At 49.6% G+C, this 54,341-nt stretch carries 42 protein-coding genes, 1 tRNA gene and 2 pseudogenes; 25 read left to right on the top strand and 20 right to left on the bottom strand.

The window, feature by feature from the left end; all coding sequences use genetic code 11:
- Positions 1-452 (top strand): annotated as a pseudogene (locus KTQ90_RS03915) (hypothetical protein); the annotation flags it as partial.
- A 236-nt stretch (positions 453-688) separates the two neighbouring features.
- The gene (locus KTQ90_RS03910; RefSeq protein ID WP_217317292.1) at positions 689-967 is read left to right on the top strand and encodes a hypothetical protein; all 279 of its coding nucleotides are present in this window, start codon (positions 689-691) and stop codon (positions 965-967) included.
- Positions 968-1,312: 345 nt separating this feature from the next.
- Here KTQ90_RS03910 and KTQ90_RS03905 read toward each other — a convergent pair whose 3' ends face one another.
- Positions 1,313-1,492, bottom strand: coding sequence for a hypothetical protein (locus KTQ90_RS03905; protein WP_217317291.1), 180 nt, complete (start codon positions 1,490-1,492; stop codon positions 1,313-1,315).
- Between the two features lie 236 nt (positions 1,493-1,728).
- On the opposite strand from KTQ90_RS03905, the gene KTQ90_RS03900 reads away from it, so the two are divergent.
- The 3 genes from KTQ90_RS03900 to KTQ90_RS03890 all read left to right on the top strand — a co-directional run bounded on the left by KTQ90_RS03900 (position 1,729) and on the right by KTQ90_RS03890 (position 5,951).
- Positions 1,729-2,616, top strand: a complete 888-nt coding sequence (locus tag KTQ90_RS03900; protein ID WP_217317290.1) for a hypothetical protein — start codon at positions 1,729-1,731, stop codon at positions 2,614-2,616.
- A 912-nt stretch (positions 2,617-3,528) separates the two neighbouring features.
- Positions 3,529-5,028, top strand: a complete 1,500-nt coding sequence (locus tag KTQ90_RS03895; RefSeq protein ID WP_217317289.1) for a reverse transcriptase family protein — start codon at positions 3,529-3,531, stop codon at positions 5,026-5,028.
- Between the two features lie 5 nt (positions 5,029-5,033).
- Complete coding sequence (locus tag KTQ90_RS03890; protein WP_217317288.1) at positions 5,034-5,951, top strand: hypothetical protein; 918 nt, start codon at positions 5,034-5,036, stop codon at positions 5,949-5,951.
- Between the two features lie 80 nt (positions 5,952-6,031).
- Here KTQ90_RS03890 and KTQ90_RS03885 read toward each other — a convergent pair whose 3' ends face one another.
- From KTQ90_RS03885 to KTQ90_RS03855, 8 genes are all read right to left on the bottom strand, one after another.
- Positions 6,032-6,715: a hypothetical protein gene (locus tag KTQ90_RS03885; protein WP_217317287.1), complete on the bottom strand. Its 684-nt coding sequence runs from the start codon at positions 6,713-6,715 to the stop codon at positions 6,032-6,034.
- A 15-nt stretch (positions 6,716-6,730) separates the two neighbouring features.
- Positions 6,731-8,020, bottom strand: a complete 1,290-nt coding sequence (locus KTQ90_RS03880; RefSeq protein ID WP_217317286.1) for an ATP-binding protein — start codon at positions 8,018-8,020, stop codon at positions 6,731-6,733.
- Between the two features lie 289 nt (positions 8,021-8,309).
- Positions 8,310-8,435 (bottom strand): hypothetical protein, encoded by a 126-nt coding sequence (locus KTQ90_RS13850; RefSeq protein ID WP_302180501.1) that lies wholly within the window; start codon positions 8,433-8,435, stop codon positions 8,310-8,312.
- 31 nt (positions 8,436-8,466) lie between these two features.
- Entirely contained in the window at positions 8,467-8,682 is a 216-nt protein-coding gene (locus tag KTQ90_RS03875; RefSeq protein WP_217317285.1) for a hypothetical protein, read from the bottom strand.
- A gap of 274 nt (positions 8,683-8,956) precedes the next feature.
- The gene (locus tag KTQ90_RS03870) at positions 8,957-11,107 is read right to left on the bottom strand and encodes a hypothetical protein (RefSeq protein ID WP_217317284.1); all 2,151 of its coding nucleotides are present in this window, start codon (positions 11,105-11,107) and stop codon (positions 8,957-8,959) included.
- Between the two features lie 58 nt (positions 11,108-11,165).
- Positions 11,166-11,375 carry a response regulator transcription factor gene (locus tag KTQ90_RS03865; RefSeq protein WP_022157206.1) on the bottom strand — a complete coding sequence of 70 codons (210 nt, stop codon included), beginning with the start codon at positions 11,373-11,375 and terminating at the stop codon, positions 11,166-11,168.
- A 197-nt stretch (positions 11,376-11,572) separates the two neighbouring features.
- Positions 11,573-12,190 (bottom strand): response regulator, encoded by a 618-nt coding sequence (locus KTQ90_RS03860; protein WP_217317283.1) that lies wholly within the window; start codon positions 12,188-12,190, stop codon positions 11,573-11,575.
- 24 nt (positions 12,191-12,214) lie between these two features.
- Complete coding sequence (locus KTQ90_RS03855; protein WP_217317282.1) at positions 12,215-14,041, bottom strand: tetratricopeptide repeat-containing sensor histidine kinase; 1,827 nt, start codon at positions 14,039-14,041, stop codon at positions 12,215-12,217.
- A 363-nt stretch (positions 14,042-14,404) separates the two neighbouring features.
- On the opposite strand from KTQ90_RS03855, the gene KTQ90_RS03850 reads away from it, so the two are divergent.
- A complete protein-coding gene (locus KTQ90_RS03850) occupies positions 14,405-15,235 on the top strand; it encodes a peptidylprolyl isomerase (RefSeq protein WP_217317281.1) in 831 nt (276 codons plus the stop codon).
- A gap of 51 nt (positions 15,236-15,286) precedes the next feature.
- Positions 15,287-16,126, top strand: a complete 840-nt coding sequence (locus tag KTQ90_RS03845; protein WP_217317280.1) for a radical SAM/SPASM domain-containing protein — start codon at positions 15,287-15,289, stop codon at positions 16,124-16,126.
- Between the two features lie 307 nt (positions 16,127-16,433).
- On the opposite strand, the gene KTQ90_RS03840 is transcribed toward KTQ90_RS03845, so the two are convergent.
- Positions 16,434-19,268 (bottom strand): outer membrane beta-barrel protein, encoded by a 2,835-nt coding sequence (locus tag KTQ90_RS03840; protein WP_217317279.1) that lies wholly within the window; start codon positions 19,266-19,268, stop codon positions 16,434-16,436.
- Positions 19,269-19,613: 345 nt separating this feature from the next.
- On the bottom strand, positions 19,614-21,170 hold the full coding sequence (locus KTQ90_RS03835) for a glycoside hydrolase family 125 protein (protein WP_217317278.1): 1,557 nt from the start codon (positions 21,168-21,170) through the stop codon (positions 19,614-19,616).
- A 121-nt stretch (positions 21,171-21,291) separates the two neighbouring features.
- Between KTQ90_RS03835 and metF the strand changes: the two genes are divergently transcribed.
- The 5 genes from metF (at position 21,292) to porT (ending at position 26,260) form a co-directional block, all read left to right on the top strand.
- Positions 21,292-22,248 (top strand): methylenetetrahydrofolate reductase [NAD(P)H], encoded by a 957-nt coding sequence (gene metF, locus KTQ90_RS03830; protein ID WP_217317277.1) that lies wholly within the window; start codon positions 21,292-21,294, stop codon positions 22,246-22,248.
- Between the two features lie 22 nt (positions 22,249-22,270).
- Entirely contained in the window at positions 22,271-23,377 is a 1,107-nt protein-coding gene (locus KTQ90_RS03825) for a DNA polymerase III subunit (RefSeq protein ID WP_217317276.1), read from the top strand.
- 24 nt (positions 23,378-23,401) lie between these two features.
- On the top strand, positions 23,402-24,889 hold the full coding sequence (locus KTQ90_RS03820) for a PSP1 domain-containing protein (protein ID WP_254359453.1): 1,488 nt from the start codon (positions 23,402-23,404) through the stop codon (positions 24,887-24,889).
- A gap of 8 nt (positions 24,890-24,897) precedes the next feature.
- Positions 24,898-25,374: a gliding motility lipoprotein GldH gene (locus KTQ90_RS03815; protein WP_254359451.1), complete on the top strand. Its 477-nt coding sequence runs from the start codon at positions 24,898-24,900 to the stop codon at positions 25,372-25,374.
- Positions 25,375-25,519: 145 nt separating this feature from the next.
- On the top strand, positions 25,520-26,260 hold the full coding sequence (porT, locus tag KTQ90_RS03810; protein ID WP_217317274.1) for a type IX secretion/gliding motility protein PorT/SprT: 741 nt from the start codon (positions 25,520-25,522) through the stop codon (positions 26,258-26,260).
- Between the two features lie 238 nt (positions 26,261-26,498).
- Here the strand turns inward: porT and rodA are convergent, their stop codons facing one another.
- The 7 genes from rodA to KTQ90_RS03775 form a co-directional block, all read right to left on the bottom strand.
- Complete coding sequence (gene rodA / locus KTQ90_RS03805; protein WP_022158065.1) at positions 26,499-27,962, bottom strand: rod shape-determining protein RodA; 1,464 nt, start codon at positions 27,960-27,962, stop codon at positions 26,499-26,501.
- Positions 27,959-29,851: a penicillin-binding protein 2 gene (mrdA, locus tag KTQ90_RS03800; protein WP_217317273.1), complete on the bottom strand. Its 1,893-nt coding sequence runs from the start codon at positions 29,849-29,851 to the stop codon at positions 27,959-27,961. The genes rodA and mrdA overlap by 4 nt, the downstream gene beginning before the upstream one ends.
- Positions 29,852-29,887: 36 nt before the next feature.
- Entirely contained in the window at positions 29,888-30,391 is a 504-nt protein-coding gene (gene mreD, locus KTQ90_RS03795; RefSeq protein WP_217317272.1) for a rod shape-determining protein MreD, read from the bottom strand.
- An 18-nt stretch (positions 30,392-30,409) separates the two neighbouring features.
- A complete protein-coding gene (mreC, locus tag KTQ90_RS03790) occupies positions 30,410-31,270 on the bottom strand; it encodes a rod shape-determining protein MreC (protein WP_217317271.1) in 861 nt (286 codons plus the stop codon).
- 163 nt (positions 31,271-31,433) lie between these two features.
- A complete protein-coding gene (locus KTQ90_RS03785; protein WP_022158061.1) occupies positions 31,434-32,456 on the bottom strand; it encodes a rod shape-determining protein in 1,023 nt (340 codons plus the stop codon).
- Between the two features lie 30 nt (positions 32,457-32,486).
- Positions 32,487-33,080, bottom strand: a complete 594-nt coding sequence (locus tag KTQ90_RS03780) for an IMP cyclohydrolase (protein WP_217317270.1) — start codon at positions 33,078-33,080, stop codon at positions 32,487-32,489.
- Positions 33,081-33,336: 256 nt separating this feature from the next.
- Positions 33,337-33,410 (bottom strand) — tRNA-Met (locus tag KTQ90_RS03775).
- Between the two features lie 156 nt (positions 33,411-33,566).
- Between KTQ90_RS03775 and KTQ90_RS03770 the strand changes: the two genes are divergently transcribed.
- From KTQ90_RS03770 to KTQ90_RS03720, 11 genes are all read left to right on the top strand, one after another.
- The gene (locus tag KTQ90_RS03770; RefSeq protein WP_217317269.1) at positions 33,567-33,962 is read left to right on the top strand and encodes an START-like domain-containing protein; all 396 of its coding nucleotides are present in this window, start codon (positions 33,567-33,569) and stop codon (positions 33,960-33,962) included.
- A gap of 177 nt (positions 33,963-34,139) precedes the next feature.
- The gene (locus KTQ90_RS03765; protein ID WP_217317268.1) at positions 34,140-36,047 is read left to right on the top strand and encodes an LptF/LptG family permease; all 1,908 of its coding nucleotides are present in this window, start codon (positions 34,140-34,142) and stop codon (positions 36,045-36,047) included.
- A 138-nt stretch (positions 36,048-36,185) separates the two neighbouring features.
- The gene (locus KTQ90_RS03760; RefSeq protein ID WP_022158057.1) at positions 36,186-37,397 is read left to right on the top strand and encodes a bifunctional 3,4-dihydroxy-2-butanone-4-phosphate synthase/GTP cyclohydrolase II; all 1,212 of its coding nucleotides are present in this window, start codon (positions 36,186-36,188) and stop codon (positions 37,395-37,397) included.
- A gap of 164 nt (positions 37,398-37,561) precedes the next feature.
- Positions 37,562-39,883 carry a TonB-dependent receptor gene (locus KTQ90_RS03755; protein WP_217317267.1) on the top strand — a complete coding sequence of 774 codons (2,322 nt, stop codon included), beginning with the start codon at positions 37,562-37,564 and terminating at the stop codon, positions 39,881-39,883.
- Between the two features lie 246 nt (positions 39,884-40,129).
- Positions 40,130-41,323 (top strand): pyridoxal phosphate-dependent aminotransferase, encoded by a 1,194-nt coding sequence (locus tag KTQ90_RS03750; RefSeq protein WP_022157246.1) that lies wholly within the window; start codon positions 40,130-40,132, stop codon positions 41,321-41,323.
- A 184-nt stretch (positions 41,324-41,507) separates the two neighbouring features.
- Positions 41,508-42,344: a MotA/TolQ/ExbB proton channel family protein gene (locus KTQ90_RS03745; RefSeq protein WP_022157245.1), complete on the top strand. Its 837-nt coding sequence runs from the start codon at positions 41,508-41,510 to the stop codon at positions 42,342-42,344.
- A 30-nt stretch (positions 42,345-42,374) separates the two neighbouring features.
- Complete coding sequence (locus KTQ90_RS03740) at positions 42,375-42,989, top strand: ExbD/TolR family protein (RefSeq protein WP_217317266.1); 615 nt, start codon at positions 42,375-42,377, stop codon at positions 42,987-42,989.
- 3 nt (positions 42,990-42,992) lie between these two features.
- Positions 42,993-43,640, top strand: coding sequence for an ExbD/TolR family protein (locus KTQ90_RS03735; RefSeq protein WP_022157243.1), 648 nt, complete (start codon positions 42,993-42,995; stop codon positions 43,638-43,640).
- 30 nt (positions 43,641-43,670) lie between these two features.
- Complete coding sequence (locus KTQ90_RS03730) at positions 43,671-44,501, top strand: energy transducer TonB (RefSeq protein ID WP_217317265.1); 831 nt, start codon at positions 43,671-43,673, stop codon at positions 44,499-44,501.
- A 356-nt stretch (positions 44,502-44,857) separates the two neighbouring features.
- Positions 44,858-45,829 carry a PstS family phosphate ABC transporter substrate-binding protein gene (locus KTQ90_RS03725; RefSeq protein ID WP_217317264.1) on the top strand — a complete coding sequence of 324 codons (972 nt, stop codon included), beginning with the start codon at positions 44,858-44,860 and terminating at the stop codon, positions 45,827-45,829.
- Between the two features lie 118 nt (positions 45,830-45,947).
- Positions 45,948-47,369, top strand: a complete 1,422-nt coding sequence (locus tag KTQ90_RS03720; protein WP_217317263.1) for a tetratricopeptide repeat protein — start codon at positions 45,948-45,950, stop codon at positions 47,367-47,369.
- A 303-nt stretch (positions 47,370-47,672) separates the two neighbouring features.
- On the opposite strand, the gene KTQ90_RS03715 is transcribed toward KTQ90_RS03720, so the two are convergent.
- On the bottom strand, positions 47,673-48,680 hold the full coding sequence (locus KTQ90_RS03715) for a class II fructose-bisphosphate aldolase (RefSeq protein WP_022157239.1): 1,008 nt from the start codon (positions 48,678-48,680) through the stop codon (positions 47,673-47,675).
- Between the two features lie 365 nt (positions 48,681-49,045).
- On the opposite strand from KTQ90_RS03715, the gene KTQ90_RS03710 reads away from it, so the two are divergent.
- Positions 49,046-52,255 carry a SusC/RagA family TonB-linked outer membrane protein gene (locus KTQ90_RS03710; RefSeq protein ID WP_217317262.1) on the top strand — a complete coding sequence of 1,070 codons (3,210 nt, stop codon included), beginning with the start codon at positions 49,046-49,048 and terminating at the stop codon, positions 52,253-52,255.
- Between the two features lie 21 nt (positions 52,256-52,276).
- The gene (locus tag KTQ90_RS03705; RefSeq protein ID WP_217317261.1) at positions 52,277-53,932 is read left to right on the top strand and encodes a RagB/SusD family nutrient uptake outer membrane protein; all 1,656 of its coding nucleotides are present in this window, start codon (positions 52,277-52,279) and stop codon (positions 53,930-53,932) included.
- 158 nt (positions 53,933-54,090) lie between these two features.
- Here KTQ90_RS03705 and KTQ90_RS03700 read toward each other — a convergent pair.
- Positions 54,091-54,341: pseudogene (locus KTQ90_RS03700) on the bottom strand (IS4 family transposase); the annotation flags it as partial.

The following is a 54,341-nucleotide window of genomic DNA, read 5'->3' as shown; positions in this document are numbered from 1 at the left end:
AAGAGCTGAATGCCACATCAAAAAATGTGCAGGACAAACTTCACGCAATGGATAACACACCTCTGAAGAAAGTAGTGACTCATCGCTTCGAGCCAACTTCAAAGTATGTTCTTCTTTTAATTGGAGGCTTGGCTCTATCTCTTGTCATCTCCATTTGGGGCAATCTAACCCAATGGCAAGAGCATCAAGCTTTGGAGATTGCAGACTTGAAATATCGGGCATTGAAGATGGTTCTTCCATCTGATGATCAAAATGTCCGATACATCGAAAAGAACTTCTCCGTATGCCCAAATAAAGAAGTTATTGAGAATGTGAGAAATCGTGTTACTGCTTATGAGGATTCTGTCCGCCACCATTATGAAATGATAGAAATAGCAGCAATTAAAGATAGCATTGCTAATAGCCTATTTAAAGAGGCGAATGTAATTAAAAAGAAAATTAATAAGCAATAATAGACAACGACCATCGGCTACAAGCGCATCCTTCGCTTCGATAAAGTAAAGACGAACGGTCTCCGTATCGTGTTCGATAGTACAAGAACTTGTCTGTGCATCAACAATGTTTCAGCATACTAACTTTTATTAGACTCTCAACTATTCATCCGTGTCCGTGATGCCATTCGTTTGACATTGCGGACTCTTTTTCTTTTATGATGGCTATGAAAAAGAAATAGATAATTATAGCAGTTTTGGTTATCTCATTTGTTACATCTTATATATTATGCGGCACAGAACAAAATGATTCAGGTATTGATTCTATCAAGCTTGAAGAATATACGGCAGTTTTAGAAAACAAAGTCAGTTTGGATTCTTTTGCAGGAACATATTGCGGTGTATTACCGTCAAATGTAGAAACAAAACTCACGTTAAATGCTTATGGCACCTATTTGTTGGCACGGATATTCAAAGAAAAGCAGAACGAACAGGAAAAGTGCGGTTCCGCATACGGTGGTGTGGGAGGTCGGTAAATGTGAAAATAGGAGGCAAATGCCTTTTATAATTAGCATTTACCTCCTACCCGATTTTTGAAGTCTACACTAAAATAACAATTTGATTGCTTTTAGTTTTTATATTTTTGTATGAGACCTATTATGATTACGATTGAAATTATAAATATGATAGCATATAATCGATTCGTGAAATCATTTTTATAATTGAAAATTTCATCATTTTTATTCTTAGGACATTTTATGCCATGTAATAATCTCTGAAAATCCACATCACGCCTTTTGATTATTTTATAAAACAAAAATCTCAAAGAAACGCCAAGATATAGTATCAAAAGATTTCTCAACAATAATTCTTTCATACTTTTATTCTTTATCTTCTGGTTTCAAAAAGTCTATAGCATCAAACATGACCTCTCCCGAACCGACAGTACTATTAATTTCATCAATTCCGGAATTAATTCCTCTATTTATAGTTCCTCGTGTGGATGGTTTAAGCTTACTTAATGTCCCCTTAAATGTTTTGGAAAACTGTGCAGCATTCATTTTTTTAGGACGCTTAATTCATAGGATTATGACAAATAATAGAAATCTATAAGTGTAAGTGTTTGCATCCGTATCACGGAATGAATATCCATTGTAGGATATTTTTTCCTGTAATCGTCTGTCAAGTCTTCATATAAGTACCATTGAGTTCTTTTGCCCTCTTGGCTGATAGAAAAAGCAACATCATATTGAGCAATTATAGTGTCTTTTTTATCCGTCATTAAATGAAATGTCCAATGTTCAATTCCCGAAGAAAGCAACTTGCTGAGAATAGTGACAAACAAGAGTTGTTCGGTAAAATTATAGATGTATGCAGAAATTTATTCTTAAATGTTGCAAACGAGGAAGAAAAGAAAAAGAGATGTAATCGGGCTATAGAAGATAAGATAGAATGGTATATCACTAAGGAGTGTGATTTTGCATCGTTGATAATAGACAGATTAGGATACGTATGCTACCGAAAGAATGAAGACAATGCAGAAGAACAAAGACTACTTATAGGAAGAAGCGTGCTCTATCTAAATTATGTTTCTTTTTCATACGATTCCAAATATCTTAGTTTTGCAGCAAAAATGAATACTGATAAATTCCGCTCTTCCCAAGAAGGTGTTTTTGAGGTGTTTGATTTAGAAAAAAAAGAAATTGTAAATAGAACAGAAAACGTCCACAACCATCAACTTTGGGCCGTATGGATGACTATGTTCAGCAAGAATGGAGATGTGGCATTTTATGACAGTTGCGCAAATGCGTATTTAAAACATAAAGTTGATAATTATGATCATACGGAAGAAGCTCCAGGGAAAAGTCTGCTTTGTTTTAGTCCGTCAGGAAAATTCATTGCATGCTCAGACCAAAACTATATAGATTACACTCACCATCCAAATGGACACTGGGGACATCAGCCTTCAGGTAATGTGTTCATTCATTCAGTAGAAAATTTTTCCGAATGTTTGGAACAATACAACGATCTTGGCGATGGAATCTTTGGTGTAGCAACAAGAGCAGGAAATGTATCGTCAGCTTCTTTCTCACAAGATGAGACAAAACTCTTAGTTGTTGGAAACGATGGGGTGGTCGTTATAAGAAATTTAAAGAAAACAACAAGCAATAAGATGTTAATATAGAGAGTAGCATTGCTGAGAACATCAATAATGACGATTATGCAACAAACTATGGTGAATACGCTGGCTCGTATGCCCAAGATGTGGAAGGATATAGTGACGATGTGATAGATGATGCTTTTGATGGCGATCCTGACGCTTATTGGAATATTGATTAGTAAGATTCTTTCGTATAGTACGCAAGGAGAACTGCGAACATGTAAATTACGATCAAAACTTGTTGTGCTCTCGCCAAGATATATGCAAGGAACATCATTGATCAGATAGATAGTTTGCAAAATACAGTTTTTAAAATATACGAACATAGAGTTCGCCACCTGATGTTAACTTTGCACTGTCAAATAAAACGAACAGAGTAAATAACTTAGAAAGTAGAACTTAAAAGAAAACAATATGGATATGGAGGAACTTCACGAGTTTGCAAACATTCTTACCCAAAAGGAAGAAGAGTACAATGCAACAGTCGAACAAGCAGCTAATGCATTCACAAATGTATAGTCAGTCCAAATTGAAGATTTGCCATCATTAGTAAATTAGTGACCCATAAAAAACTAATACTAATATTATTTTATCAGTAAAAATGCAAATTGTACATAGCTACGACCAAAGGGTTCGCAACAATGTATTAACTTTGCATCAGAAAATAAAAGAGGTCTTGATAATCGGAGCGACAGATATAAATTTGAACTCGTCTTGCGGGCGAAAGCCATGTCTCTTTGGAGTCAGATTCGCATGATGTCTCACCGCCTTTACGGGTGTTGGGATAACAATGTTATCACGTTAACGTATACTGTATACATACGGTGTATGTTTTTATATTGTGTTATGTTGTTTTATATTTATGTTTTTATTTTTCTTATATAAAGAAATGAAAGTCTGTTGTTTCTGATGTCAACCTCTTAATTATAAACAAGTATGGATAAGAATAGTATAGCAAAAGCCACACAACAATTGGAGACAAAAGAGGATCTCCTTCGTCATCTCAACCAGATAAAACAGGATGAGATGACTGAATATGGTATGTCCGATAAATTCTATCCATTCACGATGAAACACCTGAATTATTATTGTAATCCCAACAATTCGTTTCATCGATATAAGCAATTCAAGATTAAAAAGAAATCAGGAGGCTTTAGGCTGATAACAGCACCGAGAAATCAAAGTTTTATGTTGCTATTGCGATATGTCAATGAGATATTCAAGGCTGTATACACTCCTTCTGATTATGCCATGGGATTTACCGAAGGTCGTTCCGTTGTGACTAATGCAAACAAGCATAAAGGACATAAATATGTTTTCAACACCGACCTGAAAGATTTCTTTCCAAGTATCCATCAAGCGAGAGTATGGAAAAGGTTGCAGCTAAAGCCTTTGTTGTTCAAACAGTCGATTGCTAATGTTGTTGCAGGTCTATGTTCAATGAAAGAGAAAATGGAAGATGGCAGTGTAAGGTACGTTTTACCACAAGGTGCGCCTACTTCACCGATCATAACCAATATGATTTGTGACAACCTTGATCGCAGATTGGCAGGATTGGCAAAACGATTTGGTGTTGTGTATTCAAGATATGCTGATGATATCACATTCAGCTCAATGCACAATGTATACCATCCTTCGGGAGAGTTCAGAAAAGAATTAAAAAGAATTGTCGAGAGTCAAGGCTTTATCATGAACGAAGACAAGACGAGACTACAGAAACTCGGTACACGTCAGGAGGTTACTGGCATTATAGTTAGCGACAAACTCAATGTGTCTCAGAAATATGTGCGCGACATTCGCAATATTCTCTATATATGGCGCAAATACGGTTATGCCACAGCATTCAATAAATTCTTTCCAAGATACAAAGAAACCAAAGGGCATGTGAAGAAAGGTAACCCAGATATGGTGAATGTACTGGACGGTAAGCTCATGTATCTAAAAATGGTAAAGGGCGAAGACGATAGTGTATATTTGAGGTTGAAGATGCAATTTGACGAATTGTGCAATTCGCTTCATGATAACACAAGAACGACTCAACACGGAATCACATACGTTGAAACCTTGCCAGTGTTAGAGTTTGAGAGGAAGAATAATACGGCAATTGCCATAGTGACAACGAAGCCAAAAGAATTCTACACCGTACATACGCCCCAAGAGGCAACAGAAGATACACAAAAAAGTATTTCTGAGAATTTCATTCCTCATCGCTATGCATCATTTAAATTAGGTGGAAGAATGCAAAAGGCATCAGTGAACAAGTCATTGAAAAAAGAAGATGAAGACCGTAAGGAATTGTTGTCCATTTCTAATTGTCGAGACACAAACGGAAAACTCTTCTGGCTCGTTCATCGCTCAGACAAGGTTACTGTACCACCAGCTCAACCTGTTGACATAGATGAATTGAATGATGATTTGGACAAACTATTAAATTAGTGCTTATGGACGAGAAACTGAAATCAACAATAGATAAAATAGTACAACTGAGCAAACAAAATCCAGAGTTTGACGCAGAATTGCGGAAGAGGTTAGAAATAACCTCCTCCGCAAACGTTGTTTCATCCCGAATGTCAATTTGCGATGATGTTCATGCTATTCGTGAGACGCTAGAAATAAGAGCCAATAACAGCATTTCGTATGATTTTATATTGGCAAAAGGAAATCAAAGATTAAGAGACCAACTTCTCATTGATAATCTTCGCATGGAAAATGCCGCTTTGAACCTGAAGGAAAAAGAACTAGAACGTTTTTATTCCTTTTGCGCAAATGCGTTCTATCAAATAGAAAATGTCGTAAATTTCTATTTTTATGTAATGTTTCCAAATATTGATAATTTGTTGAGTTTTATAGAGAATGCGACAAATGTTGATGGAAAATATTCTTTCAAGCGTAATGCCAACAAAGAATATAAAAGCGTAAGTGATATTGAAATTACTTATAAACTAAATGCGATATGTACCACTCTTTTTCCAGATGACAAAAATATAAAAATTACATATTCACAGCTAAGGCAAGTACGAAACGAAGGAGCTCATCGCTGTATGGTAATCGTGAAAGAACACGATGAAAGCAATGCCTTATATAGGTTTTTCAAATACAATACATTTAATAGTATTAGAATTGTTTTAATCAAATTGGTAGGAACGATAAAACAAGAAATAGAAAATGTAGGTAAAATCATAAAAAAACGAGGAGTAATAGTAAATGTTTTGCCCTGTATAGCTTTTATAAAAGTAGAAGGAAAAAGCCTACAGGTTTCACTACAACAACTGAAGAATGTCTGTAACAAAACGGCAAATTCTCAAATAGAAATCATCTATAAGAATTCTTCGATTATAGATATAGTAGATATAAAGTGAGAATAATTCACATAGAAAACATGTATTATCGGTACCTCATGCAAAAACAATAGTACCGATTACATGTTAGTAATAGAAAATTACTTTACTGTTTCTTTCGCCCCAGGCATCTTCTTATACACGAATCCTTCACCACCGGGGAAGTAAGCTTCGAACACCGTGCTGAGGAATTGGGCAATGCTCTTACGTTTCTTGCCAATCTTGAAGAAAGCGGAACTGGCATACGCCATGAGGTCGGCTTGGCTGCACTTGGCATTGACAGCTATATTGACTTTAGGTATTACTATCTGGTCACGCTCGGCAAAGGCAATGGCACAGGCGTTTATGGCCTCTTGCTCTTCTTTGCTGAACACGCTCATCTTCGCTGCAAACCAATCAAGTGCTTCTTGTACTTTGTGCTGCAGATCTTCATCCACGGCTTGCGACATTGCTGCCGCACGTTCTTGCTCCAGCTTCTCTACCGTGTCTTCAAGCACCGCCACCTTTTTCTTCATGACATTGTACTTCACCATATTTGCCATGACGAAGCAATAGCAACACACAACGACGATGAACACAAGCACGGCTTGATAGCGTAGCTCGTCCACAATATTATTCAGCCCTGCAATATAATGGCTCATCATTGGCACTGCCATCAACGACAGCGCAGCACCGACATACATAAACCTAATCTTTGCCTTGTCGCTTATGGGAGATATGCCCACAAACAAGGCAAGGACGAGCGACAATGCGCAGAAGCAGAGTGCCAGTAATACTGTTCCCATATTCTATTCTGTTTTTTAATCTTTCAAACAAGCAAGCGGTATGACTTTGACTCCGTCTGGGCGTGTGTAAGCCATGCTGCCACCTGTCATGACAATCATCAAGTCGGGTTCGCGCAACGGCACCTGCTTTTCTGTCTCATTATGCACCTGAATGAGTCGTTTTATTTCCAAAAGATGTTTGGCTCCTTCTTCTATCTCACGGCTGCCAAGTTTGCACTCTATCAGAGCATAGCGTCCATCGTCAAGATGAAGCACCAAGTCGGCTTCCAGTCCGTAGCGGTCGCGATAGTATGACAGGCGGCTATCGTGAGAGGCTGAATACACCCTAAGATCTCGTGCGCACATTTGCTCAAAAATAAAGCCAAATGTCTTTAATTGAGTCATTAAGGATTCTGGTGACAGGTTGAGTAATGCGACTGCAACCGATGGATCACAGAACGCTCGTTTGGGTCTGCTTTGGATTGTTGTCTTGCTCCTTATGGAAGGGCACCAAGCCTCTATGTCCTGAATGACAAACAGTTTTTCCAATGCCTCGATGTAGCTTTCAAGCGTAGGCCTGGTACATTCTACATCATCAGAAGCAGTAACGTCTGCCAATATGGATGTGGTTTTCGCCAATGTAGAGATGTTGCGTGCGTATGATTTCATTATCAGGTGCGCCAACTTCTGATTTCTCTTTACTCTATCTATGCGTGATATGTCATTCTTATATACAGACTTTACATACTCTTTGGCAACAAGTAATTTTGACTTGTCGTCACCTAAATTCAATGTTGCTGGCCAACCTCCTCTGCATGCAGCAAATATGATTTCTTCCATTTTTAGTTCCGAGGTAGCGAAGATTTCTTCTTGAGGATTGTCGAACATCTCCATCAATGATACGCTGCCGTTAGATTCACCATATTCCCACAGGCTCATGGGCAGCATCTCCATCCGGGAAATACGCCCTGTTCCACTATGATGGATTTTACTGTCGTCAATAGCGTTAGACCCTGTCAATATGAATTGACCAGGCAGGGCACGCTCATCAACCTTTGTGCGCACTGCATCCCATAGCATTGGGGCATCTTGCCATTCATCTATCAAGCGAGGCACTTCCCCTTCTAATAAGAATGAGGGCTTGGTAATGGCTGTAGCCAAATATTCTTCACGATGGTCAGTATCTTGTAAACTAATAACACTATTGGCCAACTGCTTGGCAGTGGTGGTCTTGCCACACCATTTTGGTCCTTCAATGAGCACTGCTCCCATTGCTTTAAGATGCGCTTTAAGTCGCAAGTCAAAGACTCTATTTAGATATGCCATATTCGATTTTGTTTTATGCTGCAAAGGTACTCATTTTAATTTGATTACCAAACGTATTTTAAGTTTTTGATGTGTTTTATTTTAAGTTTTTGTTGTAATCCATTTGTAATTTTTGAGGTATTTCATTTGCAGTTTTTGGGGCGTTTTATCATGTGTTTTTGTGGTAAAGCACTACCTTTTAATAAGGTAGGCTGCACCTCGGAAATAAAAATAAATGTGATTTATTTTTGTATTTCTCTCGGTTTGCACTACCTTTGCAGCAGTTGAGTGCGTGTTTGCTTATCGTTGCTTATTTCCATAATTGCAGCACATTTGCAGCACGTTCACGCAGATGGCTTGTTTTAATAACGGTTTGCATTTCGAGGAGGTGAAGTTTCTCTGCTTTCATAATCACACCGTCATTGGCATTAGCCATAGCCACAATGGGTACAGCTAACGTTTTCGGTTTATTCCTCCTCGCTCCAATCACCGATGTTTTGTCTCATCGGTGCCTTGGCGCCACCCCATGATCCGTTGGTGCTTTCTGAGCTGTTAAAATCTATTTTGTTTTCGCTGGTATCGTATTTTGGGCCGCCGGAACCTGCCAGAATTGTGGTGCTTTCCATGTCAAATTCGATTATTTTAGGTGCAATGTATTTGTTTTTTCTTATGGTTTTGTTCATTGTTGTTTGTATTTCTGATTTGGTTTTAGTTTGTTTATGTATGCAAAATTAGTGGTATTCAGTTGAATATACAAGTAAAAACGAATGTTTGTGGATGTTGAGTACTATGAATTGTGGGGTTTTACAACTAACTTTTGTGGCAGTTTGTGATTAACTTTAAGTTTTATTCTGAACAAGAAACAACAATAAGGCGTACAACCTTAATCATTACGATTTTGGTTGTACGCCTTTTTCGGTTGTCATTGAATTTGTTTATTTCGCTGCTTTTGTGTTTTTAACGAACCACCACTTTCTTTCCGTTGACAATGTAGATGCCTTTAGAGGTTGGAGTGGTTATGCTGCGGCCTTGCAGGTCGTACCATACTGGTATGGAAGCGTCATCGTATTTGATGCTTTCAATGCCAGTCGGGTCTACATAGTTGTGCTTGCTGTAGTAATAGTGGCACACGTTGCGATAGCCGTCGGCTGCTGTCTCAACACTCTCAAGCAGATAGTCGGTGCCGGGGAGATACTCGTAGGTTATGTTGCCACCCTTGCTGTAGGTTTCCTCAACCAGTCGGTCGTCGTCGTCAAGACGGTATGTTATTGTACTTACTATGGTCTGATTGCCGTTGTAGATGTCGGCAACGATATTGCCATCCTTGTCATACACCCTTCGGGCTTCTGTCGGTCCCCCCATGGGTTCCCAATCGCCCTTGTCAGTGTTCCAATTATAGTACCACATTTCGACACAGCCATTATCTTCATCATCGTCATCTTCTATTTCGAGAGGCATCAACGGGTCGGTATAGTTATATTGCGGATTAGCAGGAACGGATGCGTTGCTTACGAGAGTCTGTTCATAATGACCGTATGTTACAACGCCATCTGACACAACGTAGTTTCCATGAGTATTCCATACGCCATCATTGTTTTCTATAGAATGATAGCCGTCGGTCATATCATCGATAAACTTCGGCGCTTTAGCTGCACGCGTTGCGAGTCCCTTTCTGGCTCTTGCTTTGCTCCAATCTACCTTGGTCCACGGACCATTCCAGCTGTCGCCATCATATTCTGCCTCGCCGGTCCAAACACCTTTCTTGTTATACAAGTATTCAATCTTGGTGAAGTCGTTTTCACTGATGCTATGGTCAATCTTCCATGCAATATGTCCATCGGCGTTATATCCTACTCGTGCCTCGCCGTAGTCGGTCACAGTTGACGTGTCGTGGTTGTCGGGGTCAGACTGTATAGAAGTCTCCGTCCATGTGCCTCCAATGAGTTGTCCGTTGGCGTTCCACTCGTATGTACTCTCACCCTTATCACCATCCTCGGCATAATAGTAAGAAGAGGTTGCTATACGTCCAAACTGCATAAACTCGTCCTCCGGATATATCTGACCGCCACCGTTTAATGCTTCAATAGCTTCGCGCAGCGACAGCTTCTTTGCGTAGTCGTCGGCGTAAGTGTATTCATTTTTATATGATATTTCCGATGATGATTCGTTGTATTCGATGACGGATAGCAGGCGACCGCTATTGTCCCATGCGAAAGTAGAAGTGTGCTCGCTTGTTACCTCGCCATTCTTGCTATAGTAGCGCATCGTTTCCTGTACGGGGCGGGTGCCGTCAGCGTTGAGTTTGTATTCATGTTCGGACGATTTCCACATTTCTCTCTCTATGCTTCCTACCGTGATTTGCAGAAACCCTTCGCAGCCGTATTCCCGTGCGTACAGTTTGTCGTTTTCTGTTTGCCATACTACCTTACGGAATTCCTCAACATACAGCTCGTTTATATCCATCGTGGTTTGGTCGGAACCATTTGTTTCTGCCGTAAGATCATACAAAAGTCGGCTTTCCCTGATGCTATTGTAGTTTGCATTGTCGGCGTATTTGTCTACCGGTCCGGAGTATTCTCTCTTCTTATAGCCGCTTATGTACTCCTTCTTGCTGTCGATGTCGTATCCATAATTGATTTTCTCCACGCGGTTGCCCCACTGGTCGTAGGCGTATGCCTCACTTAGGTGAGTGGTTCCGTCGACGTATTTCTGATAGTGGCGCTCCCATGTCGTGTTGCCGATTACTTCCACTTCGGCTTTGTTCTTGGCAGAGGTCTTGTTGCCAGCCTTGTCCACGTTGTAGGCAGTTCGGGCTGTACACTGTCCGTCGGCGTCGAACACGTACTCCTGGCGATACGAGTTGTCGGTGTCGAGCACCCACTGTCCCGCCTCTTTGTTGTATTCCATGACCGACGTGATATATCCATACTCGTTGTATTGGTATTCCTTCTTGCGCGTGTCGCTTTCCACTCTGTCAAGCAGCGTAAGCTCGGTGGAAGGCTTTACAGCCTTGATTTTTCTGATAGGCACATTGTTTTGTGCCACCGCAGGAGCAGCCTGCAGAAGCATTGCCGAGGCAATAGCAAATAATAGGGTAGAACTTCTCATATTATATGTTTATTAAGTTTTGACAAATACAAATCCTTCTGTAGCCGGACGACAACCCTCACAGTATTCCCATACGATAAACGGTTCCGATGAGCTGTGCGATATTTCGCGATTTTGTTTTCTTGAGCAGTTGTCGGCGATGATACTCCACGGTATGTGGAGATATGAACAACTTTTCCGAAATCTCTTTGCTGCTAAGTCCTATGGCGAGCAGACTTAATATCTCCTTTTCGCGTGTGGTGATACTGTCCTTTATATCGGTATTCATGTAGCTGGTATTTGATAATGAGTACGCTGTTTGGTTACAAAGGTATAGAAAAATAATAGTAAATATATTCCTTTTAATACAGTAACCCCCTACCAAAAACTAAGAACTATTGTTTTTGGTAGGGGGTCAGCTATGGTTTTCCGTAGTCAGCCGAGCCGCTGTCCGACCGACATAAAACACTTTATAGCTATCCGGCATCAGATGTTTGCCTTCAAGCCCAATTCAGTTGCCCGGCTTATCATTTCGGCAGCGTTGGCAACATTGAGTTTCTGCATGATACGACGGCGGTGGAACTCAACGGTATTGGCACTGATGCCAAGCCTTGAAGCCATGTCAGCAGCCGAAAGTCCCATTGCCGTGAGACTGACGACCTGCTTCTCGCGGTCGGACAGACGGTCTGGATGGCGCTTCAATGAATTGAGCAGCCGGAAGAAGGTTGGACTATAGTAGCCCTTGCCGTCACAAAGACTCTTAACGGCCATAAGTAGTTCCGCAGCGTTGTCGCTCTTCATCACCACCGCCTCGGTGTCCATATCGGCTATCTCGCCTACCGACCAGGGTTCTTCGTGCATGGTATATACCACCACTTGTGTGGCTGGTTGTACGTCGCGAACGTGCTCTATGAGCATGGATCCGCTTTCGCCGTTGAGGTCGAGATCGGTTATAAGTATGTCTACTTTATGTCGGTTGAGCATCTGTTCTGCCTCTTTAAGTCCTGCGGCATCCACGATACGGGCTTCGGCAAACGACGAAGCCATTAGGGCGTGTATACCCTTCAGCACTATGGGGTGGTCGTCGACGATGAGTATTGTCATTGTTTTCAATTGGTAAAGGTGTGATTATATGGTGGCGAGTCGGTAAGTCAGCGTCAGCCTATGGCGCATATCTGCCTCACTTACGGTCAGCTTTGCACCGATGCGGTCAGCTCGTTTCTGCAGCGTCTGCTGTCCTATGCCATGGTCGGAAGTGTGCCTGCCGTCTGCCGAACGGGTGCCTATGCCGTTGGCAACGCATACGCATAGGTTGCCGTCGTTGGCAGTCAGCGATATGTCTATGGTGCTGTGGTCGCCGTATTTCATAGCATTGGCTGTCGACTCCTGAATAATGCGGTATATCTCGTAAGCCACTTGTTGCGGCAGACTGCTCCAATCGAACGCAGTGTCTATCTTGAGCGAGATGTCGCGGCCACCGTTCTTGTTGATGGCGGCTACATACGAGCGCACCACAGCGTCGAGTGTGACCGTGGCGAAAGATGGAGGCATAAGCTCGTGCGATAACTGGCGCACGTTGCGCCATACGTCATCGAGATACTGCTCGGCATGAATGCTGTCTGTAGCAAGCATCAGTTTGGTGGCGAGGATGTCGTTGCACACTCCGTCGTGCAGATCCTTGGCTATGCGCTCACGCTCGCTCTCGAGCCCGTCGATGTAGCTCTGCTTCTCGTGCAACAACGCCTGCTGTGCAGCGATGCGTCTGCGATAGAGCATAATGCCTACCACTCCCAGCAGTAGCACTACCGCCACCACAAGCCACAGCACCTGATTGGCTTTCTCGGCAGTCTCGCGTTTGGATTCAGCCAGAGCCGTCTCCGTTTCCAGAGTCTTGTATTTCACCGTGAATTCGCTCATGCTTTTCTCAATATCGCTTTGCTTTACAGAGTCGAGTACGGCATAGGCACGGTTCATGAACGCGAGCGCTTCAGCGTTGCGATTCATGTTTTCGAGACACAGGGCTTTCATGCGCAGCATCTTGTCTAACGGCATTGCCTGGTTATGTGTGCCGCTGGCGATGATGCTGTCCACAAGTGCGAGTTGCTCGGCGTATCTATGCTGCTTGCCAAGAAGATTGGCTTTGACCTCAAGAATGCCCAAAACTCCGTTACTGCTGGCAGCCATTCCGTCCATTACACGGTCGGCATATTGCATGTATTGCGCCACAGATTGATAGTCGCCCAATACGCTGTACGACTTCAGAATGATAGAAAGGAACTTCAGCGTGAGCACGTTATAGCCTACGCTCTTCACCTCTTGCCAGCACGGCAGCATAGCTTCGAGTGCCATACGATGGCGGTTCTGCCTCAGATATATACCTCCGATGTTGGCACGTGCCGACAATCGCTGTATGGTGTCGTTGGCTGCGAGGGCTGCCTTTTCGGTCTTTTCGGCATAGTGAAGAGCCTCTGCAAAGCGGTTGCTTTCGGAGTATAACACCGTGACACAGTTGTTCAGATATATCTCATATTCGGCATTGTGCTCTGCAAGCGCCATCTGTATGCCTTCCTTATACTGCACCAAAGCCGAGTCGGTCTTGCCAAGCCTGCGGTAGGCTATGCCCATAGTGCCACGCAGATTGAGCATAGCGTCTAAGTCATGTAGCCTCTCTGCCAGACGGTAAGCGCCCTGAGCCACGCCGACGGCATCCGCCATGCGCCCCATGTCGACAAGCGTCACTGCCTTCTCACTCAAAAGCCAGCATCGGGTAGTGTCAGCCGGGTGCATCCGTAGGGCACTGTCTGCCAGAGCCAATGCTCCATGTTTGTCGCCTCCTGCGTTGAGCTCGGCTACACGTTCGAGCATGGAGTAAGCGTGGTCGGTCGCTGAATTGTGTTTGGTTCTGTTGCATGCAAGCATCAGAAGCGCAAGCAGTAATAGTAGAATTTTTCTCATTTGAGTGGGTTTAGGTATGAATCTCTGATGCAAAGGTAGCGATAATGTTCTAAATATTTACACTATTCTGATGATGAATCAATGTTTGTGGATGTTGAGTACTATGAATTGTAGGTTTTTGCAACTAACTTTTGTGGCACTTTGTGATTAACTTTATGGCTAACTTTGTCCGTATATTATAAATTTGTGTTAACTTTGACGGAAAATACAAATGTTGACGAAGAAATAATATTGTTTTATATGGAACTGTGTTATAATGGTGCAACTCTTTTAATATTATGAATGTGTGACTTTACACAACTTATATATACAACCTATAAATACAACTTATAGATACAACCTATAAATATAACTTATAAACATATGAAGAATGTAATGCTGATTATTTCGATGCTCTTGGTTTGCATCGGCGTAGGTGCGCAGACAGCGAAGAACGTGGGCAAAGCGGGAACAACCATCAAGACAGCGAAGAACGTGGGCAAAGTAACGACTGTGAAGGCAGAGGAGCGACCGGAGGTGCTCATTGAGACGACGATGGGCAATATTCGGGTGGCGCTGTATAACGAGACGCCGCTGCATCGCGACAACTTTCTTAAGCTCATACGCGAGTATCACTACTACGACTCGCTGCTGTTCCACCGTGTCATACCCGACTTCATGATTCAGGCTGGCGACCCGTACAGCAAGAACGCTCCGAAGGGAGCGGTGCTCGGCGACCACTCGCTCGACTATACCATTCCGGCGGAGATTCGTTTGCCGCAGATTTACCACAAGCGTGGCGCTCTGGCGGCAGCACGCGAGCCGGATATGGTGAACCCGAAACGCGAGTCGAGCAGTTCGCAGTTCTACATCGTCTACGGACGCAAGCAGGACGAGCGCGGACTGCAGCGCGGACGCGACAATCTGCGTCAGCTTTTCGGCGACAGCATACAGATGACCGACGAGATGCGCGAGGCGTATACCACCGTCGGCGGCACGCCGCACCTCGACGGCGGCTACACGGTGTTCGGCGAGGTGCTCGACGGCATGGATGTGGTAGACCGCATACAGCGTGTGCAGCGCGACGCCAACGACCGTCCGCTTGAGGATGTGCGTATCGTAAAAGCCACTATTCTGAAGGACCTGCCGGGCATGGAGAAGAAGCCGAAGAAGGTAATGAAGCGTGTGGCGAAGAAGCCGGTTAAAAGAAAGTAATGACGAAATGTGACAAGATAACAAGATGCCATACCGCAATAACAAACCGATATGATTACACGATGCTATCTCGAAATAACTAATGTGTGCAACCTCAACTGTGTGTTCTGCCCGAAGACCGAGAGGGCGAAGCACACGCTGACGTTGGACGAATTTGACGCTTTGACCTCGCGACTCGAGGGCGAGGTGAAGTTCCTCTATTTCCATCTGATGGGCGAACCGTTCCTCCATCCGCTGCTGCCGCAGTTTGTGCTGATGGCTCGCCGCAAGGGTTTCGTGCCCGTTATCACCACCAACGGCACTCTGCTCTCGCGACGCCCAGACCTTTTGGACGCTCTGCCTCATAAGATTCAGATTTCGCTCCACTCGCACGAGGGCAACGCCAAGGAGAATCTTGCCGGGTATGTAGACGAGGTGATGGCTTTCTCGCAGGAGGCTGCGCGCCGCGGCTGTGTCGTTGTGCTGCGCCTATGGAACGAGGGCGGACACAACAGCCAGAACGCGGAGATTCTCGACCTGATTGCGCAACGCCAGCCGCGTCCTTGGACGGAACGCCACGACGGATGGCGACTTGCCGAAAACCTCTTTGTCGAGAACGACAATATGTTCGAATGGCCCGATCTTCAGAACGCCACTTACGACGAGCAGGAGGTGTTCTGCTACGCCTTGCGCAATCAGATTGGCGTGCTCGTCGATGGTAACGTTGTGCCGTGCTGTCTCGACCATAACGGCGACATCGCGCTTGGCAATCTGTTCAGTCATAGCCTCGCCGATATACTTGCCTCGCCAAGAGCACGTGCCCTCTACGACGGCTTCACCAGTCATACCGCCGTAGAGCCACTCTGCCAGCGCTGCGGCTATTCGGCTGTGTCCAAAAGGTTCAGAAAGTAGAAGTTGCAGGTTATGTTTTGTAACAAACACTAATTTTACTCTATAGATTATTAGAAAGTCCGATCGGATTGCGTTCGCCGTCCAATCGGATTGCGTTCGCCGTCCAATCGGATTGCGTCCGCCGTCCAATCGGATTGCGTCCGCCGTCCAATCGGATTGCGTCCGCCGTCCGATCAGATTGCGTCCGCCATCTATTCGTATAAATATAGAATGTACACACTTAGCACCAAGTCGTATAGTAATACGTATTGTTGGTTGCTGCGGAGGCCGGAGACCTCCGCTACGGTTTTTTGTTTGTACCGACAGTTTATCTTCTACTGCTTATTGTTGTCGATTTGCCCTTTTTTGCCTTCGCGTCGAATCTGTATCTGAAGCTCAGATTCAGATAGTGGTGAATATAGTTTGTGGAGTACTCCTGGCGTTGGAAGGTTGAGTATTCGCTTTCGTACCAGATGTCCTTATTGAAGATGTCGTCGGCAAACAGGCTCAGCATACACTTGTTCTTGCAGAAGCTCCAGCTGACAGACGCCATCGACTTGAGCTTGTGTCCGTTCATAGCCGATGTGGCGTAGCCCGAACAATAGTCGTCAGACAGCTGCACGAACACCTCGAACGGAGCGAGGTGCAGGTTGGCGCTTATGCCCACGCTGTTGAACAGCGGCGTGGTGTTGTACGAAGCATCGTCGTAGCGGTAGCGGTTGCTCTCCAGACGGTCGAAGAGCGTGAGCTGCAATTTCTCGGTCTCGTACGAGAACTCGAAATCGTTGTTTATGCCCAGTCGCTTCTGCTTGTTCAGTTCGGGCTGAGCGTCGGCGGCGTTGTTGTCGACGATGGTGAGGAAGCCGTACGACTTCGCCGTCTCCAGCGCGAACTTGTTCATCAGTCGGAAGTAGAAGCCGATGCCCTGGTCGTAGTTGAATGCGAACTTCCACATGTCGCCGCCCTTCACGTTCATCGGTTTAGACGTGTAGACGCCGGTAGCCGAGTTGTAGCTGTAGAGCGTAGCCTCGGGGTTGATGTCCTTGTTGTACGAAGCGGTAAAGCCCAGCACAATCTGCTTGCGCAGCCACATGCGGTGGTAGTTGTACGTAGTGGTATGACTGTGCGAGTTGCGCAGCAGCGGGTTGCCCATGTATATATGCAGCGGGTCGATGGTGTTGCGGTAGCCGAGCGTGCTAACGAGGTCGGGCACGGAGGTGTTGTATGCGAAGGCGATGTCCATGTTGCGCACGCGGCTCATCTTCCACTTCAGGAAGATAGACGGCTCGTACGTGTTGCTTGTGCGCACGGCTGTGGTGTCGAGCGGTCCGTAGTGATAGTCGACCTTCTCGCGACTGTAGTTCCATTTGAACATCGGCATAATCATCAGCGCCTTCACCGGCGTGATGGTCGATTTCACGGTCAGCTCGTTCGTCCATTTGTGTGTCAGTCTGCGTGTGGTGTTCGCCGGGTCGGCAGTTGTCGGCGTGCCATTAGCCACGTTCTGCTCGTCGGTGTCGCTGAAGAAGTTGCGTGCGATGCGTGTGCGGCTTAATCTCACGTTGTCGAAGACGTTGAAGTAAACCTTCTTGCCGAACCAGTATTCGAACGAAGCGCCGAACTGCGTATTCAGATTGTGTTCGCTGCGGTCGTAGAACTGCCACAGCTTCTCGTTGCGCTGTTCGCGCAGATACTCCACGTCGTGGTTGGTGTGCGTGTCCTCGTTCGTTCCGCTCAGGTTGGTGTAGCCACCCAGCATGAACGAACCCTTCTTTCCGATGAAGTGCTGCCAGATGTACGAGATGTTGAGTCCGCGTTGCTGCAGTTCGGTCGACTCGTACTCGCTGTCGCGTGTGATGAGTCGGTCGTAGAGCGCGTCGCCGGGCTTTGCGTCGAGCGCCTCCTTCAGCGAGTGATAGGCAAACTGGCCGGGCTGGTAGCCGTACGAAGCCGATCGCTCCTCGTACGATTTGCGAGACTTCTCGTATGAGGCTTTCACCTTCACGTCGATGGTGTTGGCAGAGTCGGTGTAGGCGAAGAGCTTCGCCTCCAGCTGCGGCTTGAGGTTGTGCTTGTAGCGGTAGGTGTCTTTTACGCCGAACGTGTGCTCCTGGTTCGGGAAGAACGTCTCGGTCGATGCCTTTCCGCTGTTCCATCCGTCGCTGTGTCCCATGTTGGCACTTATGTTGAAGCGGTTGCTTGTGTATTGCTGTGTGCCCTTTGTCTGCCAGTTGTGCTGATAGTTGTACGATCCGTACTGGCTCTTGCCGTCGCCGTCGATGTTGCGGTTCATGGAAGAGCCAATCGTCTTGTCTACGTAGCGGTTGGCGTTGTTAGCCTGGGCGTATATCATGTGCGGGTCTTGGTCGCTCAGTCGGCTTGCGGTGATAGCTGCGCTGTAGCGCTTCTTGGTCTGATACTGAGCCTCGATGTCGCCGTACCACTTGTCGAGGAAGCCCGGCTTCACCTGTATGTCGAGCACATGGTCTTCATCGCCATCGTCGTTGCCCGTGTGGCGTGCCAGCTCCGACTTGCGGTCGTACACCTTCAGTTTGTCAGCCACGTCAGCAGGCAGCTGTTCTAAGATTTGGTCGCCGCCGAACATGTCCTTGCCGTTCATCATCAGGCGTATGGGCTTGTCGTTCCAGTATAGCTTGCCGTCGCGACGCTGCACGCCCGGCAGTTTCTTGATAAGCTCGTCGAGGCGCGCGCCCTCTTTCAGCTTGAACGCCTCGGGGTTGAACACGATGGTGTCGCCACTCATGGTGATGCGCGGCACCTTCGCCTTCACCTCCACCTCCTGCAGCATGAGCGCCGTAGGCTGCAGCCTGATGGTGCCCAGGTCGGTGGTGTCTTTCACCTCGGGTCCGTACGCATAGTCCACCTTGCGCGAGTTCTTGTAGCCGATCATGCTGAACGTGAACATGATGCGACCCTCCCAGCCGCTGTCGAGCATGAAACAGCCCGTACTGTCGGTCTCCGCTGAGTTCTGCATCGACCATCCCGGCTGCGGGTTTATCTCGCTGCGCACCGTTGCTCCGATGAGAATCTCGCCCGTCTCGGCGTTCACAATCTTTCCCTTGAACGTGTCGGCAGTACATACGGCGGTCTGCATGAGGCAGAGCAGCATGGCGACAAAAAGTTTCTTAATTACATTTTCCATAAGCTGGATGTTTTGGGTTTTGTTTGTGCAAGTATCTTTATCCTTTTATATGGAAGTTTTAGCTTGACAAACGTTTGTTAGACATACTTGTGGTTAAGATGGTGCAAAGATAAGTAATATATTCCTATCGGCGTGGTTCCTCTATAACATTTTTTTGATGAAAGTATAAGGGGTGAACTTGTCTCAAGTTGCATTTGCTTGCTTCAAGGAGCCTTTTAGGGGGTGCACTTGTCTCAAGTGCACCAACGTAGCAGATGGTGTCCTTAGCGTTGTTTGCGTAGGTAGTGCTATGCTGGGGCGCCGCTTGCTCGGTTGGTGCACTTGAGACAAGTGCACCCCCTGAAGTTACTTGCGGGCGTCGAGGAGCAACTCCGTTTTGCCCTCGTCCACGAGCTTGATGATAAGCTCGCCGAAGAGCGTGTTCTGCCATGCGAACCACTCGCGCGTGAACTTGCTCGCATCGTTGACGTTGAACGACTCGTGGATGAAGCCCGTGCCGGCGTCGGTGCGCTGCAGCATGCGCAGACACTCGGCTATCTCGGCGTCGTCGGTGCTCGTGAAGGCGCGCATCATTATAGACATAGGCCACGCCATGTCGTAGCCCACGTGCGGACCGCCGATGCCTTCGCCCGCCTTGCCGCGGAAGAAGTAAGGGTTGTCTTCGCTCCAGACGAAGCGGCGCGTGTTCTGATATACGGGGTCGTTAACGTCGATGTCGCCCAGATAGGGCAGGGAGAGAAGCGACGGCACGTTGGCGTCATCCATGAGGAAGCGGTTGCCGAAACCGTCCACCTCGTAGGCGTATATCTTGCCGTACTTCGGATGGTCGACCACGGCGTACTCTTTCAGTGCCGCACTCACCTCGTCGGCAAGCGCTGTGCAGTTGTCGGCAAGCGCCGTGTCGGCGTTTACCTTACGCAGAATCTCAGCCGCCTTGCGCAGCGAGCTGACCGCCATGAAGTTAGACGGCACGAGGAAGAGGAACGTCGTGGCGTCATCAGACGGGCGGAAGACAGAGGCGATGAGGCCGCATGGCTTCACGGGGTTGCCCCAGCCGTGGTTGCAGACCGTGTCGAGCTGGTCCTCCGTCTCGCGCTGGAAGCGGTAAGAGCCGAGGCCCTGCTTGCGCTGCTGCTCGCGGAACACGCGCAGTATGTTGCGCACCGCCTGCAGCCACTCGTCGCCGAACACCGACGCGTCGCCCGTCACCTGCCAGTAGTGGTAGGCGAGGCGTATGGGGTAGCAGAGCGAGTCGATCTCGTACTTGCGTTCGTGCAGCTCGGGCTTCATGTCGGTCATATCGTTAGCCCACATGCCGTTCGGCTCGGGCTCGCGGTTGAACGCGTTGGCGTAGGGGTCGATGTTGATGCACTTCAGCTGGCGGCGTATCACACCGCGCAGCATCTTCTGCAACTTGCGGTCGCCCTTGGCAAGCTGTACGTAGGGCCACACCTGCGCTGCCGAGTCGCGCAGCCACATGGCGTGTATGTCGCCCGTGTAGACGAAGGTGTCTTCCTTGCCGTCCTCGGCATCGATGAAGTGGACGGTGGTGTCGAGCGTGTTCGGGAAGCAGTTCTCGAACATCCACGCTAAGTAGGCGTTCTCCTTGATGCGCTTCTTTATCTCGCGAATCTTCTTCTCCACGGCGTCCGACACAAAAAGACGCTCGGCAGGAGCAGGGCGCTTTGTGGTGAGGGTGGATGTTGAGATGGTGAGATGTTGAGATGGTGAGATTTGATGTTGAGATGGTGAGATTTGATGTTGTGATGGTGAGGTGTTGAGGTGTTGAGATGGTGAGGTGTTGATGGGGTGGGATGGCGAATCGTTCGCCGCAACACCATTGCTTGCGACAAGGCAGAGCGCAAGGAAGGCGCCCGAAAAAATAGTTGTATGAGGTCTCATATTCATCGTTGTTGTTTAGATTTACAAGCAAAAGTATTAATTATTAATCAAAACAGCAAATTTGTGTAAGATTTTCCGTAACTTTGTACTGGTAAATAAGATACGAAAGGATAATAAGAAGATGAACATTTCAGATATACTCACCTCAGGTGGTGGCGAGAAGCACTTCTCGTTCGAGGTGTTACCACCGTTGAAAGGCACAGGAACAGAGCGTCTGTTCTCCACAATAGAGAAGTTTCGCGATTTCGATCCGGCATACATCAATATCACCACCCATCACAGCGAGTACGTATACCGCGAACTCGAGAACGGACAGTATGAGCGCCTTCGCGTGCGCCGCCGTCCTGGTACGGTAGCCATCGCTGCCGCCATACAGAACAAGTTCGGCGTGCCCGTCATACCGCACATCATCTGCAGCGGCGCCACAGCAGAGGCGATAGAGTACGAGCTGATAGACCTGCAGTTTCTGGGCATAGAGAACGTACTGCTGCTGCGCGGCGACAAGGCGCGCGACGACAGTCAGTTTGTGCCCACGCCCGGCGGACACGCTCACACCACCGACCTCATCGAGCAGGTGAACCGCTTCAACGAGGGCTTCTTCAACGACGGCACGCCGATAAAGAACCCCGGCAAGAAGTTCCACTACGGCGTGGCGTGCTACCCCGAGAAGCACGAGGAGGCGCTGAACATGGAGATGGACCTGAAGTATCTGAAGATGAAGCAAGACATGGGTGCCGACTACGCCGTGACGCAGCTCTTCTACGACAACCGGAAATACTTCCGCTTCGTGGAGAAAGCGCGCGAGATGGGCATCACCATACCAATCGTACCTGGCATCAAGCCGCTTGCAAAGCTCTCGCAGCTGACGGTAGTGCCGCGCGTGTTCCGTTGCGACTTCCCGCAGGAGCTCGCCGTGGAGGCGCTGAAGTGCAAGACCGACGACGACGCCCGCCAACTCGGCATAGAGTGGTCGACCGAACAGTGCCGACAGCTCTACAAGGCCGGAGTGAACAACATACATTTCTACACCGTCTCAGCTGTCGACTCCGTAAGAGAAGTGGCAAGGAGGCTGTTGTAATTCAAAAATCGCAATAGCGCAAATGACATTCGAAGAAGTAATAGGTCAGGACGAGGCGAAACAGTCGCTCGTCAAACTCATAGAGGAGCACCGAGTGCCCCATGCAATGCTGTTCTGCGGTCCGATGGGCTGCGGCAAGAAAGCGCTTGCCCTTGCGTTTGCGTCGCGGCTGTTAGGCGACAGTCAGCTGCTGCGCCAGTGGCAACACCCCGACCTCCACTTCAGCTTCCCCACCATAAAGAAGCCCACGATGGGTTCCGACCACCAGCCCGTGAGCGACGACTACGCTCAGGAATGGCGCCAACTGCTCGGCGACGGAGCCTACTTCAGCATAGAGCAATGGATGGAGGCGATGGGCGCCGAGAACCAGCAAGCCATCATCACCGGAGCTGAGAGCGACCGACTCTCGCGCCGACTGAGCATGAAGGCGTCGCAGGGCGGATACAAGGTGTGCGTTATGTGGCTGCCCGAGCGCATGAATGTCACCTCGGCTAACAAGATACTCAAACTGCTTGAGGAACCGCCGCAGCAGACCGTCTTCATCCTCGTGAGCGAGGAACCAGAGAAACTGCTCGAAACCATACGCAGCCGCACACAGCGCTTCGACTTCAAGCGCATCAGCGACGAAGCCATAGAGCAGGCGCTCATCGCGCGACGCGGTATCGACGCCGACACAGCGCACCGCATAGCACGCATCGCCAACGGATCGTGGACCGCAGCGCTCGACTCGCTACGCGCCGGCAACGAGGCAAGCATGTTCTTCGACCTCTTCGCCATGCTCATGCGCTACGCTTACAGCAAGCACGTGAAGGAACTGAAGAAGTGGAGCGAGAGCGTGGCTGCATTCGGACGCGAGAAGCAGAAACGCATGCTCATCTACTTCAACCGAATGGTGCGCGAGAGCTTCATGCACAACTTCCATAACCCGGAACTCAACTACATGACGGCGCAGGAAGAACAGTTCTGCACACGCTTTGCACCGTTCATCAACGAACGCAACGTCATAGAGCTGAACGAACTCTTCGAGCACTCACTACGCGACATATCACAGAACGCCAACGCAAAGATGGTGTTCTTCGACATAGCATTACAAACAATTATACTCATAACACGTAAAAAACAAGCATAAATCGTAATGAAAGATTTCAAAGATATGCAATTCAAGATAACGCGTGACACCGATCGCGGATTGCACCACTACGCTTGCGGACGACAGAACATGCAGCTCAACACATACGACTGGCTGTACGACGTGCCGGGCAACGACGAGGACACAGACCTCGTGGAGGTGCAGTTCAAGAACACGCGCAAGGGTTACTACCACAACGTCAACCACATCGACCTGCACAAGGGCGACATCGTGGCGGTTGAGGCAAGTCCGGGTCATGACATCGGTACGGTTACGCTCACCGGACGCCTGGTGAAGCTGCAGCTGAAGAAAGCCAACCTCAAGTCGGCTGATGACATAAAGCGCGTATATCGCATTGCTAAACCCGTGGACATCGACAAATACTACGAGGCGAAAAGCCGCGAACACGGCACCATGATTCAGAGCCGACAGATAGCCAAGGACCTCGGCTTGCAGATGAAGATTGGCGACGTGGAGTATCAGGGCGACGGCAACAAGGCGATATTCTACTACATCGCCGACGAGCGTGTCGACTTCCGTCAGCTCATTAAGGTGCTTGCTGACACCTTCCACGTGCGCATCGAGATGAAGCAGATCGGAGCACGCCAGGAGGCAGGACGCATCGGCGGTACGGGCCCCTGCGGCAGAGAGCTCTGCTGCGCCACATGGATGAAGAACTTCGTGAGCGTCAGCACCAACGCCGCTCGCATTCAGGACATATCGCTCAATCCGCAGAAACTCGCCGGCATGTGCGCCAAACTGAAGTGCTGTCTCAACTACGAGGTGGACGACTATGTTGAGGCAAGTCGCAAGATGCCGTCGCGCGACGTCGTTCTGCAGACACTCGATAGCGACTACTACCTCTTCAAGTCGGACATTCTCGCTGGCACTGTGGTCTACTCTACGGACAAGGGCATTGCTGCCAACCTCGAGGAGATTACAGCCGAGCGCGCCCGTGCCATCATCGAGATGAACAAGCGTGGCGAAAAGCCCGAATCGCTCACCGAGGACGGCAAGGTAAGACAAGACTCGCGCCCTGCCGACCTGCTCGCAGACGCCGACATCAGTCGCTTCGACAAGACTCGCAAGCGCAAGAAGAAGCCTGCAAAGCGCCAAGGGGGCGCACCGAACAAACAGAATTCTCAAGGGGGTGCAGTTGTCTCAACTGCACCGAAAAACTCTCAAGGTGGCGCACCGAATAAACCGAATGGCGAGGGTCAGCGTCGCAACAACCAGCAGCGTCGCAACAACCGTCCTGGTGGTGCACCAACCGAGCAACCTCAGGGGGTGCACTTGTCTCAAGTGCACCAACCGAAGAATAACGCTAACAGCTCGGTCGGTGCAGCAGAGACTGCAGCACCCCCTAAGGTGCAACAGCCGAAGAATAACGCTAATAGCTCGGTCGGTGCAGCAGAGACTGCTGCACCCCCTAAGGTGCACCAACCGAAGAATAGCGGCAACGGTTCTGTAGGTGCAGCAGAGACTGCTGCACCCCCTAAAGGCGCTCATTAATTGTGGCTATGAAAAGAACAATAAGCTTTAGAATCGCTTCAATGACCCTTGTGATGTTCGCAATGCTCTTCGCAGCTTGCGACCATCGCACCGTCTACGACCGATATCAGAGCACCGCACTTGCAGGCTGGGAGAAGAACGACACGCTCTCGTTCGCCATTCCGCCTCTGAAGGACGCCGCTACGTACAGCGCCGTTCTCGGCGTGCGCACGACAGACGCCTATCCGTTCACGGCGATAACGCTGATTGTGGAGCAGGAGATAATGCCGGCGCACCGCCTTGTGACCGACACCGTATGCTGCAACCTCACCGACGAGCAGGGCAACATTCTGGGCGAGGGCATCAGCTACAGACAGTATCAGTTCGACATCTGCAAGCTGCAGCTACAGGAGGGCGACTCGCTGCACATCGTGGTGCGCCACGACATGAAGCGCGAGATACTGCCCGGCGTGGCTGACGTCGGTATACAGTTGAAGAAAGAATAGTCGGCACGCAAATGCCAATAGAATGGTCGGCATACTATTGCTGATAGAATAGAAAGAACGCCGCGAATGCAATAATATCACATTCGCGGCGTTATTATATATAATAAGGTGGAAACCTAAGCGTCATTTTCAGAACAACCAATCAATGAGAAAGTACATATATATATTATTAATGTGTATCGTGAGCCTCGCTGCCTCGGCGCAGGACCGCACCGTGCAGAACCGCCCATACACCGACTTGCGTCCGTTCCACTTCGGAGTAGTCGTGGGTATGCACGTGCAGGATATGGAGGTGCTGATGGCTGGTCCGCAGACCATAACCACGGAGGACGGCACGGAGGAGACACTCGTCACAGCCGACCAGAGCCGTTGGGACCCAGGCATCAATGTCGGAGTGCTCGGCGAACTGCGTCTGTCTACACATTTCCAGTTGCGCGTGGCGCCGATGATGTACTTCGGCACGCGCCACATCGTGTTTCACGACCTCAAGAAACTGAGCGAAAGCGGACAGCCCGACGAGAAGCGTCAGGACATGAAGACGGCGTACATCGCTGTGGCTGGCGACCTTATATTCTCGGCGCCCCGATTCAACAACCACCGCCCGTACCTCATGGCTGGTGTGTCGCCGATGATAAACCTTACGAGCAAGAGCACCGACGCGCTGAAGCTGAAGCGCACATCGCTCTCGCTGGAGTTCGGCGTAGGTTGCGACTTCTACCTGCCGTTCTTCAAGCTGCGCCCCGAGCTGAAGTTCGTCTACGGACTCGGCAATGCTCTCGATACCAATCATGCCAAGGAACTGCGCGACAAGAGTCTGCTCAAGTTCGCGCAGGGCGTGAAGGAAGTACGCACAAAAATGGTTGTGCTGAGCTTCTACTTCGAGTAAACTGGAAAATAAGGAATAAAAGCTGGAATCACGACTGAATTTAATGAACTAAAGCCGGTGTATCGGCTGTAAGATACGAAACAAAACCTGGAAGATAGGCTGGAAGATTTCTCGTTTTTAGGGAAATCTTCCAGCCTATATCGTTCTTATAATGTGCGGGTTATGACGATGCTGGAAGATATGGAGGATTTTTTAGCATATTTGATTCTTCCATAGCTTTAATATGTTTTGCTACGCCCTAAGCCTTGAGCATATTGCGCTTTGCGTCGATGCTGAGGAATATAAACAGCAGGATGGTGAAGCCCCAAAGCGACGATCCGCCGTAGCTGAAGAACGGCAGCGGGATACCGATAACCGGCGTTAAGCCCAGCACCATGCCCACGTTGATGAACACGTGGAATAGGAATACCGACGCCACGCAGTAGCCGTAGATGCGCCCGAAGACGAAAGGTTGTCGTTCGGCGAGTGCAAGCAGACGCAGAATGAGAATCAGGAACAGCAGCAACACGCCAGCCGAACCGATGAAGCCCTCCTCCTCGCCTACGGTGCAGAAGATGAAGTCGGTGTCTTGCTCGGGCACGAACTTCAGTTTGGTCTGTGTGCCGTTGAGAAATCCCTTGCCCTTCAGTCCGCCCGAACCGATGGCAATCTCGCTCTGGTGAACGTTGTATCCGGCGCCGGCAAGGTCTTCGTCGAGACCGAGCAGCACGTTGATGCGCACACGCTGATGAGGCTCCATCACGTTGTTAAGCACATAGTCGGCAGAGTAGAAGAACACCACCGAACCGACGGCAAACGCAAGGATAAAGAAGTATTGTGGTAGACGCGTGCGCAGTCCGTGATAGAGCAGGTAGAGGAACAGTGCTATGCACATGCCGAGCTGCACCCACGTTACGTCGAACGGAATGACGTACACGTCGAAGAGAATGGCTATAACGGTAAATGCTATGCTATAGCCAAGAATAGTATTGGTATGCTTGCGGTTGTGCACATAGTTGTACACCATGCCCGCAACGAATATCTGCACAAGTAGCAGCACGACGAACTTGCCCACAGATGTAGGCGTGTCGAAAAGCATAATGCCCTCGTACTTGATGCCCACAACGAAGTAGACCACCATCGCTACGCCCGTGAAGAGGATGCTGCCAGGCATCCCTTCGCGGTAGAACATGAGGAAGAAGGTGAGGTAGACCAGCGCCGAACCCGTCTCGCGCTGACCCACAATGCAGAGCATGGGCACGAACACTACGGCGCAAGCCGCAGCAAAGTCTTTCCAGCGCTGTATGTTGTAGCCGTAGGTGCTCATCAGTTTGGCGAGAGCCAGCGCCGTAGCGAACTTGCCGAACTCGGCAGGTTGCAGGCGGAGCGGTCCGATGACGAGCCACGAGTGCGAACCCTTGATGTCGTGAGGGTTGAAGATGGTGGCGAAAAGCAGTAAGAGCAGCACGCCGTATATGACGAACGAGAACGTGTCGAAGAAACGCGAGTCCATCATCAGAATGACGAATCCGAGGCATATACTTGTGCCTATCCACACAATCTGCATGCCCGAACGCGTGCCGAGCGACAACAAATCGTTGTCGCCGAAGGTGTAGCTGGCACCGCAGATGCTGAGCCATCCGAACAACATAAGTGCTATGTAAAGACCAATTGTCAGCCAGTCGACCTGCGACCAAATGCTTTGTGGCTTCTCGTTTATCATTGTTTTTTCTCTTTTACTCTTTTACTTTTATCTTTTTGCCCTGGAAATCGCGGACCATAGCCGATGCGTCGAGCCTGCATAGCGCTTGCCTGAGCCTCTGAAGCCGGCGAGAGCTTGCCCGTGAGATACTGTTCCATCATCAGTCCGCCGATAGGCACACCGAAGTCGGCACCCCATCCGCCGTTTTCAACGTATACGGCGATAGCAATCTTCGGTTCGTTCATCGGTGCGAAGCCCATGAACACCGAGTGGTCGCGACCGTGGTTCTGCGCCGTACCCGTCTTGCCGCACGCCTCGAACGGCAGGCGCCCCAGCGCTCTACACGTGCCCTTCAGTGCCGAAGAACGCATACCCGCGACAACGTAGTCGTACGCACGGCGCGACGCCTTGGTATAATGCTTGTGGGTGTAAGCCGTGTCGAGCGGTTCGCCCTGCACCTTGCGCACGACATGCGGACGATAGTAGTAGCCGCGGTTGGCGATGGTAGCGCCGAGGTTGGCAATCTGCAGCGGAGTGAGCGTCACCTCGCCCTGACCGATAGAGATAGAGATGATGGTGAGTCCGTTCCACGAGCCGCGATAGTTGCGGTCGTAGTAGTCGGCGTTCGGAATCATGCCGCGCTTCTCGCCCGGAAGGTCGATGCCCAATTTGTAGCCAAAGCCCATCGACACCATATAGTCGCGCCATATATTCATAGCGTTGTACGGATTCTTGTATTTGGAGCGGTTGCCTATCATGTAGTAGAGTCCCCAGCAGAAGTAGGAGTTGCACGAAGTGCTGATGGCGTCGACAAGAGCGATAGGAGCGGGGTGGGAATGGCAGCCGACGTGCAGACCGCGATAGTAGAAACCGCGGTTGCAAGGGAATGCGGTGCCTGGAGTGATAATGCCTTCGGTCATGTACGTCAGAGCCTGCGACGTCTTGAACGTAGAACCCGGCGGATACATACCCATTATAGAACGGTTGAGGAGCGGTTTCCAAGCGTCTTTGGCAAGAGCGCGGTGGTTCTTGGAGCGTGCGCGGCCAACCATGATGCGCGGGTCGTAGGTAGGAGCCGACACCATGCAGAGCACTTCGCCCGTGCGAGGGTCGAGAGCCACGATAGAACCTATCTTACCTTCCATAAGGCGTTCGCCCAAAGCCTGCAGTTTCTCGTCGATGGCGAGCGTAAGGTCTTTTCCGGCAACCGGCTTGCGGTCGTATTTGCCCTTCATATACTGCCCCTGGATGCGTCCGCGAGCATCGCGCAGCAATATCTGCACGCCCTTCTCGCCGCGCAACTGTTTCTCGTACGACTTCTCCACGCCGAGCTTGCCGATGTAGTCGCCCGGCTGGTAGTAGCTGTCTTCCTCAATGTCGTAGGGCGAGACCTCCGCAACGTCGCCGAGGATGTGCGCACCTACAGACGACTGATACTGGCGTATGCTGCGCTGCTGGACGTAGAAGCCCGGGAAACGGAATATCTTCTCCTGAAAGTAGCTGAACTCCTCAGAAGGAAGCTGACTCATGAACATCTGCTGCGTGAAGCGCGAGTAGCCTGGGTTCTTCGAGTAGTCCTTGATGTCGTTCATGCGCTTTATGAAATACTCTTTCGTGATGCCCAAAGCGCGGCAGAACTCAAGCGTGTCGATGCGTCCCTTCGCCTCGTTCATCACCACCATGACGTCGTACGCCGGCTGGTTGTACACGAGCAGACGTCCGTTGCGGTCGTAGATGGCTCCACGCGACGGATATTCAATCTTCTTGAGAAAGGCGTTCGAGTCGGCGTTCTTCTTGTAGTCGTCGCTCAGCAACTGCAGCGTAAAGAGCCGCACGATGTAGACAACGACAATTGCCGTTGCCACGAAAGCGATGACGTAGCGCCGTTTCTCGAGATTATAATTGCTCATTTCCTACTTCTAAAAAATACAAATACTACTTTCTTACTAACGTTTGCTTCTGAAGTTCTCTATCACCAATATGAGTATGATGGTGAGCAGGGCGCTGCCGCCGATGCTTGAGAGCCATTGAACCCAGTTGTAGAAGTTGAATGCTTCGAGCGAGAAGAACGCTAAGCAATAGATAACCACGAGGATGATGGTGTAGTTGGCGTATTTGCTTGAGCCGAATGTGAATGGTGACGGGCGCAGGTCTTCAGCACTGTCGCGCGGGGCAAACAGTTCGATGACGTAAGGCTGCAGAAAGCCCACGAGAGTCATTGCTGCGGCAGCCACGCCCGGAGTGTTCGAGAAGATGTCTACAAGAAGACCCATCGCGAAGCACCATAGCAGCGTTGCCCACTTCGACTCTCCGCGCTGTATGGTAAGTGCGAAGTAGACGTAGAGCAAAGGCGTAGCGCATCCGAAGACGCTGATGTGGTTGAGCAGCAGCGTCTGCACGAGGAGCAGCACAATGATGAATATTATGTTTCTGATGAAATTCAGGCTCATTTGATTTCTTCTATATATTTATTGGCGTGCCTTCAGAGAATCCTCCGCAGCACGCAGTAATTCGAGTTTCTTGTCCATCTCGCGGTCGTTGATGACGCTCACGTCGCGCAGACGTGCAAAGTCGGTAGACAGAGAGATGTTGAGACGATACGAGAGTCCGTTGTCGGAGTTGTACACATGCTTGATGCGTCCGACGATGATGCCCGGCGGGAATACCGACGAGTAGCCCGACGTAACGACGAAGTCGCCCAAACGGAAGTGAGCATGTCGCGGAATATCCTCTACGTAAGCCGACTCCGGCGAACCGCCATGCCAGCGCAGATAGCCGAAGAAGCCGCGTCCGCGTATGGTGCAGCTGATGTTCGACTGCTCGTTGAGCACCGGAATAATCACCGAGTAGTGCTCGTTGCAGAGATAGACGATGCCCACGATGCCCTGACCGCACACCACGCCCATATCCTTGCGCACGCCGTCGGCGCTGCCTTTGTCGATGGTGATGAAGTTGTTAGCCTTGTCGAGCGACGAGCTGACGACCTTTGCCGGAATGGTCTCATAGTCGCGCATAACGTTCTGTTGCAGTCGTTCGACGAGGGTAGTGTCCTTGTTTGTCTTCAGCACCTGCTCGCGCAGCATCTCTACTTCGCGTTCGAGGTAAATATTGCGGTCGGTGAGTTGTCGGTTCACTTCGGTAAGAGCGAAGTATTGCTTAACGGACGAGTCCCATTCGTACATCTTTCCCGCTACGGCATTGGCTGACGAGAACCACACGCTGCCCTGATAGCTGTTGTATTTGAACAGCAGAGTGAGGCTCACCACCTCCAGCAGGAGGAAGACGAACCAATGGTTGTGGCGTGAAAGAAAATCTAATAAGTTGCGCATAGTCGAAAAGTAAAAAAGTAAAAGAGTAAAAAAGTAAAAAGCAGAGGGCGTATCATCGTTCCAACTCTTTTTACTCTTTTACTTTTTTACCTTCTTACCTTTAAATGTTATTTATTGTTGAGAGCTTTTTACTCTTTTACTTTTTTACTCTTTTACTTTTAGCTTATCTCATAAGGAATGAGAAGCGGTCGATGTTCTTAAGAGCAACACCCGCACCGATAGCTACGCTGTGCAACGGATCTTCGGCGATGTGGAACGGGATGTTGATCTTCTCTTGCAAGCGCTTGTCGAGACCGCGCAGCAGAGCGCCGCCACCACTGAGGTAGATGCCATTCTTCACGATGTCGGCATAAAGCTCAGGCGGAGTGTTCTCAAGAGCAGAGAGCACAGCGTTCTCAATCTTTGCGATAGTCTTGTCGAGGCAGTGAGCAATCTCCTGATAGCATACCGGCACCTCCATTGGGAGAGCGGTGATGCGGTTCGGACCGTGAACGATGAAGTCCTCAGGTGCCTCGTCGCCAAGCTCGGTGAGAGCCGATCCGACGTGAATCTTGATACGCTCAGCCATACGCTCAGAAACCTTCACGTTGTGCTGGCGCGACATATACTCCTGAATGTCGGCAGTGAGGTCGTCACCCGCAGTGCGGATAGAGTTGTTCGACACGATGCCGCCGAGTGAGATGACAGCAATCTCTGTAGAACCGCCACCTATGTCGACAATCATGTTGCCCTCCGGCGCTTCTACGTCGATACCGATACCGATGGCAGCAGCCATAGGCTCGAAGATGAGGTATACGTCTCGTCCGTCAGCATGTTCTGCGCTGTCGCGCACGGCGCGCAGTTCAACCTCTGTAGAACCCGAAGGAACGCCGATCACCATACGCAGCGACGGGGTGAAGAGGCGGCTGCCAGAGTGTACCATCTTGATGAGTCCGCGCATCATCTGTTCGCAAGCGGAGAAGTCGGCTATGACTCCATCGCGGAGTGGGCGAATGGTTCGGATGTTGTCGTGAGTCTTCTCATACATCATCTTTGCCTTCGAGCCGACAGCAATCATTTTGTCTGTGCGACGGTCGAGTGCCACTACCGAAGGTTCATCAACAACAATCTTGTCGTCGCTGATGATGATGGTGTTGGCAGTGCCGAGGTCCATCGCAATTTCCTGTCTGAATGAAAAAAATCCCATTTATTGAGTTTTGAATTATGAGTTTTGAGTTTACTTTGCAAACCAAGCGTGGATTGCAGTATCGTAGTGGCTGCTTACGCCGAATGCGCGCTCAGCGAACATCTTGCGCTCAGCGAGAGTGGTCTCTGCGCCGTTAGCGTTGAGGATGTCGAGGAGCACCTTGTACTCAGCCTTGCTCGGAACGATCACCACATCGTTGAAGTTCTTTGCGCCGGCGCGGATGAGCGAGATGCCGCCTATGTCGATCTTTTCGATGATGTCGGTCTCAGAAGCGCCGCTTGCTACGGTCTGCTCGAACGGATAGAGGTCAACGATAACGAGGTCGATTTCAGGGATGGCGTATTCTGCCATCTGCTGGCGGTCGCCTTCGTTGTCGCGGCGAGCGAGGATGCCACCGAAGATGCGTGGGTGCAGAGTCTTAACACGTCCGCCGAGGATTGACGGATAAGAAGTGACGCTTTCTACAGCCTGGCACTCGTAGCCAAGCTTCTCGATGAACGCCTGAGTGCCACCGGTAGAGAGGAATTTAACACCTTCTTCGTTGAGCTTCTTCAGGAGCTCGTCGAGACCATCCTTATGGAATACAGAAATAAGCGCGGTCTTGATTTTTTTTGTTCCAGCCATTGTTTCTTTTATTATTGTTGATTATCCTTTTACTCTTTGTTGTTATCAGTCGTAATTGTCGTTAGACGCGGTTGTTATGCGCTTTGTGGCAGCGTCTTTCGCACACTTTACGAAAATCAATGCAAAGGTACTAAAAACCAAGAATATAACGTGTTAATTGTAGAAAAAATGCGGTAAAAGATGTGTTAAATCTGCTTTTAATTGATATAGATGTAAAAAAAACGAGTTAAAGAATTGTCTTTAACTCGTTCTTTTGTAGCGGGACCCAGGATTGAACTGGGGACCTCATGATTATGAATCATGCGCTCTAACCAGCTGAGCTATCCCGCCATCGTTCTTGATTGTGAGTGCAAAGGTAATGCTTTTTTGTTAATCTCCAAAACTTTTTTCAAAAAAAATCTCTTTTGTATGCAAATTATTTATTTTTTCCTTAACTTTGCACTGTCACTACATTATATATATAGTAATTACGCTACTAAAAACGATATGGATAAAAACAAAATCACAGTCGAACACCTCCTCAACTCAACCTCGAAGAACATAATTTGGCAGCTCATAGGTACCGATTCGGGTCTTCAGAAGTGGATTGCCGACAGCGTTACGCTCGACGGCGACCAGCTCACCTGCGCCTGGGGCGATGCCAACCGCCACCATGAAGTGCGCATGGCTACGGTCAGCGTGCTCGAAAAGTTCGGTCGCATACGCTGGTCGTGGGACGACGAGACCGACGGCTCGTATGTAGAGATACGCATGGAGAAAAGCAACCTCACCGGTGGCTATATGCTCTCTGTCACCGACTTCACCGACGACGGCGACAAGGAGTGGCTGATGGACATTTGGACGCACAACTTCGAGCGTCTGCGCCGCAGATGCGGAGTGTAGATGTAGACAGAGCGGCTCAGTGAAGCCGTAAAAATACTAAAATCATTTAATTTCGGGGAGTATATGAAATATTTATGCTAATTTTGCAGCATAAAAGTCAACATATACCCACCTCTTATATGTATGCTCCGGCGGCACGTTCCGCCCTATATATATAATAAGGTAAAAACTCTCACGATGTTTCGTATAAAGAAATTAGATATTTTCATTGCAAAGCAGTTCGGTCTTTTGTTCATAGGAACGTTCTTCATCTGCCAGTTTGTGCTGATGATGCAGTTCCTATGGAAGTATGTCGACGAGCTTATCGGCAAGGGTCTCTCCATGGACGTGCTTGCCGAATTTTTCTGGCACATGGGTCTTATGCTTGTGCCGCAGGCTATGCCGCTTGCAATATTACTTTCCTCGCTTATTACCTTCGGAAATCTCGGCGAAAGCTCAGAGCTTACAGCCATTAAAGCCGCCGGCATCTCGCTCATGCAGGCTTTCCGCTCGCTCATAGCCATCAGTCTGGCTATCTGCGTGCTCTCCATATACTTCCAGAACTCAATCGGACCCGAAGCTCACCGCAAGCTCGCCGTGATGCTGATGTCTATGAAGCAGAAAAGTCCAGAACTGGAGATACCCGAAGGCGTGTTCTACGACGGCATACCAAGCTCTAACATCTACGTCTCGAAGAAGAACATGGACACCGGCAAACTCTACGGCATCATGATATACCGCATGACCGGCTCTTACGAAGACCAGGCGATAATACTTGCCGACTCGGGTATGCTGCAGTCGACAGCCGAGAAGAAGCATCTGCTGCTTACGCTGTGGAGTGGCGAGTGGTTCGAAAACATGCAGTCGCAGGAGATGGCAGGTAGCGCTTCGGTGCCTTACCGTCGCGAGTCGTTCGTGCATAAACAGATAGTGCTCGACTTCGACACCGACTTCAACGTGACAGACGGATCGTCGCTCTCCAACGACGCACGCGGAAAGAGTTTCACGCAGATAACCCACGATATGGACTCGCTGAAGCATGTGTACGACAGCATCGGCAACTCTTACTACACAGCCGACCAGCGTCTGTTCTACACGCTCGGCACGGTGTCGAAGACCGACTCGCTGCGCGCCCTGCAGCTCGCCAAAGGCGCGTCATACAATGTCGACTCAGTATACGCCCGACTCACGCCGCAGCAGAAACGCTCCGCTGTGAGCTATGCGCTTAACCGCGTGGCGTCGCGCAAGTACGACCTCGAGTTCAAGTCGCTCATAACCGACGACGGCGACCGACTCATCCGTCAGCACAAGATAGAGTGGGTGGCAAAGATCACGCTCGCCTTGTCGTGCATCATCTTCTTCTTCATCGGCGCCCCGCTTGGAGCTATCATTCGCAAGGGCGGCTTGGGTCTGCCGGTGCTCATATCGGTGCTCGTGTTCATTCTCTACTACATACTCGACAACTCGGGCTACCGAATGGCGCGAAGCGGCATGTGGACAATCTGGTTCGGCAAGAGTCTTGCGCCAGCCGTGCTCGTGCCGATGGCGGTGTTCTTCACGTACAAGGCGACGAACGACTCCGTTGTGTTCAACGCCGACATGTACGCCAACGCCTTCCGTCGCTTCTTCGGACTGCGCATCAAGCGCCCGATATACCGCAAGGAGGTGGTGATAAACGACCCGCACTACGCCGAGAACCTCGCACAGCTGAAGCAGATGAACCGCGAGCTGACCGAATACTCGCTCACTCACCGTCTGAAGCACGCGCCGAGCTGGGTGAAAGTGTTCTTCAAGTACGAGCCCGACAACGTGATGGAGCGCATCGTGCCGCAGCTGGAGCAGATAATAGAAGACCTGAGCAACTCGCGCGACCGCACTATCATCAACCATCTGAGCCAGTACCCCGTGATATCGGAGCGCGCCCACACACGTCCGTTCGAGCGCAAGTGGCTCAACATCGTGGCTGCCGCCGTCATACCGCTCGGCTTCGTGCTCTACATGCGCATGTGGCGCTACCGCCTGCGTCTGCAGCGCGACCTGAAGGTGGTGCAGGCAGAGAACAAAGTGATAATACGCCGCATCGAGGATATACTCAGCCGACAGTAGTGCACGAGAAAAAGACACAGACAATAATCAGAAAATTAAGAATAAATTTAAAACTAACCAGAGTTGGGCAAGATGTTTGTGGGTAAGAGCAGACACTCCAGCCACCGCAGCCTGCCGACTCATAAATCCTAAAATACTATGGGAGAATTCAAACTGAGCAGCATCGAAGACGCTCTCGAAGATTTTAAAGCCGGACAGTTCGTAATCGTGGTTGACGACGAAGACCGCGAGAATGAGGGCGACCTCATCATCGCAGCCGAGAAGATAACTCCTGAAAAGGTGAACTTCATGCTGAAGAACGCACGCGGCGTGCTTTGCGTACCTATCACCCTCTCGCGTTGCGAGGAACTCGACCTGCCGCACCAGGTGAGCGACAATACGTCGATGCTCGGCACACCGTTCACCGTCACAGTAGACAAACTCGAAGGATGCACCACCGGCGTGTCTATCCACGACCGTGCAGCTACCATAAAGGCGCTCGCCGACCCTGCGTCTACACCGCAGACCTTCGGTCGCCCGGGACATATCAATCCGCTCTACGCCCAGGACAACGGCGTGCTGCGCCGCTGCGGACACACCGAAGCTACAATCGACCTCTGCCGTCTCGCCGGACTCTATCCTGCCGGCGCACTCATGGAGATAATGAACGAGGACGGAACGATGGCACGCATGCCCGACCTGCAGAAGAAGGCAGAGGAGTGGGGCTTGCGCATCATCACCATCAAGGACCTCATCGCTTACCGCCTCAAGAAGGAATCGATAATCGAAGTGGGCGAGGAGGTAGACATGCCTACAGAGTGGGGACACTTCCGCCTCGTGCCGTTCCGCCAGCAGAGCAACGGACTCGAGCACATGGCTCTCGTGAAGGGTGAGTGGCGCGAAGACGAGCCGGTGCTCGTGCGTGTACACTCGTCATGTGCTACGGGCGACATCCTCGGCTCTAAGCGTTGCGACTGCGGACAGCAGCTGCACAAGGCGATGGAGATGATTGAGAAGGAAGGCAAGGGCGTTGTTGTCTACATGCAGCAGGAAGGCCGCGGCATCGGACTCATGAACAAGATTGAGGCATACAAGCTGCAGGAGGAAGGCTACGACACCGTAGACGCCAACGTGCACCTCGGCTTCAAGCCCGACGAGCGCGACTATGGTTGCGGAGCACAGATGCTGCGCCACCTCGGCGTGCACAAGATGCGCCTGCTTACCAACAATCCCACAAAGCGTGTAGGCTTAGAGTCGTACGGACTCGAGATTGTAGAGAACGTGCCAATCGAAGTGATACCTAACGAGTATAACGAGCGCTATCTCAAGACAAAGCGCGACCGTATGGGTCACACCTTGCATCTGAAGTAATAATCAAGTAGCGGAGGTGAAAGCCTCCGCAGCCGCAAGCAATGCTAACGATAAGAGAACAAGAGCTTGGGTGTATGCTATTTGTATATACCCAAACTCATGTTCTCTTCCTTTTTTTATAGAGCAAATGATCTGTTTAGTATTAAAAATAAAAAATAGCGATTATGATTAAGGTAATGATATCGGCGCTTATATCGCTTATGTCTTTTGCTCCGATAATGGCGCAGAACATTAAGGGAAAGATTGAAAATACTAAAGGCGAACCTTTGGCTTTCGTGAATGTCGTGCTTCTGACTCGTGGAGATTCTGCTTTTGTCAAGGGGGCTGTGAGTGGCGAGGATGGTAGCTTTGTTATCGATTCTCCTTGCAATGACGGAATCATTAAGGTTTCATCAATTGGTTATACGACAGCTTTCCGAGATTGTCGTGGAGAAGACATGGGTGTCATCCGATTAAGCGAAGATTCCTGGATGCTCGGCGAAATCGTTGTAAGAAGCCAACTGCCCAAGACGGTGTTGAGCGGTGAAGGAATGACGACGACGGTATCAGGTAGCGTGTTGGAGAAAACTGCCAATATGGAGCAGTTGCTTTCACGCATCCCCAGCGTGTCGGCTAAAGACGGAGATATAGAAGTGTTCGGCAGAGGAACACCAGTAATTTATATCAATGGTCGTAAGATGCAAGACCAAATGGAGTTGCAGCGTTTGCAACCCAGCGACATCAAGAACATTGAGGTTATCAGCAACCCAGGTGCACGTTATGATGCCAGCGTGAAGAGCGTTATACGCATCACCACCAAGAAACCGCAAGGCGAGGGCTTCAGCTTTGACAATAGCACCAGTTTTGTCATCAATGAAGATAAGCGCATGAGTTATTACGAGTCGTTCCAAGGCAACTATCGTAAAGGCGGTTTCGACATCACCGGCTTTTTGTATGGGGCATACACTCATCAACCGGATAACAAGAGAATACAGCAGTATACCTACACCAGCAATACATGGTTGCAGGATACTAAGATAACGCAAGAATATACAAATCTCAATCCGTATGCACGCTTGAATGCCAGCTATATGTTTGACGATGAGAACTCCATAGGTGCGAGTTTCAGTTACGACCGCTATGCAAGAAAAGAAGGTAGGGGACTACAGCAAGCCATGTCATACTGCAATGATCAACTCGTGGAGACATCTCGTGGAGACTATTTCTCTCCTGGTCATACCTCGAAATATCTTGCCAATGCCTATTATGTAGGCAAGATAGGGGCACTCAAAATAGACTTCAATACCGATTACTATTGGTATGGTGACAAGAATAGGATGACTATAAAAGAGAGCGTCACCGGCGAAGACAACCAGATAAAAAACTCTCAAGCCGACTCTTACCGCAACAACCGCAACTCGCTGGTTGCTTCTAAACTTGTTCTTGGTTTTCCACTGTTCAAGGGCGAACTGTCGGTAGGTGGCGAATACTCTTCTCTTAATCGTCGAATGCTATACACCATCGTGCCGGAAGTTACGAGTAATGAGAACGAGAAAGTGAAAGAGTCGATGACTTCGGCTTTCGTAGATTACACCCGCTCCTTCGGGGCGCTTTCTGTGCAGGCAGGTTTGCGCTACGAGTATAACGACTTCGATTATTACACAAACGGGATTCGCATCGACCTTCAGAGCAAGACATACAGCAACTGGTTTCCATCGATTGCCCTCTCGCTACCCGTAGGCAAGACCCAGATGCAACTGACATACGCAGCCGACATCTATCGTCCCAGCTACAACGAACTCAGAAGTGGCGTGCAGTACGACAACCAGTACACATACGAATCGGGAAATCCGTTCCTCACACCATCAATAACGCGCAATCTTACTTACGCTTTCTCATGGAAGTGGGTTAATCTGCAACTGATTTATTCGCATATCTCCGATGAGGTTTGCACGATGACGCAGTCGTATCAGAACGACCCAATAAAGTCGCTTGCCCGTCCAGAAAATATCAACGGCTATAACTCCTTTCAGGCAGGACTGACGCTGAATCCAACCTACGGCATTTGGCATCCCACATTAGAGGCGATGCTCTACAAACAATGGCTCAAGATGGACACGCACGTGGGCAATAAGCTCACTAATCCAGTGGCTGTCTTCTCTTTTACCAACACGTTCGACTTCAAGTGGTTGACGGCTTCGCTCGTAATGACCGCACAGACCGAAGGAAACATGGGAAACAAAAATATACGTAAGGGATATTTCAACACCGATCTCTCTCTTTACAAGGCATTATTTAAAAATCGCTTGACGTTAACCCTTGACGTATCCGACCTATTCGCCACCGGCAATCAGTACCGCACGTTCTATTCCGGCGCTGCACGAACATTGTTTTACGATGCTTACTCCGTCAGTAGCTTCACGCTGGGCATCCGCTATCGCTTTAATGCCACAAATAGCAAGTATAAGGGAACTGGCGCAGGACAAAGTCAGAAGAGCCGAATGTAATTTTTTCGTCACCGATTCCGTCCGCCGTCCGATCGGATTCCGTCCGCCGTCCGATCGGATTCCGTCCGCCGTCCGAACGGATTGCGTTCGCCGTCCGATGCATCAAACTACGACTCTTGATGTTTAAAAAATAACAAAATATCATTTCATTTCGTAGTTTTGTTTTAATTCCTCTATATTTTATTCGCCAAACTCAGAATTTCTTTTTAATTTTGCAAGAAATTATAACTATACATATTTATAATTATGGCAGAATTATCAAATCGCCTCAATCGTCTCGCTCCGTCGCAGACACTTGCAATGTCGCAGAAGAGCGGCGAGATGAAGGCCCAGGGCATCGACGTAATCAACATGAGCGTCGGTGAGCCCGACTTCAACACACCCGATCATATCAAGGAGGCCGCCAAGAAGGCCATTGACGACAACTTCTCACGCTATTCGCCAGTTCCGGGCTACATGGATCTGCGCAAGGCGATAGTGGCAAAGCTCAAGAACGAGAACCATCTCGACTACACAACAAGCGAGATACTCGTGTCGAACGGCGCCAAGCAGAGCGTCTGCAACACCGTTATGGCACTCGTAAACGACGGCGAGGAGGTGATAATACCCGCGCCCTACTGGGTGAGCTATCCGCAGATGGTGAAACTCGCAGGCGGCACACCGGTTATCGTGAACGCCGGCTTCGAGCAGGAGTTCAAGATGACGCCCGAGCAGCTCGAGGCTGCCATCACACCCAAGACACGCATGCTCATCCTCTGCTCGCCGAGCAACCCGACTGGCAGCGTCTACACTAAGGACGAGCTCGCAGCACTCGCAGAAGTAATCAAGCGTCACGAAGGCATGTACGTGCTCGCCGACGAGATATACGAGCACATCAACTACGTGGGCAAGCACGAGAGCATCGCGCAGTTCCCAGGCATGAAGGAGCGCACCATCATCGTCAACGGCGTGTCTAAGGCATACGCCATGACCGGCTGGCGCATCGGCTTCATCGCCGCACCCGAGTGGATAGTCAAGGGCTGCAACAAGCTGCAGGGTCAGTACACAAGCGGTCCGTGCTCAGTAAGCCAGAAGGCAGCCGAGGCGGCATACACCACCTCGCAGGAGTGCGTTGAGACCATGCGCAAAGCGTTCGAGCGCCGCCGCGACCTCATCGTGAGCCTCGCCAAGGAGATACCCGGCCTGGAAGTGAACTGTCCGCAGGGCGCGTTCTACCTCTTCCCCAAGTGCTCGGGCTTCTACGGCAAGAGCTACGAGGGCAAGACCATCAGCAACTCCACCGACCTCGCTATGTTCCTCCTCGAAGAAGGTCACGTGGCAACAGTAGGCGGCGACGCCTTCGGCGACCCCGATTGCTTCCGTATGAGCTACGCCACCAGCGACGACAACATCCGCGAGGCTATGCGCCGCATAAAGGAAACGTTGGCTAAACTGAAATAAAAAAATGTTAAATGCTCTGCAATAGTATGATTATTTGCCATTATTTGCTAACTTTGCCATGCTAAAATAGTGCAAGAAAGCAATTATTGGCAAACAATCCTAATACTATGCAGAAATAGTACTAACATAAAGAGAGAATTTTTTATTAACCATTTAATAACTTATTAAACTTTAAAAAAAAATTATGGCAACTACACAAGCTAAAGCGAATCCGAAAAAGTCTTCTGGATTCCAGGGTGTTAAAAATGCGTTCTTTATCATCCTTGTATGTTTTGTACTCGCAGTGCTTTTCTTCAAGTACATCCTTGGTGCACCTGAGCACTTCGTAAACGGTGATCCGACACAGCCGGTTAAGGACGGTAACCTCATGGGTACAGTCTACAAAGGTGGTGTTGTCGTTCCTGTGATCATCACTCTTCTCTTCTCTGTAATCGCTCTCTCTATCGAGCGCTTCTTCGCTCTCCGCACAGCTTTCGGTAAGAGCTCACTCGGCAAGTTCGTTATCTCTGTAAAGAAGGCTATCGTAGCAGGCGACATGGCTAAGGCTCAGGAGCTTTGCGACAAGCAGCAGGGTAGCGTAGCTAACGTTGTTGGCGCTTCTATCGCAGCTTACAAGGAAATGGAGAATACACCTAACCTCAAGCGCGCTGCTAAGGTATCTAAGATCCAGCAGGCTCACGAGGAGGCTACACAGCTCGAGATGCCTACTCTCCAGATGAACATGCCTATCATCGCAACTATCGTTACACTCGGTACTCTTACCGCTCTTTTCGGTACTGTGGTTGGTATGATCCGTTCATTCGCCGCTCTTGCATCAGGTGGTGGTGGTGACTCTCTCCAGCTTTCAGAAGGTATCTCTGAGGCCCTCGTTAATACCGCTTCTGGTATTTTGACATCATGGGTAGCCGTAGTCTCATATAACTACTATTCAAACAAGATCGACAAGCTGACATACGCTCTTGACGAAGTAGGTTACACTATTGCTAAGACATACGAAGCAAACCACGCAGACGAGGCTTAATTTTACTAACCCTTTAAAACATTTATCATTATGGGTAAAGTAAAAGTTAAGAAAGCGGACGTTTGGATAGACATGACTCCTATGTCTGACGTGATGGTCCTCTTGCTTACATTCTTCATGTTGACATCAACATTCGTGAAGAACGAGGCAGTGAAGGTCGTTACTCCAGGCTCGGTATCTGAAATCAAGGTGCCGGAGACAAATGTCTTGACAATCCTCTGCGATAAGGACGGCCGAATCTTCGTAGGTATGGACAATCCAAGAAGAATGGGCGAACTCGTTCAGGGCATGGCAGACCAGTATGGCGTACAGCTCACCAAGAAGCAGGTAGAGACTGCTCAGGGCGCTGCTACCATCGGTGTAAACATGCAGGATCTCGGATCCGCTCTGAACCAGGAAGACAGATTGAACGAATTCCAGGCTACAAAGGGTATCCCTACTGATAGCGTGGACGGTAAGATGAGCCAGTTCCAGGATTGGGTTAAGATGGCTCGCGATAACAACGGCTCGGATATGAAGCTCGCCATCAAGGCGGACGCAGACACTCCGTACAAGACCATCAAGAAGATGATGTCGGAGCTCCAGGACATGAGCGAGAACCGTTACTATCTCATTACCGCACTTAAATCAAAATCGGAGGACTAAGACATGGCAAAGAAAAAAGCAAGCAGACAGAAAAAGATGCAGACCCGCGTGGACTTCACGCCGATGGTGGACATGATGATGCTTCTTATCACGTTCTTCATGCTCTGTACATCTTTGGCTAAGCCTCAGACTATGAACTTGACCATGCCTTCGAACGACGAGAATATCTCTGAGAAGGATCGTAACGCTGCTAAGGCATCACAGACCATTACAATCTTTGTATGTGGTAACGACAAGATCTATCACGTTGATGGCTTGCCTAAGTATGATGACCCGAACTGTCTGAAGGAAACTACATGGGGCCAGAAGGGTATCCGCTCGGTGCTCTTCAACCACATCACCGAGGATGGCTCGCAGCCTGTTAAGGACATCATGATGGCTAAGGACGCTCTTGACAAGAAGAAGCTCGCTAACCCGGCTGCTTATCCAGAGGAAGTGTATGACGCTGCTCTGACTAAGATCAAGAAGGGTGAGCTCGAGTCTGGCAAGGTGCCGACTATGACCATCATCATCAAGTGTACTGACGATGCATCATACAAGAACATGGTAGATGCACTGGACGAGATGACTATCTGCAGTATTGGTACTTATGTCATTGACAAGATCAATGAGCAGGACGCTAAGCTCCTTGCTTCAAAAGGTATCAAGTAAATGACTAATAATTAAAGAAAGGACGAAGAAATGTCAAAAATAGATTTGATATCCAATGAATGGACTGACCTCGTGTTTGAGGGCAGAAACCAGTCATATGGAGCCTACAAGTTGCGCAAAGGCACTGGCAAGCGTAACGTTTGGGCTCTTGTCATCGTTGGCCTTGCTGCAGCACTCCTCTATCTCGGTCTCCAACTTCAGAAAATGGCAGAGGCAAACAAGAAGGTTGAGAATACTCAGGCCGTAGAGCTTGCCAAGCTGAACACTGAAAAGAAGGAAGCTAAGGTTGAAAAGAAGGAAATCATCAAGCAAGAGCCTGAAAAGGTTGTAGAGCAGGTTAAGTCTTCTGTTAAGTTCACCGCTCCTGTCATCAAGAAGGACGAGGAAGTTAAGGAAGAGGACGAGATCAAGCTCGACGAGGTTCAGAAGAGCGATAAGGCTGTCGGCGCCTTCACCGTTGAGGGTAACGACGAGGTCGGCGGTGCCGTTCTCAAGGCTAAGGAAGAAATCGCAGCTCCCGAGCCTCCGAAGCACGTTGAGGAGCATAAGATCTTCACCGTGGTTGAGCAGATGCCTATGTTCCCTGGTGGCGATGGAGCGCTTATGGGCTACCTCTCAAGCCATATCAACTATCCGACAGTGGCTGCCGAGAACGGCGTTCAGGGTCGTGTAGTAGTAGGCTTCGTTGTTGAACGCGATGGTTCTATCACCGACGTACAGATCTTGCGTGGTGTTGACCCGTCACTCGACCGTGAGGCTATGCGCGTGGTTAAGAACATGCCGCGCTGGACTCCTGGTAAGCAGAACGGTTCAGCTGTGCGTGTTAAGTATCAGGTGCCGGTATCATTCCGCCTCCAGTAAACGCAACGCATTCTAATATCTTGCCTGACTTCGGTCTGGCAGGATTAACATAAACAACCATCCACGTGGCTCCGGCTTTATGCCAGAGCTCATGGATGGTTGTAGCTTAAAATCAGGTTTCTCGAAACCAAATTGTTTCATACCACTCCGCAACTCTTTATTGTCGCTTGTAGTTCTATACTTCTGCGCAATGCAACATTCGGCGCTCTGTAGCGCGATTCACCCCACCGACTGCACATGCGGTCCACTTAATTTGAACTGTATCTCACAATATATATAAGAATTTAGCGTTATACATTCAGTAGCGGCGCAGCCGATACCTGTATGTATCATCTATAATAAAAATAGAAGAAACGATGAAGACTAATTTTAAGAACATATCGATACTCGCTCTCGTGGCAATGATGTTCGTCATGGCTTCGTGCGGCGGCGAGAAGAAACGCAAGGACGGCAGAACCGACACAACAACTCAGGGCGAAATCAGCTTTGCATGTGACGAGAGCTTCAGTCCTATAATCGACGAGCTTATCGGTGTCTACGAGATGCAATGCCCCAACACCAAGCTCAAACCTATCTACACCAACGAGATTGACGGCGTAAACATGCTTCTCAAGCAGAAGACATGGCTCACCATCACCGCACGCAACTTCACTCCGAAGGAGTACACATACGTAAAGGACGGACTGAACATGCTCCCCGAAGCTGTGCGTCTCGCATACGACGGCATGGCGCTCATCTGTAACACTCAGAATCTCGATTCATGCATCAGCGTGAAGGATGTGAAGAACATTCTTTTGGGCAAGAAGACAAAGTGGAACGAGGTAAATCCTGGTTCGAAGCTCGGTGAGATTTGGGTTTGTTTCGACAACCGCAAGTCGAGCGCCGTCAACTACTGCTGCGACTCAATCCTCGGCGGCAAGCCAATCAACAGTCCGAACGTCTTCGCAGCAAAGAACAGCAAGGACGTAATCGACTACGTGGCACGCACACCGAACGCCATCGGCGTAATCGGCAGCAACTGGCTCAACGATAAGCGCGACTCTACCAACACCACATGGAACAAGGCTATCCGCGTGATGTCTGTCTCAAAGCTCGACCATGCTACAGCCATGAACTCATGGAAACCTTACCAGGCTTGGCTGCTCAACGGACGCTATCCGTTCGTGCGTACAATCTGGGCGCTGCTCAACGACCCGAAGCGCGGCTTGCCGTGGGGCTTCGCCCACTTCATCGAGTCGCCCAAGGGTCAGCTCATCCTCTTCAAGGCTGGTCTGCTCCCCTCACGCGGCGAGATAACCATCCGCGACGTGCAGGTGAGCAACCAATAGTTTAGAATTACGAATTTTCGCTAAGATATGCTAATGTTCACGCATCCATTTAAACTAAGTGTGTTGTTATAACATCAATTCAGTAAACGGAATATTAACAAATTAAACAATACGAATTATGAAGACTATTAAATATCTCGTAGCTGGACTGCTTCTCGCAAGTTTGTCAGTACCGGCAATGGCGCAGACATCACAGGCTGATATCGACGCTATCACAAAAGTTATCGTAGATGCTAAGGGCGACGCTGTCGCTACTAAGGATCAGGTTAAGGAATTTAAGAAGGCTCACAAGAAGGACGCTGTAGCTCTCGCAGCTCTCGGTCGTGCTTTCCTTGAGGCTAAGAACTACCAGATGGCAGAGGAAATCGCTAACCTCGCTATCAAGGCTAACGCCAAGAGTGCAGAGGGTTACATCCTCCTCGGCGACATCGCTTCTGCTCAGGACGACGGCGGTAAGGCTGCCGGTTTCTACGAGCAGGGTACTTACTATGAGCCGACTAACCCGACTTCATACGTAAGATACGCTACCGTTTACCAGAAGGTAGACCCGGACGGAGCTGTTGCAATGCTCGAGAAGCTCCGTGCTGTTAAGCCCGACTATCCTGTTGACGCAGCTGCAGGTCGTATGTACTCACGCAACGGTCAGTTGAAGTCGGCTATGGCTCACTACGACAAGGTTGCCGACCCGACAACTATCGAGGACTACATCCTCTTCGACTACGCTCTTACAGCATACGCTCTTGAGGACTACGACAAGGCTGTAAGTCTTGCTCAGAAGGGTATTCAGAAGTACCCGAGCTACGGTGCGTTCAACCGCGTTGTTCTCTACGCTTCAGACAAGCAGAAGAACTACCCGACAGCTGTAGAGTACGGCGACAAGCTCTTCGCAGCTACCGACACTGTTAAGTACACAGCAAGCGACTATACATACTACGCTGATGCTCTCCTGAACGTAGGTCGCATAGACGACGCTATCTCTGCTTACAAGCACATCTCAGAGGTTGACCCGGAGAACAAGGAGGTTAACAAGCTCATCTCTGACGCTTACGTTAAGGCTAAGAAGTTCCCTGAGGCTGTAGCTGCTTACGAGGCTTACCTCGCTGCTAAGGGTGACGAGTGCACATATAAGGAGTACGACAACTTCGCTGACATCTACCTTGAGGAGTCAGAGGCTGCTACAGACGAGGCTGCCAAGAAGGCTGCTCTGAAGAAGGCTGCCGACATCTATGGTCAGATTGCAGAGAAGTACGACTACGCTGCTGTTTATGCTCTCTTCAAGCAGGCTAACTTCTACCACGCTATCAACCCTGACTTGAAGGCTGGTCTTGCGCTTCCTTACTACAAGAAGCTCATCGACAAGATCGAGTCACAGCCGGAGAAGAGCGCAGGCGACTTGAAGAAGCTCGGCACAGCATACCAGTATCTCGCTGTTCACTATATCCAGAACGACAAAGTAGTTGACGCTAAGCAGTGGGCTGCAAAGTTGCTCGAGGTTCGTCCTGACGACGAGACTGCTAAGCAGATTATGAATCTGAAGTAATCGGCTAAAAGTAAGATTACTCTGTAGACTAAATTTGAAAATAACATTTTTTAATATAAAAAGGTGAGCCGTCTGGCTCACCTTTTTCGTTAAATACCATGCCTGGGAGATAGGCTGGCAGATAACTCTATTTGCAAATTATCTGCCAGCCTTTATTGTTCTCATATTGTGATGGTTACACTGTTTCTGGAAGATATGGAGGATTTTTTCACCTACTCGGTTTTATCCTAATAAAAAAGCGCTCGAAACGATAAACGTTTCGAGCGCTCCATTTTATTTAGCTTTAAATGTTAAGCCACTTGATTAGCACTGAGCGAGCTTGCCGTCAGAACCGAGCACATCTGTGATCTTGTGCTTGTACATCTGCTCCATGAGGTCGCGTGCAGGACCGCAGTACTTACGCGGGTCGAACTCACCTGGTTTGTCGTGGAATACCTTGCGAACAGCAGCGGTGAATGCGAGACGAGAGTCAGAGTCGATGTTGATCTTGCAAACAGCGCTCTTAGAAGCCTTGCGGAGCTGCTCCTCAGGAATACCAACAGCGTCAGGCAACTTGCCACCGTACTCGTTGATCATGTCAACATACTCCTGTGGTACAGAAGAAGAACCGTGGAGAACGATTGGGAAGCCCGGGAGCTTCTCCATGATCTCGTCGAGGACGTCGAATGCCAATGGAGGAGGAACGAGCTTGCCAGTCTTCGGGTCGCGTGTGCACTGCTCCGGTGTGAACTTGTAAGCACCGTGAGAAGTACCGATAGAGATAGCGAGTGAGTCAACGCCTGTACGAGTTGTGAAGTCGATAACCTCCTCAGGCTTTGTATAGTGGCATACGTCAGAAGATACCTCATCCTCTACACCAGCCAATACACCGAGCTCGCCCTCTACAGTTACGTCGAACTGATGAGCGTACTCTACAACCTTCTTTGTAAGAGCGATGTTCTCCTCGTAAGGAAGTGAAGAACCGTCGATCATTACTGAAGAGAAGCCAAGGTCTACACAGCTCTTGCAAAGCTCGAAGCTGTCACCATGGTCGAGGTGGAGAACGATCTCAGGATGCTTGCAGCCAAGCTCCTTAGCGTACTCTACAGCGCCCTCTGCCATGTAACGGAGAAGAGTCTCGTTAGCGTAAGCACGTGCACCCTTAGATACCTGAAGGATAACCGGTGACTTCAGCTCTGAAGAAGCCTTGATGATAGCCTGGAGCTGCTCGAGGTTGTTGAAGTTGAATGCAGGGATAGCGTAACCACCCTTGATGGCTCTTGCGAACATATCACGTGTGTTCACCAAGCCCAATTCTTTGTAGTTTACCATAATTGTTTATTGTTTTATGTATAAAAACGTTTGTTTCGTTGCTGGTCTGCCACATTATATAATAATGTATAGCTTTATCCACCTGCAAAGTTAGCATTTTAATATGTAACGGCAAAAGTTATGCACGTTTTTTTTGCCTCGTATTGTCTTGTATCAATGCAAAAAGATGTTGCTAATCAGTCTGATTCGCTCTGTTTTTCAGTTGCTTTTGATACGTAAACTTTAAAATAACGTTTCATTTTTTAATTCTTCGAAACATTTATTTGCTTGATTTTAATATTTTGCCTACATTTGCAATGAATATCAACTATTACATTTACAGCGAATAATAATCTATTGCATATATTAATTAAAATTTATTGAACATGGGAAAAGGTATTTCTAAACAAAACTGGATGTGGGGCATCTTCGGAGTAGCCGCATGTTCTATGTTGTCGTTTTCCTCTTCGGCTTATGCAGGCACTGCTTTCTCCAATGCGACTGAGGTTCAACAGCCATTGCGCGGTAGCATTTCCGTCAAGGGCGTTGTGAAGGATCAGAACGGAGAGCCTATCATTGGCGCTTCCGTTAAGCTTGTTGGATACAAGGCTGCCACAGTTACTGATGTAGATGGTAATTTCGGTCTTCAGGTGCTGCCTGGAGGCACACTCGAGATTTCATACGTAGGCTATACAACAAAGAAAGTGAAGGTCGGCGCTAACAACCGCGACATCGTTGTTGTCCTCGACGAGGACAGCAAGATGCTCAACGAGGTTGTAGCCATCGGTTACGGTACCGCTACAAAGAAGAAGGACCTCTCGGCAGCCGTTGGCGTTGTGAGCAATGTCGACGAGCTGGCTGTGCGCCCCGTTACTTCTACCGAGGGCATGTTGCAGGGTCAGTTGGCAGGTGTAACCGTTGCTGCCGACGGTGGCGACCCTACAGCCGCTCCTAACATCGTGATTCGCGGTCAAGGTTCGCAGAACGGCGACAACGTGCTTTGGGTAGTAGACGGAGTGCCCGGTGCACCGATCGCTTCGCTCAACGATATCGAGTCGATAGTAGTATTGAAGGACGCCGCTTCAGCAGCTATCTACGGCGCGCAGTCTGGAGCCGGCGGCGTAGTGCTCGTGACAACAAAGAAGGCAAAGAAGGGTGCCACATCAGTCTCTTATGAGGGTATGGTAGGTGTGCGCAACGCTACAAACCTGCCCAAGCCGCTCAACGCACAGCAGGAGATAGAGATGCGCAAGCGCTCTTACGCCAACGCAGGTCTGGCTCTGCCTAACGGTTGGGATGAAAAGAAGAACCCGTGGATAGCCACAACCCGCACCAACTGGATGGACGAGGTGTTCCGCACAGCGTTCTACCAGCGCCATAACGTAGCCATCAACGCAGGTACAGACACATTCACCAACCGTCTGTCGTTCGCTTACGACAACGACGAGGGTGTAATGCGCTATACGTTCAACAAGAACCTTGCCCTGCACTATACAGGCAAGTATCAGATTAACAAGTGGGTTTCTATCAGCGAAGACTTCGTATGGAAGAACACCGAGAGCCGCACTACAGACACCAATGAGGGTTACACCGGACCTATCCTCTCGGCTATCTACATGCCGGCAAGTGCCACCGTTTACAGTCCGTTCACAAAGAGCGGTTTCGGCGGAACAACAACCGAGGATCCAAAGTACATCGCTACATACGGCAACAATTTTGCCGATGCTCATGGCGACGCTGTGAACCCAATCAGCACGCTCTCTTCCAAGAACATCTTCGACCGCACCAACGACGCTTGGTCAACCACATCATTGGAGATTGCGAACGTAGTGCCTGGTTTGAAGTTCGTGAGCCGCTTTACATACAACCTGCAGTCGAACCACTACAAAGGCTTCACGCCGCGTCGCGACGAGGTAGGTAAGCCCGACGGCGCCAACTCGCTCACCGAGAGCACATACCGCACCGACCAGTGGAAGACAGAGAACACCCTTACATACGACAATACCTTCGGCAAGCACACCGTAGGCGCACTCTTCTCTACCACAGCCGACCACTTCAACATACGCGGTTTCGAGCTGAACGGCAAGACCTTCGCCGACGAGTCGCCCTATCTGCAGTATATCGCTTACGCAGGCTCCGTGTCTGGCAAGGACTATCTCACAGGCCCTGACGCCAACGTGTCGCTCATCGGCCGTCTGGCTTACTCGTTCGATGACCGCTACTTCCTCACAGCTTCTTGGCGCCGCGACTATGCAGGTCGTCTGCCTAAGAGCAAGAACCACGGCGATTTCCCCGCTGTGACAGCCGGTTGGAAGATTTCTAACGAAGCCTTCTTCCCGAAGACCGACCTCGTGTCGCTCCTCAAGCTCCGCGCTTCTTGGGGTCGTGTGGGCAACCTCGGTTCTATCGGCTACAACTACCGTTCGGCAGTGCTCTCTACAAATTCTTGGCAGGAGCAGGCGCAGTATGGCGTTGAGAAGAACCAGCTGTGGGATACATTCATCTACAACTCTATCGCTCTCAACAACAACCTGACTTGGGAGACCTCAGAGCAGTTCGACCTCGGTCTCGACCTCAATATGTTCAACGACCGTTTGGCTTTGCAGTTCGACTGGTTCGAGAAGCGCACGTTCGACCTCATCCAGACTCAGTCGATGAACTGGCCTGGCTCTATCGGTCTCGACCCGATGCTCATCAATCAGGGCGAGGTGCGTAACCGTGGTCTCGAGCTCTCGCTCAACTGGAACGACCGCATCAATAAGGACTGGTCGTACTACGTTGGCGGCAACTTCTCTTGGCTCAAGAACTGGGTTAGCGACATCGGCGTGAAGGACGCAGACGGCAACGCAGGTGTATGGACCGGCGACGGTTCGTTCCGCAACCTGCCTTACTGCTATCAGGACGCAGAGGGTCAGCCTCTCGGTTCGTTCTACCTCATCAAGAGCGCAGGCATCTTCCAGAGCGATGCCGAAGCAGCTTCTTACGTAGACAAGAACGGCAACCGCATTCAGCCTAACGCAAAGGCAGGCGACTTGAAGTTCATCGACAAGAACGGCGACGGCAAGATTACAGACGCCGACCGTCAGTACTGTGGTTCTGCCACACCGAAGTACACTTTCTCGTTCTCTGCAGGCTTCACATGGAAAGACCTCACCTTCTCTGCAATGCTTCAGGGCGTGGCAGGAGCTAAGGCGATGAACGTAGCCAAGTACATGACACTCTCAGACGTTCAAGGCAACTTCAACCGCGACTCGCGCATCCTCGACGCATGGAGCGAGACAAACCGCGACTCTGACATTCCGCGCCTCTCTAAGAACGACCCGAACGGCAACTTCTCTACAGCTTCCGACTGGTATCTTGAGAATGCTTCATACCTGCGTCTGAAGAACGTGACCGTAAGCTACGACCTCACCAACCTTCTCCGCAAGTGCTCACACTTCGGTTCGCGCAGCAGTCGTTTGAGCGTTTACGTAAGTGGCGAGAACCTCTGCACCATCACCGACTACACCGGCATCGACCCCGAGTGTGGCGGATGGGATGCTATGAAGTATCCGGTGGCTCGCACATTCTCTTTCGGTGTGAAACTTACTTACTAAAACAACTAAAAAGCAATATCTATGAAAGCAAAATATATATTGACAGCCGTTTTCTCTGCGGCACTGTTGAGCTCGTGTAGCGATTTCCTCGACGTACAGAAAGAGGGCGAGCCTACTACGACGCTATATTTCACCAATGACGACCAGGCTGTAGATGCTATCGACGCTCTCTATGCGCCGATTCATCAGGAGGGCCTCTTCGGTCGCGAACTTTACTGGGAGCAGGGCGGTGCGTGCGACATCGTTTGGGGGCGTACGCGCAGCTATCCTACTCTCGCCAACCTCCAGTATACAGGCGATGAAGACCCGTTGAAGGGCACATACGGACGCCTTACCGGCGTCATCTCTCGCGCCAACTGGGTTGTGGAGCAGTTGCTCAAGAAGCAGCAGTCTACTGCGCTCACCGCTGTAGAGACACGCTCGCTCGGCGAGGCGTTCTTCATGCGCGCCTTCAGCCACTTCTATGTTGCCTACCGCTACGGTAACGACAAGCAGGGTGTGCCGTTCGTACGCTACGAGGACTTCCCTGGCGGCTACGACAACTCTATTCCGAAGCAGCAGGCATCGGTAGTAGACAACTACAAGATGATTATCGAAGACCTCGACAACGCCATCAAGTATCTGCCGAACTTCAAGGACTACGGCATCGACAACCGTGGACGTGCCCACAAGGCAGCCGCCGTTGCTTACAAGGCTAAGGTCTATGCTTACTGGGCTGCGTTCGACAGCAAGCAGTGGGAGAACGTGATAAAGATGGTAGACGCTCTTGAGAATGAGTACGGACGCGACCTCGCTCCCGAGTTCGCAGACATCTTCTCTTCCGACTTCTCTAACTACTGGACAAAGGAATACCTCTTCGGCATTGCCGGCACAGGTGGCGACACTCCTGGCGGCTCTGAGTTCCCTGGCGTAATCCTTGAGAACAAGGGTTGGGGCGTCTACAACGGTTGGGGTCAGATCAAGCCGTCGTACGACATCTTCGAGGAGATGCTGAAGGACGGTGCAGGCAACGCCCGCATCACACGCTCTGTGCTCGAATACGGTCAGGAGTTCCAGTTCTTCGGCGAGACACGCAAGTTCTTCTCTACATCAGACGTTGAGTCGGGCTTCATGATCAACAAGTACATGGATCCGTTCAAGTACGAGAATGCCGACAAGAACGGCTACGTAAGCTCTAACGGCAACTGGCCTACAGCGCGCGTTCACATGCCGCTCGTACGCTTTGCCGAGATGCTTCTGTTCCGTGCCGAGGCAAACCTCGTTCTCGGTCATGCCGACCTCGCAGCAAAGGACATCAACCGCGTGCGCAACCGCTCTCACCTCACTCCGCTGTCGGGCAACGCTACATGGGCTGACCTCTATCACGAGCGTCGTTGCGAACTCGCTTTCGAGTACAGCGACCATCTCTACGACCTGAAGCGCTGGTTCCACTCTGGTGCAGCCGAGATTAAGGAGCTTGCTAAGAAGGAGCTGAACGCTCACCCGCGTGCTCGCCACTATGCCGACCGCAGCGACTGGAACAGCACCTTCGAAGTAGGACCGTACGAGGACTATCTCAACGAGGCTAACCCTGCGGTTAAGCCCGTAGAGTACGACGACCATCTCATGGTGTTCCCGTATCCTTCAACAGAAATCACGAAGTCGGGTGGTGCTCTGAAGCAGAACGACGGCTATTAAAAACTCATTAACCGACGGTTACAAACACTCGTTAGCCGTCGGTTACTAATACTTATTAAACTATTGCTGTCCGCTAAAACTCCAAAGAGAATAAAAACCCTGCCCGAAGTCCTTTAAAACTGGACTTCGGGTCTGTTTTTCCCAAAAGTAAGCCCCCTCTAATCAAACAGACTTGGTTCAGGAGGTATTTCCTTAGCCTCTTGAATCATTTTTGCCCAATCTTTTTCAGGCTCTTCAAGGAAAGTGTAGCAGTTCACATAATACATGAGCATGATTCTTATTATTGTAGCCAATCCAGAGAAACTCCAAGGTCGTTTTATACGTTTTTGTATGATCATCAGAAGGAGATTGGCTATCAGGGTGACCCAAATCTGTATCTTGATGGCGTTGGCACTCTCTCCATAGAAGT

This window comes from Leyella stercorea (assembly GCF_019052365.1).
In the GTDB taxonomy this organism is placed as follows: domain Bacteria; phylum Bacteroidota; class Bacteroidia; order Bacteroidales; family Bacteroidaceae; genus Prevotella.
This window is presented reverse-complemented; position numbering and strand designations above follow the sequence as displayed.

Excerpts from the sequence above, each read along its gene's own strand:
- KTQ90_RS03905 (WP_217317291.1), bottom strand. The coding sequence starts at position 1,492 with ATGAATGCTGCACAGTTTTCCAAAACATTTAAGGGGACATTAAGTAAG.
- KTQ90_RS03900 (WP_217317290.1), top strand. The coding sequence starts at position 1,729 with ATGTTCAATTCCCGAAGAAAGCAACTTGCTGAGAATAGTGACAAACAA.
- KTQ90_RS03895 (WP_217317289.1), top strand. The coding sequence starts at position 3,529 with ATGGATAAGAATAGTATAGCAAAAGCCACACAACAATTGGAGACAAAA.
- KTQ90_RS03890 (WP_217317288.1), top strand. The coding sequence starts at position 5,034 with ATGGACGAGAAACTGAAATCAACAATAGATAAAATAGTACAACTGAGC.
- KTQ90_RS03885 (WP_217317287.1), bottom strand. The coding sequence starts at position 6,715 with ATGGGAACAGTATTACTGGCACTCTGCTTCTGCGCATTGTCGCTCGTC.
- KTQ90_RS03880 (WP_217317286.1), bottom strand. The coding sequence starts at position 8,020 with ATGGCATATCTAAATAGAGTCTTTGACTTGCGACTTAAAGCGCATCTT.
- KTQ90_RS13850 (WP_302180501.1), bottom strand. The coding sequence starts at position 8,435 with ATGGCTAATGCCAATGACGGTGTGATTATGAAAGCAGAGAAACTTCAC.
- KTQ90_RS03875 (WP_217317285.1), bottom strand. The coding sequence starts at position 8,682 with ATGAACAAAACCATAAGAAAAAACAAATACATTGCACCTAAAATAATC.
- KTQ90_RS03870 (WP_217317284.1), bottom strand. The coding sequence starts at position 11,107 with ATGAGAAGTTCTACCCTATTATTTGCTATTGCCTCGGCAATGCTTCTG.
- KTQ90_RS03865 (WP_022157206.1), bottom strand. The coding sequence starts at position 11,375 with ATGAATACCGATATAAAGGACAGTATCACCACACGCGAAAAGGAGATA.
- KTQ90_RS03860 (WP_217317283.1), bottom strand. The coding sequence starts at position 12,190 with ATGACAATACTCATCGTCGACGACCACCCCATAGTGCTGAAGGGTATA.
- KTQ90_RS03855 (WP_217317282.1), bottom strand. The coding sequence starts at position 14,041 with ATGAGAAAAATTCTACTATTACTGCTTGCGCTTCTGATGCTTGCATGC.
- KTQ90_RS03850 (WP_217317281.1), top strand. The coding sequence starts at position 14,405 with ATGAAGAATGTAATGCTGATTATTTCGATGCTCTTGGTTTGCATCGGC.
- KTQ90_RS03845 (WP_217317280.1), top strand. The coding sequence starts at position 15,287 with ATGATTACACGATGCTATCTCGAAATAACTAATGTGTGCAACCTCAAC.
- KTQ90_RS03840 (WP_217317279.1), bottom strand. The coding sequence starts at position 19,268 with ATGGAAAATGTAATTAAGAAACTTTTTGTCGCCATGCTGCTCTGCCTC.
- KTQ90_RS03835 (WP_217317278.1), bottom strand. The coding sequence starts at position 21,170 with ATGAGACCTCATACAACTATTTTTTCGGGCGCCTTCCTTGCGCTCTGC.
- metF (WP_217317277.1), top strand. The coding sequence starts at position 21,292 with ATGAACATTTCAGATATACTCACCTCAGGTGGTGGCGAGAAGCACTTC.
- KTQ90_RS03825 (WP_217317276.1), top strand. The coding sequence starts at position 22,271 with ATGACATTCGAAGAAGTAATAGGTCAGGACGAGGCGAAACAGTCGCTC.
- KTQ90_RS03820 (WP_254359453.1), top strand. The coding sequence starts at position 23,402 with ATGCAATTCAAGATAACGCGTGACACCGATCGCGGATTGCACCACTAC.
- KTQ90_RS03815 (WP_254359451.1), top strand. The coding sequence starts at position 24,898 with ATGAAAAGAACAATAAGCTTTAGAATCGCTTCAATGACCCTTGTGATG.
- porT (WP_217317274.1), top strand. The coding sequence starts at position 25,520 with ATGAGAAAGTACATATATATATTATTAATGTGTATCGTGAGCCTCGCT.
- rodA (WP_022158065.1), bottom strand. The coding sequence starts at position 27,962 with ATGATAAACGAGAAGCCACAAAGCATTTGGTCGCAGGTCGACTGGCTG.
- mrdA (WP_217317273.1), bottom strand. The coding sequence starts at position 29,851 with ATGAGCAATTATAATCTCGAGAAACGGCGCTACGTCATCGCTTTCGTG.
- mreD (WP_217317272.1), bottom strand. The coding sequence starts at position 30,391 with ATGAGCCTGAATTTCATCAGAAACATAATATTCATCATTGTGCTGCTC.
- mreC (WP_217317271.1), bottom strand. The coding sequence starts at position 31,270 with ATGCGCAACTTATTAGATTTTCTTTCACGCCACAACCATTGGTTCGTC.
- KTQ90_RS03785 (WP_022158061.1), bottom strand. The coding sequence starts at position 32,456 with ATGGGATTTTTTTCATTCAGACAGGAAATTGCGATGGACCTCGGCACT.
- KTQ90_RS03780 (WP_217317270.1), bottom strand. The coding sequence starts at position 33,080 with ATGGCTGGAACAAAAAAAATCAAGACCGCGCTTATTTCTGTATTCCAT.
- KTQ90_RS03770 (WP_217317269.1), top strand. The coding sequence starts at position 33,567 with ATGGATAAAAACAAAATCACAGTCGAACACCTCCTCAACTCAACCTCG.
- KTQ90_RS03765 (WP_217317268.1), top strand. The coding sequence starts at position 34,140 with ATGTTTCGTATAAAGAAATTAGATATTTTCATTGCAAAGCAGTTCGGT.
- KTQ90_RS03760 (WP_022158057.1), top strand. The coding sequence starts at position 36,186 with ATGGGAGAATTCAAACTGAGCAGCATCGAAGACGCTCTCGAAGATTTT.
- KTQ90_RS03755 (WP_217317267.1), top strand. The coding sequence starts at position 37,562 with ATGATTAAGGTAATGATATCGGCGCTTATATCGCTTATGTCTTTTGCT.
- KTQ90_RS03750 (WP_022157246.1), top strand. The coding sequence starts at position 40,130 with ATGGCAGAATTATCAAATCGCCTCAATCGTCTCGCTCCGTCGCAGACA.
- KTQ90_RS03745 (WP_022157245.1), top strand. The coding sequence starts at position 41,508 with ATGGCAACTACACAAGCTAAAGCGAATCCGAAAAAGTCTTCTGGATTC.
- KTQ90_RS03740 (WP_217317266.1), top strand. The coding sequence starts at position 42,375 with ATGGGTAAAGTAAAAGTTAAGAAAGCGGACGTTTGGATAGACATGACT.
- KTQ90_RS03735 (WP_022157243.1), top strand. The coding sequence starts at position 42,993 with ATGGCAAAGAAAAAAGCAAGCAGACAGAAAAAGATGCAGACCCGCGTG.
- KTQ90_RS03730 (WP_217317265.1), top strand. The coding sequence starts at position 43,671 with ATGTCAAAAATAGATTTGATATCCAATGAATGGACTGACCTCGTGTTT.
- KTQ90_RS03725 (WP_217317264.1), top strand. The coding sequence starts at position 44,858 with ATGAAGACTAATTTTAAGAACATATCGATACTCGCTCTCGTGGCAATG.
- KTQ90_RS03720 (WP_217317263.1), top strand. The coding sequence starts at position 45,948 with ATGAAGACTATTAAATATCTCGTAGCTGGACTGCTTCTCGCAAGTTTG.
- KTQ90_RS03715 (WP_022157239.1), bottom strand. The coding sequence starts at position 48,680 with ATGGTAAACTACAAAGAATTGGGCTTGGTGAACACACGTGATATGTTC.
- KTQ90_RS03710 (WP_217317262.1), top strand. The coding sequence starts at position 49,046 with ATGGGAAAAGGTATTTCTAAACAAAACTGGATGTGGGGCATCTTCGGA.
- KTQ90_RS03705 (WP_217317261.1), top strand. The coding sequence starts at position 52,277 with ATGAAAGCAAAATATATATTGACAGCCGTTTTCTCTGCGGCACTGTTG.